Origin of the sequence: Microbulbifer sp. NBRC 101763, from assembly GCF_040371615.1 — a bacterium.
Lineage (GTDB): Bacteria > Pseudomonadota > Gammaproteobacteria > Pseudomonadales > Cellvibrionaceae > Microbulbifer > Microbulbifer variabilis.
Window position 1 is genome coordinate 1 of record NZ_BAABQV010000009.1, and the last position, 57,671, is coordinate 57,671.

General features: G+C 52.6%; 49 protein-coding genes and 1 pseudogene (1 of these 50 running past the window's edge). 30 read left to right on the forward strand and 20 right to left on the reverse strand.

Annotated features, from left to right (window positions below; translation table 11 throughout):
* Positions 1-370: 370 nt before the first annotated feature.
* Complete coding sequence (gene tyrS, locus ABWV76_RS19770; RefSeq protein WP_353377051.1) at positions 371-1,675, reverse strand: tyrosine--tRNA ligase; 1,305 nt, start codon at positions 1,673-1,675, stop codon at positions 371-373.
* A gap of 275 nt (positions 1,676-1,950) precedes the next feature.
* Between tyrS and ABWV76_RS19775 the strand changes: the two genes are divergently transcribed.
* Together ABWV76_RS19775 and ABWV76_RS19780 are read left to right on the forward strand one after the other, a co-directional pair.
* Positions 1,951-3,330, forward strand: coding sequence for a peptidoglycan DD-metalloendopeptidase family protein (locus tag ABWV76_RS19775; protein ID WP_020411469.1), 1,380 nt, complete (start codon positions 1,951-1,953; stop codon positions 3,328-3,330).
* Positions 3,331-3,346: 16 nt separating this feature from the next.
* Positions 3,347-4,456 carry an anhydro-N-acetylmuramic acid kinase gene (locus ABWV76_RS19780; RefSeq protein WP_026304892.1) on the forward strand — a complete coding sequence of 370 codons (1,110 nt, stop codon included), beginning with the start codon at positions 3,347-3,349 and terminating at the stop codon, positions 4,454-4,456.
* Between the two features lie 29 nt (positions 4,457-4,485).
* Here ABWV76_RS19780 and erpA read toward each other — a convergent pair whose 3' ends face one another.
* The 4 genes from erpA to argC form a co-directional block, all read right to left on the reverse strand.
* Positions 4,486-4,839 carry an iron-sulfur cluster insertion protein ErpA gene (erpA, locus tag ABWV76_RS19785; protein ID WP_020411471.1) on the reverse strand — a complete coding sequence of 118 codons (354 nt, stop codon included), beginning with the start codon at positions 4,837-4,839 and terminating at the stop codon, positions 4,486-4,488.
* Positions 4,840-4,997: 158 nt separating this feature from the next.
* Positions 4,998-5,441: a bactofilin family protein gene (locus ABWV76_RS19790; RefSeq protein WP_157533300.1), complete on the reverse strand. Its 444-nt coding sequence runs from the start codon at positions 5,439-5,441 to the stop codon at positions 4,998-5,000.
* A gap of 33 nt (positions 5,442-5,474) precedes the next feature.
* Complete coding sequence (locus ABWV76_RS19795; RefSeq protein WP_020411473.1) at positions 5,475-6,206, reverse strand: DUF6776 family protein; 732 nt, start codon at positions 6,204-6,206, stop codon at positions 5,475-5,477.
* Between the two features lie 64 nt (positions 6,207-6,270).
* Positions 6,271-7,317, reverse strand: coding sequence for an N-acetyl-gamma-glutamyl-phosphate reductase (gene argC / locus ABWV76_RS19800; RefSeq protein WP_353377052.1), 1,047 nt, complete (start codon positions 7,315-7,317; stop codon positions 6,271-6,273).
* A gap of 171 nt (positions 7,318-7,488) precedes the next feature.
* On the opposite strand from argC, the gene ABWV76_RS19805 reads away from it, so the two are divergent.
* The 7 genes from ABWV76_RS19805 to hemB all read left to right on the forward strand — a co-directional run bounded on the left by ABWV76_RS19805 (position 7,489) and on the right by hemB (position 15,134).
* Complete coding sequence (locus ABWV76_RS19805) at positions 7,489-9,234, forward strand: chloride channel protein (RefSeq protein WP_353377116.1); 1,746 nt, start codon at positions 7,489-7,491, stop codon at positions 9,232-9,234.
* Between the two features lie 34 nt (positions 9,235-9,268).
* Positions 9,269-9,691, forward strand: coding sequence for a protoporphyrinogen oxidase HemJ (gene hemJ / locus ABWV76_RS19810; protein WP_282951756.1), 423 nt, complete (start codon positions 9,269-9,271; stop codon positions 9,689-9,691).
* Positions 9,692-9,773: 82 nt separating this feature from the next.
* Positions 9,774-10,559 carry a bifunctional hydroxymethylpyrimidine kinase/phosphomethylpyrimidine kinase gene (gene thiD, locus ABWV76_RS19815; RefSeq protein ID WP_020411477.1) on the forward strand — a complete coding sequence of 262 codons (786 nt, stop codon included), beginning with the start codon at positions 9,774-9,776 and terminating at the stop codon, positions 10,557-10,559.
* Between the two features lie 171 nt (positions 10,560-10,730).
* Positions 10,731-12,014, forward strand: a complete 1,284-nt coding sequence (gene hemL / locus ABWV76_RS19820) for a glutamate-1-semialdehyde 2,1-aminomutase (RefSeq protein WP_020411478.1) — start codon at positions 10,731-10,733, stop codon at positions 12,012-12,014.
* Positions 12,015-12,189: 175 nt separating this feature from the next.
* Positions 12,190-13,365, forward strand: coding sequence for a benzoate/H(+) symporter BenE family transporter (locus ABWV76_RS19825; RefSeq protein ID WP_353377053.1), 1,176 nt, complete (start codon positions 12,190-12,192; stop codon positions 13,363-13,365).
* A 6-nt stretch (positions 13,366-13,371) separates the two neighbouring features.
* The gene (locus ABWV76_RS19830; RefSeq protein WP_020411480.1) at positions 13,372-13,998 is read left to right on the forward strand and encodes a GntR family transcriptional regulator; all 627 of its coding nucleotides are present in this window, start codon (positions 13,372-13,374) and stop codon (positions 13,996-13,998) included.
* 125 nt (positions 13,999-14,123) lie between these two features.
* Positions 14,124-15,134, forward strand: a complete 1,011-nt coding sequence (gene hemB / locus ABWV76_RS19835) for a porphobilinogen synthase (RefSeq protein ID WP_353377054.1) — start codon at positions 14,124-14,126, stop codon at positions 15,132-15,134.
* Positions 15,135-15,175: 41 nt separating this feature from the next.
* Here hemB and mrcB read toward each other — a convergent pair whose 3' ends face one another.
* The gene (gene mrcB, locus ABWV76_RS19840) at positions 15,176-17,746 is read right to left on the reverse strand and encodes a penicillin-binding protein 1B (RefSeq protein ID WP_353377055.1); all 2,571 of its coding nucleotides are present in this window, start codon (positions 17,744-17,746) and stop codon (positions 15,176-15,178) included.
* Positions 17,747-18,121: 375 nt separating this feature from the next.
* On the opposite strand from mrcB, the gene ABWV76_RS19845 reads away from it, so the two are divergent.
* The gene (locus tag ABWV76_RS19845; protein WP_020411483.1) at positions 18,122-19,120 is read left to right on the forward strand and encodes an adenosine kinase; all 999 of its coding nucleotides are present in this window, start codon (positions 18,122-18,124) and stop codon (positions 19,118-19,120) included.
* A gap of 58 nt (positions 19,121-19,178) precedes the next feature.
* Here the strand turns inward: ABWV76_RS19845 and ABWV76_RS19850 are convergent, their stop codons facing one another.
* From ABWV76_RS19850 to ABWV76_RS19865, 4 genes are all read right to left on the reverse strand, one after another.
* Positions 19,179-20,948 (reverse strand): EAL domain-containing protein, encoded by a 1,770-nt coding sequence (locus ABWV76_RS19850; RefSeq protein ID WP_020411484.1) that lies wholly within the window; start codon positions 20,946-20,948, stop codon positions 19,179-19,181.
* Positions 20,949-21,114: 166 nt separating this feature from the next.
* Positions 21,115-21,684 carry a YajG family lipoprotein gene (locus tag ABWV76_RS19855; RefSeq protein ID WP_353377056.1) on the reverse strand — a complete coding sequence of 190 codons (570 nt, stop codon included), beginning with the start codon at positions 21,682-21,684 and terminating at the stop codon, positions 21,115-21,117.
* Between the two features lie 38 nt (positions 21,685-21,722).
* A complete protein-coding gene (locus ABWV76_RS19860) occupies positions 21,723-22,196 on the reverse strand; it encodes a copper chaperone PCu(A)C (protein ID WP_020411486.1) in 474 nt (157 codons plus the stop codon).
* Complete coding sequence (locus ABWV76_RS19865) at positions 22,193-22,975, reverse strand: N-acetylglucosaminyltransferase (protein ID WP_353377057.1); 783 nt, start codon at positions 22,973-22,975, stop codon at positions 22,193-22,195. Before ABWV76_RS19865 ends, ABWV76_RS19860 begins: the two co-directional genes overlap by 4 nt.
* 72 nt (positions 22,976-23,047) lie before the next feature.
* Here ABWV76_RS19865 and ABWV76_RS19870 point away from each other — a divergent pair, with 72 nt between their 5' ends.
* From ABWV76_RS19870 to coq7, 11 genes are all read left to right on the forward strand, one after another.
* Positions 23,048-24,844, forward strand: coding sequence for a protein-disulfide reductase DsbD family protein (locus tag ABWV76_RS19870; protein ID WP_353377058.1), 1,797 nt, complete (start codon positions 23,048-23,050; stop codon positions 24,842-24,844).
* Between the two features lie 258 nt (positions 24,845-25,102).
* Positions 25,103-25,558, forward strand: a complete 456-nt coding sequence (gene aroQ, locus ABWV76_RS19875; RefSeq protein ID WP_020411489.1) for a type II 3-dehydroquinate dehydratase — start codon at positions 25,103-25,105, stop codon at positions 25,556-25,558.
* Between the two features lie 24 nt (positions 25,559-25,582).
* Positions 25,583-26,050, forward strand: a complete 468-nt coding sequence (gene accB, locus ABWV76_RS19880) for an acetyl-CoA carboxylase biotin carboxyl carrier protein (protein WP_020411490.1) — start codon at positions 25,583-25,585, stop codon at positions 26,048-26,050.
* 14 nt (positions 26,051-26,064) lie between these two features.
* Complete coding sequence (gene accC, locus ABWV76_RS19885) at positions 26,065-27,405, forward strand: acetyl-CoA carboxylase biotin carboxylase subunit (protein WP_020411491.1); 1,341 nt, start codon at positions 26,065-26,067, stop codon at positions 27,403-27,405.
* A 131-nt stretch (positions 27,406-27,536) separates the two neighbouring features.
* Positions 27,537-28,418 (forward strand): 50S ribosomal protein L11 methyltransferase, encoded by an 882-nt coding sequence (gene prmA, locus ABWV76_RS19890; protein WP_353377059.1) that lies wholly within the window; start codon positions 27,537-27,539, stop codon positions 28,416-28,418.
* A gap of 75 nt (positions 28,419-28,493) precedes the next feature.
* Complete coding sequence (locus ABWV76_RS19895; RefSeq protein WP_353377060.1) at positions 28,494-29,771, forward strand: DUF3426 domain-containing protein; 1,278 nt, start codon at positions 28,494-28,496, stop codon at positions 29,769-29,771.
* Between the two features lie 195 nt (positions 29,772-29,966).
* The gene (dusB, locus tag ABWV76_RS19900) at positions 29,967-30,959 is read left to right on the forward strand and encodes a tRNA dihydrouridine synthase DusB (protein WP_444902292.1); all 993 of its coding nucleotides are present in this window, start codon (positions 29,967-29,969) and stop codon (positions 30,957-30,959) included.
* Positions 30,956-31,264 carry a DNA-binding transcriptional regulator Fis gene (gene fis, locus ABWV76_RS19905; protein WP_020411495.1) on the forward strand — a complete coding sequence of 103 codons (309 nt, stop codon included), beginning with the start codon at positions 30,956-30,958 and terminating at the stop codon, positions 31,262-31,264. The genes dusB and fis overlap by 4 nt, the downstream gene beginning before the upstream one ends.
* Before the next feature lie 143 nt (positions 31,265-31,407).
* The gene (gene purH / locus ABWV76_RS19910; RefSeq protein WP_020411496.1) at positions 31,408-32,979 is read left to right on the forward strand and encodes a bifunctional phosphoribosylaminoimidazolecarboxamide formyltransferase/IMP cyclohydrolase; all 1,572 of its coding nucleotides are present in this window, start codon (positions 31,408-31,410) and stop codon (positions 32,977-32,979) included.
* 192 nt (positions 32,980-33,171) lie between these two features.
* Positions 33,172-34,476 carry a phosphoribosylamine--glycine ligase gene (purD, locus tag ABWV76_RS19915; RefSeq protein WP_353377061.1) on the forward strand — a complete coding sequence of 435 codons (1,305 nt, stop codon included), beginning with the start codon at positions 33,172-33,174 and terminating at the stop codon, positions 34,474-34,476.
* Positions 34,477-34,530: 54 nt separating this feature from the next.
* The gene (gene coq7 / locus ABWV76_RS19920; RefSeq protein ID WP_353377062.1) at positions 34,531-35,175 is read left to right on the forward strand and encodes a 2-polyprenyl-3-methyl-6-methoxy-1,4-benzoquinone monooxygenase; all 645 of its coding nucleotides are present in this window, start codon (positions 34,531-34,533) and stop codon (positions 35,173-35,175) included.
* A 104-nt stretch (positions 35,176-35,279) separates the two neighbouring features.
* Here the strand turns inward: coq7 and ABWV76_RS19925 are convergent, their stop codons facing one another.
* Positions 35,280-35,687, reverse strand: coding sequence for an OsmC family protein (locus ABWV76_RS19925; RefSeq protein WP_353377063.1), 408 nt, complete (start codon positions 35,685-35,687; stop codon positions 35,280-35,282).
* A 300-nt stretch (positions 35,688-35,987) separates the two neighbouring features.
* On the opposite strand from ABWV76_RS19925, the gene crp reads away from it, so the two are divergent.
* A complete protein-coding gene (crp, locus tag ABWV76_RS19930; protein ID WP_051089460.1) occupies positions 35,988-36,638 on the forward strand; it encodes a cAMP-activated global transcriptional regulator CRP in 651 nt (216 codons plus the stop codon).
* An 80-nt stretch (positions 36,639-36,718) separates the two neighbouring features.
* On the opposite strand, the gene trpC is transcribed toward crp, so the two are convergent.
* From trpC to ABWV76_RS19970, 8 genes are all read right to left on the reverse strand, one after another.
* Positions 36,719-37,513, reverse strand: coding sequence for an indole-3-glycerol phosphate synthase TrpC (trpC, locus tag ABWV76_RS19935; protein ID WP_020411501.1), 795 nt, complete (start codon positions 37,511-37,513; stop codon positions 36,719-36,721).
* Entirely contained in the window at positions 37,510-38,559 is a 1,050-nt protein-coding gene (gene trpD, locus ABWV76_RS19940) for an anthranilate phosphoribosyltransferase (protein WP_020411502.1), read from the reverse strand. The genes trpC and trpD overlap by 4 nt, the downstream gene beginning before the upstream one ends.
* A 71-nt stretch (positions 38,560-38,630) precedes the next feature.
* Complete coding sequence (locus ABWV76_RS19945) at positions 38,631-39,209, reverse strand: anthranilate synthase component II (protein ID WP_020411503.1); 579 nt, start codon at positions 39,207-39,209, stop codon at positions 38,631-38,633.
* Entirely contained in the window at positions 39,206-40,069 is an 864-nt protein-coding gene (locus ABWV76_RS19950) for an ion transporter (RefSeq protein ID WP_282951773.1), read from the reverse strand. Before ABWV76_RS19950 ends, ABWV76_RS19945 begins: the two co-directional genes overlap by 4 nt.
* Complete coding sequence (gene trpE, locus ABWV76_RS19955) at positions 40,056-41,567, reverse strand: anthranilate synthase component I (protein WP_353377064.1); 1,512 nt, start codon at positions 41,565-41,567, stop codon at positions 40,056-40,058. The genes ABWV76_RS19950 and trpE overlap by 14 nt, the downstream gene beginning before the upstream one ends.
* Before the next feature lie 232 nt (positions 41,568-41,799).
* Complete coding sequence (rpe, locus tag ABWV76_RS19960; protein WP_020411506.1) at positions 41,800-42,462, reverse strand: ribulose-phosphate 3-epimerase; 663 nt, start codon at positions 42,460-42,462, stop codon at positions 41,800-41,802.
* A 19-nt stretch (positions 42,463-42,481) separates the two neighbouring features.
* On the reverse strand, positions 42,482-43,189 hold the full coding sequence (locus ABWV76_RS19965; protein WP_157533302.1) for a nucleotidyltransferase family protein: 708 nt from the start codon (positions 43,187-43,189) through the stop codon (positions 42,482-42,484).
* A 27-nt stretch (positions 43,190-43,216) separates the two neighbouring features.
* On the reverse strand, positions 43,217-44,257 hold the full coding sequence (locus tag ABWV76_RS19970; RefSeq protein WP_353377065.1) for an aminoglycoside phosphotransferase family protein: 1,041 nt from the start codon (positions 44,255-44,257) through the stop codon (positions 43,217-43,219).
* 260 nt (positions 44,258-44,517) lie between these two features.
* Between ABWV76_RS19970 and ABWV76_RS19975 the strand changes: the two genes are divergently transcribed.
* From ABWV76_RS19975 to ABWV76_RS19995, 5 genes are all read left to right on the forward strand, one after another.
* Entirely contained in the window at positions 44,518-47,127 is a 2,610-nt protein-coding gene (locus ABWV76_RS19975; RefSeq protein WP_353377066.1) for an LPS-assembly protein LptD, read from the forward strand.
* Between the two features lie 8 nt (positions 47,128-47,135).
* Positions 47,136-48,470, forward strand: coding sequence for a peptidylprolyl isomerase (locus ABWV76_RS19980; RefSeq protein ID WP_020411510.1), 1,335 nt, complete (start codon positions 47,136-47,138; stop codon positions 48,468-48,470).
* 74 nt (positions 48,471-48,544) lie between these two features.
* The gene (gene pdxA, locus ABWV76_RS19985; RefSeq protein WP_353377067.1) at positions 48,545-49,522 is read left to right on the forward strand and encodes a 4-hydroxythreonine-4-phosphate dehydrogenase PdxA; all 978 of its coding nucleotides are present in this window, start codon (positions 48,545-48,547) and stop codon (positions 49,520-49,522) included.
* 81 nt (positions 49,523-49,603) lie between these two features.
* A complete protein-coding gene (gene rsmA / locus ABWV76_RS19990) occupies positions 49,604-50,422 on the forward strand; it encodes a 16S rRNA (adenine(1518)-N(6)/adenine(1519)-N(6))-dimethyltransferase RsmA (protein ID WP_353377117.1) in 819 nt (272 codons plus the stop codon).
* 11 nt (positions 50,423-50,433) lie between these two features.
* The gene (locus ABWV76_RS19995) at positions 50,434-51,246 is read left to right on the forward strand and encodes a symmetrical bis(5'-nucleosyl)-tetraphosphatase (RefSeq protein WP_282951777.1); all 813 of its coding nucleotides are present in this window, start codon (positions 50,434-50,436) and stop codon (positions 51,244-51,246) included.
* 130 nt (positions 51,247-51,376) lie between these two features.
* Here the strand turns inward: ABWV76_RS19995 and galE are convergent.
* Positions 51,377-52,355: pseudogene (gene galE / locus ABWV76_RS20000) on the reverse strand (UDP-glucose 4-epimerase GalE).
* A 350-nt stretch (positions 52,356-52,705) separates the two neighbouring features.
* On the opposite strand from galE, the gene ABWV76_RS20005 reads away from it, so the two are divergent.
* The 3 genes from ABWV76_RS20005 to ABWV76_RS20015 all read left to right on the forward strand — a co-directional run.
* Positions 52,706-54,628: a PrkA family serine protein kinase gene (locus ABWV76_RS20005; protein WP_026304895.1), complete on the forward strand. Its 1,923-nt coding sequence runs from the start codon at positions 52,706-52,708 to the stop codon at positions 54,626-54,628.
* Between the two features lie 179 nt (positions 54,629-54,807).
* Entirely contained in the window at positions 54,808-56,091 is a 1,284-nt protein-coding gene (locus ABWV76_RS20010; protein ID WP_020411517.1) for a YeaH/YhbH family protein, read from the forward strand.
* On the forward strand, positions 56,085-57,671 hold the 5' portion of the coding sequence (locus ABWV76_RS20015) for a SpoVR family protein (protein ID WP_353377068.1). Its footprint extends 3 nt past the window's final position; 1,587 of the gene's 1,590 nt are visible here — the first part of the coding sequence; it begins with the start codon at positions 56,085-56,087; the stop codon falls past the right edge of the window. The genes ABWV76_RS20010 and ABWV76_RS20015 overlap by 7 nt, the downstream gene beginning before the upstream one ends.

The following is a 57,671-nucleotide window of genomic DNA, read 5'->3' on the forward strand; positions in this document are numbered from 1 at the left end:
AATTTTTAAACAACTCAGTTGAGCGCTCGGCTCTAACTGCGGGACGCGTATTCTACACATCCGGGCTGCTGAATCAAGTGATTTTTTGCAGCTTTTTTTCGGTGATTTGAACTGCTCAAAGCGCTTTCCAAATCCCGGCAAGGTTGTTTCCGCCCTTGCTTGAAGTGGTGCGCATTATAGCGACCTCTCCGTGCTTGGCAAGCTCTTTTTGAAGAAATTTTCTTAAGAAAATCAATTACTTGGAGCTGCCTTCCCGCTGCTGCCTGAGCAGCGAGGAGGCGAACTATACGGACTTCAGGGGGGGCCGGCAAGCACTTTTATGACAATTCTGTAAAAAAGTTTTTTTAAGTAAAAACCGGATAAAAAACCATCAATCAGCAAGGCTGAACAGATGGTACTTCTTCTTGCCTAAGCGCACGATAAAGTAGCTGTCGCCAAGTGCCTTTTCACGACTAAAAACCGTGGCCGGATTTGCGTTCATCTCCATGCCAACAGCCTCTCCATTGACCAAAACCGCATTGCGGCCCAAGGCGTCTTTCACCGGTTTGCCTGAAGGAGCCATGCCCGCGTCAACCAATAGGTTAATCAGGCTTTGCTCGCCGAAACCTTTCGGAAGTACAGAAGAGGGCAAACCATCAAGACGCAATTGTTCCAAATCACCTGTGGACAGGTCAGCGATATCTCCAGAGAAAAGCGCACGGGAAATACGTTCCGCGGCAGCCAAGCCTTCCTCACTGTGAACCAGACGGGTAACTTCTCGCGCAAGGATACCCTGGGCTTCGGGCCTGCCGGCACGTTCACGGTCAGCAGTTTCAATCGCATCAATTTCATCGACACTAAGGAAAGTGAAGTAACGCAGGAATTTGTACACATCTGCATCAGCAGTATTCAGCCAAAACTGGTAAAAGGCATAAGGGCTGGTGCGCTTAGGGTCGAGCCAGATAGTGCCGCTTTCTGTTTTACCAAACTTGGTGCCGTCTGCTTTAGTCACCAATGGCAGAGTCAGACCAAAGACTTTACCACGGTGTTGTCGACGGGTCAGATCTACACCACCGGTAATATTGCCCCATTGATCTGAACCGCCAATTTGCAGGGTGCAATTGTGCAATTTATACAGCTCGGAGAAATCCATTGATTGCAGCAACATGTAGGAAAATTCGGTAAAGGAAATCCCCTCCCCTTCACGTTGGATACGCTGCTTTACGGATTCCTTGTTAACCATATTGTTAACAGAGAAGTGCTTTCCTACATCACGCAAAAAATCTAGCACGTTCAAATCGCGCGTCCAGTCGAGGTTATTCGCAACAACTGCACTATTCCCACCGCATTCGAAATTAATAAACTGGGAAACTTGGCTCTTCAGTTTATCCACCCAGCCTGCAACAACATCGGGCGTATTAAGGCTGCGCTCTTGCGCCTTGAAAGAGGGGTCGCCGATTAAGCCCGTGGCACCGCCTACAAGCGCTATGGGCTTATGTCCCGCCGCCTGAAACCTCTTTAAAGTCAGCAATGGTACTAAACTACCTATATGAAGGGAGTCTGCGGTAGGATCAAAGCCGCAATAGAGGGTTCGACTCTCCGACAAATGCTGCGTCAGTTCGCCGTCACCAGTCGCTTGATTGATTAATCCGCGGCGGTCCAAGTCTTCAAGCAGTGTCATGTCGACCCCAGCCATGCTTTCCCCTCATCTTCAGGCTTGAAATTAGTACCGCCGGACGGCGGCAAAATGCGCTGCAACATTACCGAAGTTTGCAGCAAATACAAGCGGGCAAAAGCGCTCGACACGACCTGTAAAACTACTGCCAAGGAACTTACTCATGGATAGCCGGGTCAATTACCCCGTGAACCAAGGCGGCTTTTTTGCTATAAAGCCCTTTCAATGCCTGTTTTTTAAACACCCTGATTTTCAAGCGCAGATAACAACCACAGCCGGCGCCGCCCATTAATACCATGCAAAATCATCGCAAACCGACTTCACGTGTCCGTATTGGCGCCTTGCCCAAACACTTTCCGCGAGTACACGCACTAACAGCTGGTGTCGCTGCCTGCGTACTCGTATTGGCGTTATTTATTCCCACTCCAGAGGTAGAAGCCAAGCGCATGCCCCTGGACGTCAATCTCTCCTCCTTAGATGAAGACACGCTGGAAATTGACAAGCAACTGGCGGCTGTCTCGCCCCGCCAGAGCATTCCCTTGGCGAGTGCGACGGTAGAGGCAATACAGTCCCTGAACCTCACGGTGCGCAACGGAGACACCCTTTCCGATCTGTTCAAGCGTGCCAAAGTGAGCGCAGGCGAAATGTATCAGCTGCTTGGCAGCGGCAAGGAAGCTAAGAAACTAGCGCGTCTAACTCCCGGTGAAGAGCTGACATTTAAGGTCAACTCCGAAGGCCAACTGCAAAGTCTGGAACTACAGAGAGACCGTCTCAACCAAGTCAAATTTACCCGCGCAGAGGGTAATGACTTCCAGCATACGTTGGTACAGCGCCAGCCTGACAGCCACCCCGCCTATCGCCTAGCTCAAATTGACAGTTCCCTGTTTGTTGCCGGAAGTGAGGCCGGTCTGAGTGATAGCCTGATTATGGAAGTGGCTGATGTGTTCAGCTCCGATATCGATTTTGCACTGGATATACGCCAGGGCGACACCTTTAGCGTGATGTTTGAAGAGAAATTCCTGGATGGGGAAAAAATTGGCAACGGCCCCATTCTAGCGGTCAGTTTTACCAATCAGGGCCGCACTTACAGTGCAGTGCGCTACATCGACAGTAGCGGCGACGCCAATTACTACACGCCTGAAGGCAAAAGCATGCGCAAGGCATTTATTCGTACGCCGCTGGATATAGTGCGCATCAGCTCCCACTTTAATCCACGGCGCTTGCACCCGGTTTTCAAGTCGCGCCGCCCTCACAACGGCACAGATTATGCCGCCCCGCGTGGCACCCCGGTTTACTCGACAGGGGATGGCCGTGTGATCGCATCCGGTTACAGTAAGCCCAACGGCAATTATGTATTTATTCAGCACGGAGAACGTTACGTTACCCGCTACCTACACTTGACCAAACGCAAAGTGAAGAAAGGTCAACGAGTAAAACAGCGCCAAGTAATAGGCACTGTAGGCTCAACCGGGTACGCAACCGGTCCACACCTGCACTACGAATTCCTGGTGGACGGAAGACATCGGAACCCTGCAACAATTGTGCGCAAGCTTCCCAAAGCCAAGTCAGTGCCGTCCTCTGAAATGACGCGCTTCAAAAACCAGACTCAACCTCTGCTGGCAAAACTGGAAAACTACCAGGGCCCAGCATTGGCCAAACTTGACGAAAACAATTGATAAAGCGCCATTCAATATGCCCGATCTTTTTATCGGTCTGATGTCCGGCACCAGCGTCGATTCCATCGACGCTGCACTGGTCGATTTTGGCGGCGAAGAGAGAATCAAGCCGCGTATCCTGGCAGCTCTGGGCCACCCGATTCACCCCTCGCTGCGTGATGCCATCCTAGCCCTGTGCGCCCCAGGTCCCTCTGAACTGGATCGTGCCGGACAGTTGGACCGACAGCTCGGCCAGGCTTTTGCCGAGGCCACCAATACCCTGTTGGCCCGTGCCGGTATTGAGGCCAGCGCAGTAACCGCAATTGGCAGCCACGGACAAACTGTGCGGCACCGCCCGCCAGGCACTGTGACCTCCCCTTTCACTTTACAACTGGGGGACCCAAACACTATCGCAGCTTTGACTGGTATCAGTACGGTAGCGGACTTCCGCCGACGCGATATGGCCCTCGGAGGCCAGGGTGCTCCGCTAATGCCCGCATTTCACCGCGCCGCTTTTAAAACCGAGGGCAATCGCGCCGTGGTGAATATCGGTGGAATGGCCAATATCACCGAGCTGACAGCCGATGGCAGTGTATATGGTTACGATACCGGGCCCGGCAACGCCTTGCTGGACTATTGGGTGAACCTACATAAGAAGCAACCGTTTGACCGGGATGGCGCCTGGGCCGCTGGTGGTCGTGCCCACCCCGAGTTGCTCAATCGCCTGATGTCAGATCCCTATTTTGCTGCGGAGCCTCCCAAGAGCACCGGCCGTGAAACCTTCAATGCCAGCTGGCTGGAGCAGGCGCTAGCTGGCCTGGAGCTGTCTCCTGCAGACGTGCAGGCAACCCTGTCGGAAGTAACTGCCGCCAGTATTGCCGAGGCTGTGCATTTGTTCGCTGATGGGGGGGAACTACTGATTTGTGGGGGCGGGGCCAAAAATAAAGATCTGCTGTCTCGGCTGCAGAGACGACTGCCAACCTGGTCAATTACCGATACCGGCACTTATGGAATCGATGCCGACTGGCTCGAAGCTGTGGGCTTTGCCTGGCTGGCCCGGCAGACTCTACTCGGCCTGCCCGGCAACTGCCCCGGAGTCACAGGAGCAAAAAAAGAGGCTGTTTTGGGCGCCATTTACTCCCCCTGAAACACCGCTCAAATCGCCTAAAGTGCGGCTCAGATCGAGAAGGAGGAGCCGCACCCACAGGTTGAGGAAGCATTGGGGTTCTGCACCACAAAGCGAGATCCGGCCAAACCCTCTTCGTAATCAACATTGGCGCCAACCAAGTATGGATAACTCATGGCGTCAACCAGTACCTGGATACCATCTTTCTCAATGATGGCATCGTCTTCGGCAACCAGTTCATCGAAGGTAAAACCGTATTGGAATCCTGAGCAGCCACCACCGGTGACGAACACCCTGAGCTTGAGCTCCGGGTTGCCCTCCTCTTCCAACAGGCTCTTTACCTTGGCCACAGCTTTATCGGTGACTACCAGTGGCGCAGGAGAAAAGGATACAGCTTCTGACATAAGTCTCTCTCAACTCATCGGGACATTCGCAGCTCGCATAAAAGCTATGCAGAATGCAGCTACGGGGGCGTCATCTTGCTTAAACCCAGGAAACCAGTCAAGTATTTGCGAGCAACAGGCCCTGGTGCTACTCACCTGCCAGGCCGGTGGAGTGGGCTTCAGGAAGCCTCGATGACAGTCTCATCTTCCGAGTAACCGATCATGGGGGTCTCACCAGCGGAGCTAATATCCACGTTGGAAACCAGGGCCCCGTTCACCTGGGCACCCTTTACCATCTCAATCAGCTTATAGTGCACATTGCCTTCCACCATAGCCTTGGCCGCCAGCTCCAGGTGGCGCGTGGCGTACACATCGCCATTCACGTTTCCGTTAATCACGACCTGAGGAACACGGATCTCTCCCTCTATGATTCCGCCATCGACTATCTGCAGGCGCGCATCACTATCGCTATGAGCGGTGACATTGCCTTTTACCTTGCCCTCAATGACCAGATTGCCACGAAAGTGAATATCCCCAGATACTTCTGTCTGGCGCGCAATTAGGGTCGTGTGGTTACTACCGGAACTGGCCATAGCTACTTGTTTCTCTTTTTTTCTCAACATAATCCCTAAAACCTCATGCCTCTGGCATTAATGCTAGCTTTTCTGTACCAGCCAACCGTAGCGCTGTTCGATATTGAATCCCTTGCGCCCGGTAGACTTAAGCGATAACTCCACCCCTTCAGGAACAAAGCCCTCGGGGAGGCGCAGTTCGCCCTCAATATTCTGGAAGTATTTAAAACGCAGTGGAATGGATACGCTCTCCACCTGGTCAGACAAATCTTTTAGTGGGTAGCTTTTCAGCTCTCCATCCTGGCGCCCCACCACAGTGAAAGTGGCTGAGCCTTGAACCACGTTGCGTCGCACCGCCGACTGCTGGACTTGTAATTTGTATTGGTAACTCCGCGCATCAGCCGTCTGCGAAAGAATAAAGCGGCCTATAGATACTCCCTCACCACCATCTGCCGGGGCCATAACGCCGCGGTAAAAAGAGATTTCCTGCTTTAGCTCTGCGATCTGGTTTTCTTTCTGCACAAGCTCGGTTCGTACAGTCTCACTGGCCTGCTCACCAATCGCCAGGGACTGCTCAGCAGTTGCTGCACGCATGCGCAGAGTTTCATTTTCACTGTTCAACGCCTCAAGGCGCCCCAGTACCCTTGTGTACTCCCTCGTTTTTTCATCGAGGTTTTTACGCAGTTGATACTGTCCGGCGTAGTAAGAGCTGGCAGAAGTAACCAGTACCAACAGGGCGACACCACCTGCTGTGATTACACCTGAAAAGGGGCGATGGGGCACCACTTTCATACGGTACTGCTTGCTGCCTTTCACTCTGAGCTCCCAAAAATCCGCTACGGCTTAACCGGGTTTTATCGATTGTCGTATTTTTTTGATTCTAAGGCAGCAGCGCCGGGCTCTCCAAGCCCAACGTCTCAGTTAGGCCAAACATAATGTTCATATTCTGTATCGCCTGGGCAGAAGCGCCCTTGGCGAGGTTATCGATTACCGACATTACCAGCAGAGTATCCCGACCCTGGGGCTGCATCACGGAAATACGACACATATTCGTACCTCTCACACTACGGGTTTGAGGGTGACTGCCAGCGGGGAGAACATCCACAAAAGGCTCATTCTTATAGCGATTTTCAAACAACTGCTGCAATTCCAGTGGTGACATATCTGTCTTGGACTTCGCGAACAAGGTTGCGTGTATGCCCCGGATCATTGGCAGGAGATGTGGAACAAAGGTCACCTGGGCAGGGCTCGCCTCACAGGGTTGGACCCGTCGTAGCCCCTGCTCAATTTCGGGTAAGTGGCGATGGCCAGCAGCCCCATAGGCGCGGAAATTGTCGTTGTTTTCAGCCAATATCAAATCCGTCTTACCCTGGCGACCCGCACCGCTGGCACCACTAGCAGCGCTGGCGATTAAGCCCGCTGGTTCAATAGCGCCCGCCTCCAATAGTGGAATCCAGCCCAGCTGAATCGCAGTGGGATAACAACCTGGGCAGGCCACCAATTGAGCACCAGCTATCTCGGCACGATTTACTTCCGGTAATCCGTATATGGCCTCCTGGGCCAACTCGGGAGCAGCATGCTCCTGGCCATACCACTGCTCCCAGATGGAAATATCTTTGAGGCGGAAATCGGCGGAGAGGTCGATAACTCGTACACCTCTTTTAATTAACGCCGGCACCTGGGCCTGGGCAACCCCATGGGGAGTGGCAAAAAATACCACATCACAAGCGGACAATTGCTCAATATCCGGCTCACAAAAAGCCAAGTCATAATGGCCTCGCAAGCTGGAAAATAACTCCGCCACCGGGGTGCCTTTCAAAGAGCGGGAGGTGATTGCGGTAACTTCTGCTTGCGGATGTGTCGTCAAAAGCCTTAGCAGTTCAACACCTGTGTAGCCGGTGCCACCAACAATTGCTACCTTAATCACCTTGCTAAAATCTCCCGGTAAATCTGCCAACTGAGACGATAATCATAAAACCAGCCAAGCACTCTACCATAAGCCCCAGCACTTGAAGGATGTGCAGTGTCACAGCGCCCTAGGAAATTACTGAAAAACGCGTTAGCTCGGTGTTTACCCAAGACAAACAGCTTGGAACACGTGCGTTTGCAACTCTCTGCCAAGGAGGCTTTAGCGCCACTAGTGGGTATGGCATTAATTACTGGGCTATTGGCTGGAGGTGTAACTATTCTCTTCCGCCTGGCAATGGAGTGGCCTACAACATTTTTCCTGTCAGTCCCCCAAAATTATGAATCCTTATCGCCTTTCTGGCGATTTGCCCTACCTGTGCTGGGCTCACTGGTGATCGGCATTATCTATCTGCTACTCAGCCCCAAGCGCTACGACGTCGGTGTGGTGCATGTTCTCGATCGCCTCTATAACCATCAGGGCAAAATGCCAATACAAAATGCTCTACTGCAGTTTTTTGCCGGCGCCATTGCTCTGATCAGCGGCCACTCTGTAGGACGTGAGGGGCCTGCTGTACACCTTGGAGCCGCCAGTGGCAGCTGGCTAGCACGTGTACTGCACCTGCCCAATAACTCGGCACGCAGCCTGCTGGGCTGCGGTGTAGCCGCAGCTATCGCCGCATCGTTTAATACTCCTTTGGCCGGGATGGTGTTCGCCATGGAAGTGGTGATGCTCGAGTATTCAGTGGTGGGTTTTTTACCTGTCATGTTGGCTGCAGTGACTGGCAGTGCCATCACCCAAATTACCTTTGGGCGTGAGCCAGACTTTAACGTTCCGGCTATCCAGCTTAACTCCCTCGCAGAGCTGCCTATCCTATTTCTCTGCGCACTCGCAATCGGACTCTTGGCAGCTCTATTTATTTGGGCCCACCGCAGCCTGACACGCCAACAGTATCGCTCCCCGCTACTGCGCTTCTTACTGGTGGGACTTGTAACCGGCACCTTAGGCATTTGGGTACCTGAAATTCTTGGTGGTGGCTACGACACCCTACAAATGGCAATGCTGGGAGAATTGGGCATCGCCACATTAACGGTAATTGTTGCCGCCAAGTTGGTGGCAACAGCACTGGGTTCGGGGCTGGGTATCCCCGGAGGAGTCATAGGCCCAGCCCTAATTCTTGGTGCCTGCCTGGGGGGGATCGCAGGAGGCCTCGCCAATATGTGGCTGGGACCACACACCGCCAGCCCGGGCTTTTATGCAATGGTGGGTATGGCCGCAATGATGGCGGCAATGCTCAATGCTCCACTGGCAGCTTTGCTGGCAATTCTCGAACTGACCTACAATCCGAATGTCCTGTTCCCAGGCATGATGATGATCGTAGTAGCGATGCTTATTAGCAGACAGGTATTCGCCACCCGGGGGATTTACCAGGAAACCTTACGCGCCTTGAACAAGGCCGGCACCCCCACCTGGCGCCAACAAATGCTCAGTAGTGTCGGCGTAGCCAGCCAAATGGACAGAAACTTTGTCGTTGAACCAAGGGAAATCCCAGTTGATCAGGCGAGAGAGTTAATCGCTCAACACCCCCAGTGGATTTTGATCGACCTGCCCGATGAACCCGCTCCGCAATTGTTGCGTGCTGCCGACCTGGCCACATTTTTACAGGGTGCCGAAAAAGGTGGGGATACAGAAACCACAGTAAAACAAGAGGAGGAAAAACCTGGGCAGCCCCCCCTCATAGACCTGCTTAAAATTCCTGGCGAGCGTAAACAAATGGCCGAACTAAATTGGTGCGCCACCCTGCTCGAAGCCCAGCAAAAACTGAAAAGCACTGGAGCCGATGCCCTGTATATCAGTCGCCATCAGAGCGGCTCACTGGACAATCGCATCGCGGGCATTATTCTGCCGCTACAGATCGATAACTTTTACCGGAAATAAAATAATTTCGCGTTTCTTTTTGAGGGGATATTCAATGCTGTGGATCAAGGCTTTTCACATTATCGCCATGGTGTGCTGGTTTGCTGCGCTTTTCTACTTGCCACGCCTTTTTGTCTACCATGTCGATGCCACAGACGCCGTAAGTCGCGATCGCTTTTGCATTATGGAGCGACGCCTGTACCGCGGTATCGCCATTCCCGCGATGATCGCTACCGTAGCTCTAGGCATCTGGCTCTACAGCCTAAACCCGGCTTACTACACATCCGCAGGCTGGATGCACGCGAAACTTACCTTTGTCGTGCTGTTACTGGCCTATCATCATATGTGTGGAGCCTATGTGCGTAAGTTTGCCCAGGGTACCAATACCCGTAGCGGACGCTATTTTCGTATTTTTAATGAGGTTCCGACTGTAGCCTTGTTTGCCATTGTGATTCTGGCTGTGGTCAAGCCATTTTAATTTGGCGCAGAATCATTCTTTGTATCGGGCAGCCAGCAACTAAAATTAGGCGCACAGCTTTTGGCAGTCATGTAGATTTTCTATGGATACACCGCAGCCCGTTATTCTGACCGTCACCCACCATGACCCTAGCGGCAGTGCAGGAATAGCCGCAGATACGGAGACGGCTGTCAGCCTGGGCTGCCATGCTGCCTCCGCGGTTTCCGCCATCAGTGTGTGTAACACTGGCGAACTGCTTGGGGTTGCTCCAGTAGATGAAAGCTTGCTAGTAGAGCAAACCCGCACAGTTCTGGAAGATATGCCGGTAGCTGCAATCAAGGTGGGATACCTGGGCTCCGTAGAGAATGTTCGGGCACTGCACAGCGTATTGCGGGACTACCCCGATATCCCGGTAGTGATCGACCCCGATGCCACACTGGCGGATAAGGAAAGTGTGTTGGCCCCCCCACTATGGGAAGCCATGGCCTCCCTACTACTCCCCTATGCCACCATGGTCTGCCCAAATCGCCGCGAAGCCCGCGCTATGGCGGTAGAGGCCGATACCCATGACGCCATGGCCCAGGAGCTGCTTGAAAGCGGTTGCCGCTATCTGTTACTTACTGGCGTACCCCATGAGCAACAGCTACAAAACCGTCTCTACGACGAACGTGGCCTGATCCGGGAATTCCACTGGGAACGGTTGCCACCAGCGGCCTATGGGGTCTGCGGAACCCTGGCCACAGCGATCGCCTGCCATATTGCCCACGGCCTGACCATCATTGAGGCTGTCAGTCGCAGCCAACAGTATGCCTGGAGCGCCATTCGCGACAGCCGCCGCCTGGGTATGGGGCGGCCGATACCCAATCGCCTTTTCTGGTGTGAGCGCTAAAGCCTCTCCCTGCCCGACAAGTGACTTGCCGCATCGGTGTGAAAATCGGTGCGACCCGCCGGCCAACCCGAAATCCACACCCCCTGTGATCTCCACATTGTCCTCAAGGCCTGTCGCCGCGATAATGGTCCGCTGATTCTTGGCCTATTCCGTAATTTCTGAATGAATTCTATGAGTAAATCCGAGCAGCTCTTCGCAGAAGCACAGCAGTACATTCCCGGCGGCGTTAACTCTCCGGTACGGGCTTTCCGCGCGGTTGGCGGTACGCCGGTATTTATCCGCCGTGCCGAGGGCGCCTACCTCTACGACGCTGATGACAAGCGCTATATCGACTATGTACAGTCCTGGGGGCCCATGGTTTTGGGCCACGCCCACCCCGAAGTCATAGAGGCCGTTGTGGAGCAGGCTCAATCCGGCCTCAGCTTTGGCGCTCCCACCGAGCTGGAAACCGAGCTGGCCGAGGAACTCTGCCGGCTATGGCCAAATATGGATCTGGTGCGCTTCGTCAACTCCGGCACCGAAGCCACAATGAGCGCCATTCGCTTGGCACGCGGTTATACCGGACGGGATAAGATTGTGAAGTTTGAGGGCTGCTACCACGGCCATTCAGACTCATTGCTGGTAAAAGCCGGTTCCGGCGCCCTGACCATGGGCGTGCCCTCCTCCCCAGGGGTGCCTGCCGCCCTTGCGGACCACACCATCACCCTGAGTTACAACGATCCAGATGCTGTACGCGCCTGCTTCGAAGAGTTCGGTGATCAGATCGCCTGCATTATCGTCGAACCCGTAGCCGGTAATATGAACTGTATTCCCCCGGTGCCCGGCTTTCTGGAAACCCTGCGGGAAGTCTGCGACCAGCACGGCGCCCTGTTAATTCTTGACGAGGTAATGACCGGTTTTCGCGTGAGCCTGACCGGCGCTCAGGGCTTTTATGGTATCGAAGCCGATATTACTACCCTCGGTAAAGTAATCGGTGGCGGTATGCCAGTAGGCGCCTTCGGTGGCAAACGCAAAATTATGGAGCAGATAGCGCCACTGGGGCCGGTTTATCAGGCAGGCACCCTGTCCGGAAATCCGGTGGCCATGGTGGCAGGCCTGGAAACCCTACGCTTGGTAGAGGAGAGCGACTTCTACAAGCCACTGGTAGCCAGGACAGACCGCCTGGTGGAAGGCATTCTCGCTGCCGGGAAGACAGCAGGTATTCCTGTTACGGCCAACAAAGTTGGCAGCATGTTCGGCTTTTTCTTCACCGAGGAGTCAAAGGTCACCAATTACCAGCAGGTAATGGCATGCAACAATGAGCGCTTTAATCGCTTCTTCCACGGCATGCTCGAGGAGGGGGTCTATCTGGCACCAGCATCCTACGAGGCCGGGTTTATGTCCGCGGCTCACACCGATGAGGATATTGAAGCAACCATAGCCGCTGCAGAAAAAGTCTTTGCACGCCTCGACTGATTGCCCCCGCTACAGCACCTGCCGCCCGCAGGTGCTGCACTCCAACACTAAATCCCATTTTACCACTCGCACAAATCACAACCATTTCTCAGGTATTGGCGCGCTTCGACGCATAAGTCTTGTGTATTGTTAAAGCATCTACAAAAATGTATACATAATTTAAAAGGTATACATTTTGAATAAATCGCCACTTTTAGATACCAGCCTCTCCACTGTCAGCGCCGGGTTCATCACAGTTCTGGTAGGAGTGGCCAGCTCAGCAGCGATTGTTTTTGAGGCCGCACGGGCTGCCGGTGCCGACCAGCTAATGACCGGCTCATGGATCGGTGCCCTCGGATTGGGAATGGGGCTAACCTGTATCGCCTTTTCCTGGTATTACCGGGCTCCCGTGATTACTGCGTGGTCGACCCCAGGCGCAGCATTGCTGGCCACCAGTCTCACCGGGATTCCGATTGCCGAAGCTATTGGAGCTTTCGTCTGCAGCGCCATATTAACTCTGCTGGTAGGCCTTTCTGGAGCCTTTGACCGGGTCAATCGCCTGGTACCGACCCCCATCGCCAGTGCCATGCTCGCAGGTATACTGTTGCAATTTGGCCTCTCTGTATTCACATCCCTGCAAGCCCAGCCAATTCTTGTTGGCGCTATGTTCCTAACCTACATAGTTGGGCGGAGATGGGCGCCGCGGTATGCCATTCTTTTGGTACTCATGGTCGGGGTCTCTGCCTGCTGGAAGCTACAATTGATCGCTTTCCATCAAATCCACTGGCAAGCCGCACAACCCGTATGGGTTACTCCGGAGTTTCGCCTTTCCACTTTGATCGGTATTGGACTGCCTTTGTTTATCGTCACTATGACCTCCCAGAATCTGCCCGGTGCCGCAACTCTGGCTGCCAGCGGCTATGGAAGAGTGCCCATTTCCCCAGTCATCAGCGGTACGGGCCTGGCTTCCCTACTACTGACCCCTTTTGGCGGGTTTGCCTTCAACCTGGCCGCTATTACGGCGGCAATTTGCACCGGTCCTGAGGCGCATCCCAATCCAGACAAGCGCTATACCGCCGGTATTGCGGCCGGTATCTTTTATCTAATCGTGGGCTTGTGTGGTGCCAGCGTAGTGGCATTATTTAGCGCTTTTCCACAGGAATTAATCGCCGGCCTTGCGGGCTTGGCATTGATAGGGGTCATTGGCAATAGCCTGGCAAGTGCTACGGCAGAAGCAGAACATCGAGAAGCGGCAATCATCACATTCTTAGTCAGCGCTTCAGGTATTAGTTTGTTTGGTGTCAGCTCCGCATTTTGGGGGCTACTGGGCGGGCTCGCCTGTTACTGGCTTTTTAACCGCAGGAGTTCATAAGCTCCAATGGGCCTATACGATAAAATCAAAGCAGATCTACAGCGGGGGCGCTTCATCCCAGGGCAAGTATTAAGGCAGGTTGAACTTGCTGAACTCTACGATGTAAGCCGTATCCCGGTACGGGATGCCCTGCATCAACTTCGAAATGAAGGCTGGCTCTCACCACACGGCAAGCGCGGTGTTGCAGTGCCTCAGTTTGACCCTATCGAAGTAGAGGACCTCTACCTGATGCGTATGCGCCTCGAGCCCCTATTGCAGACCCTGGCGCTAGATAAGCTCAGTGGGGAAGTACTGGGGCGAGCCAACGATATTCTCGATTCGATGGAGGCCAACCCCCAAATGTCCGCCGAACTAATCGGCAACCTGAATTGGCAGTTCCATGCCTGCATTTACAAGGCAGCCGAGCGACCAACGCTTTTTTCTGCAGTGGAACAACTACACCGCCAGTGTGAACGCTATATCGGTTACCAATCCCGCAGCCTGCAATACCAAAACACTAGCCAGGGGGAGCATTTCTCCATTCTCAAAGCCCTGAAAAGGGGAGATAGAGAGCTAGCCACAACATTACTGACACAACATATTGAAGCCGCCGGTAAATCACTGGTGCGCTATCTGCGCTCAGCTCAACCCTGAATGGAGGCTAACTGCGGGGACTTATGGAGCCTCCGAAATCACCGCGGTAAGCAATTTGATATGATGGCCGCCAATTGTGGCTGCAGGATTTCTGCAGCCTTATGGATAGTCGGAGTAAATGCCCTATGAGTCAAAGTCTCGGCCGCGGTGCCTATCCCAACACCCGCCTGCGCCGCCTGCGTGCCCAGGATTTTTCGCGTCGCCTGGTGCGTGAAACCCAGCTCAGTTGCGATGACCTGATCCTGCCGCTGTTTGTAATCGAGGGGCGCAACGAAACCCAAAAGGTAGCCTCTATGCCAGGGGTGGAGCGCCTGAGTGTGGATTTGTTGGCGAGAAAAGCGAAGCTACTGCAGCAACTGGGCATCCCCGCAGTGGCCCTGTTTCCCGTGGTAGATCCCTCGGCAAAATCAGACTGCGCCAGTGCCGCCCACGATGCCGATGGCTTGGCCCAGCGCGCCGTGCGTGAGCTGAAAGATGCTGCGCCTGAGCTGGGCGTCATTACCGATGTAGCCCTGGACCCCTTTACCAGCCACGGCCAGGACGGGCTGATGGACCACAGCGGTTATATCGTCAACGATGAAACTGTAGAAGTACTGGTGCAGCAGGCTCTATCCCATGCAGCTGCCGGTGCAGACATGGTCGCACCTTCAGATATGATGGACGGTCGCATCGGCGCCATTCGCCAGGCTCTCGAAGGGGCAGGCCACACCAATACCCTGATTATGTCCTACGCGGCCAAGTACGCCTCTGCCTACTACGGTCCCTTCCGCGACGCGGTTGGCTCAGCGGGCAATTTGAAAGGCGGCAGTAAAGCCAGCTACCAGATGGACCCAGCCAATACCGATGAAGCCATACACGAGTGCACTCTGGATCTGCAGGAAGGTGCTGATATGGTGATGGTTAAACCGGGTATGCCCTATCTGGATATAGTACGTAGGGTGAAGGAAGAATTGCAAGTGCCCACCTTCGCCTACCAGGTGAGCGGAGAGTACGCGATGCACTGTGCCGCCTTCGAGAACGGCTGGCTACAGCGGGAGGCTGTTATCTTGGAATCACTGCTCGCCTTTAAGCGCGCCGGTGCAGATGGCATCCTCACCTACTTCGCCGAAGAGGCCGCACGACTGCTGCAGAGCTAGTCGTCAAGAATCGCGCGCGACCCTCGGTCACGCGACTTAAGTCAGGGCCACTGGTCTTCCAGTGCCGGGCCTATCGGCTGAGCCTCCTCTACGGGGGCGCCGCCAGGGCCCGATTCAAAAGATTGGTTGCGGGGGAGCTCGACGGGCTCTTCTTCGTGCCCCCGATCAACACCAAATTCTTCCGCATCATCACCACGCAACTGTTCCTGCATTTGGCGACGACGCTGCTCACGCAGCTGCTGCTCGCTGGGATCTACACCCCAGCCGGGAGTCATTTGCTCCCGCGGTGCCGCCTCTGAGCGCCCATTGCCAAACAGGTTGCGAAACCAGCGCCAACGATCACGCCCGCGACATTCCGGTGCCGGCTGCAGGCGCGTCTCGTAGGAGAAAGGAATTTCATATCCGCCACGACAGTAGTCCGGGTCCATATATTCGCCGCGTGCATTCACCGACTTGACCTCCACCCCCCGCGGCGGCTCCACAGGCCCATGCTCATGGGGCAGCTTGCGCATGATCTCTGTCCAAATTGGCAGTGCACCGGTAGACCCCGTCAGGCGAGTGCGCTCATTGTCATCGCGCCCGAGCCAAACCACTGCAGTAATCTCCGGAGAAAAACCGGCAAACCAGCTGTCGCGGTTATTGTTGGTAGTTCCGGTTTTACCTGCAAATGCCACACTGCTAGGTAAACGCTTGGCAGACCTGCGTCCGGTACCCTCACGCATAGCCTGCTCCAGACCCCAGCGGAGCAGGTAGGCCGGTACCGCATCAACTCCGCGATGGGCACGGCGGCGGAAGTTCTGGACACGCCCGCCACCGGCATCGGAGACTGCCAGCAAAGTGCGCGGCTCCACAGTTTCGCCACCGTTGGCAATAGTCTGATACATGCCAGCCACTTCAAATGGTGTCATTTCAACGGCACCCAGTAACATCGCCGGCACCTTCGGCAGGCTGGTTTCCACTCCCAGACGGCGAATGGTCTGACGCACATTCTGCAGCCCCAGATCCAGCCCCAGGTGCGCTGTGGCAAGGTTGTAGGATTTTGCAAGCGCTACGTAAAGAGGTACCTGGCCGTGGGCTAGCTTGTCGAAATTCTGCGGCATCCACACATCGCCGTCCGCCTCTTCGATGCGCACAGGCGCATCGTCAATAAGCGTCGCCAGATTGTACTCTTCTGGGCGCTCAAGGGCAGTGAGGAAGACTGCGGGCTTGATCAGCGAGCCCACTTGCCGGCGGGCCTCAAGCGCGCGGTTAAAGCCCGGATAATCCGGATCGCGGTCTCCCACCATCGCCAGCACGTTACCGCTGCGGTTGTCCATCAGCACGGTGGCGGCCTGTAAAGTATTGACCTTAATTCCCCGGTCCTTTTCCAGCTGCAGGACCCCATTACTGATAGCCTCTTCGGCCAGCTTCTGTACCGAAGGCGACAAGCTGGTATAGATCCTCAAGCCCGCAGTCCGCAGCTCTTCATAGGAATAGTAGGGGCGCAATTCCACCAATAACCGCTCTGTGAAAGCAGGGTAAGGGTTTTGCGCAGTCACTCCACCTTTCACCACCCCCAAGGGTTTGGCCGCATAGAGTTCGAACTCAGCCTGGGAAATTAACCCCTGCTCCAGCATTAGTTCCAATACAGTGTTACGACGCTCGAGTGCACGCTCGGGGTGTCGCCAGGGATTGTAGTAAGAAGCGCCCTTGGCCAAACCCACCAGTAATGCCACCTGATGCGGTTCCAGGGTGTCCAGTGGCTGCTGGAAGTAAAATTCAGAGGCCAGCCCGAAACCATAGATGCCTCGGGCGCCCTGCTGTCCGAGCCAAACCTCGTTGATGTACTCCTGCAGGATGTAGCCTTTGTCGTAGTGGATCTCCATCAAAACTGCCATCAGCGCTTCATTAATTTTTCGCTGCAGGCTCGGCTTGTGATCAAAAAATATATTTTTCACCAGCTGCTGAGTGATGGTGGAACCACCTTGTACCAGACGCCCGGCCTTCACGTTGGCAACCATGGCACGAGCAATACCCCGAGGGGATATACCAAAATGGTTGAGGAAATCCTGGTCCTCCACAGCAATCAGAGTATTGGCCACCAGCGGCGGGATATCGCTAAATCTCACAGGGTTGCGATCATCACCACCTCCGAGTAAGGAGCCAATATTGGCCGCATCCAGGCGGAATTCCGCGATGCGCTGCCCATCGCTATCGCGCAGATTGCTAATCTCATCGTTGCGCAGGCGGAAAGAAACCACTGCCGCCGGCTCTCGGCCATTGGAGTGAATAAAATCGCGACGCCAAACAGAGTAATCCATGCCATTTTGGGACCAGGAACCGGGCTCGCTGAGGGTTTCCTGCTTGCGGTAATTAAGTGCTGCAAACTCGGAGGCTAATTCATCCGGATGCATCACCATCCCTTCGCGCAAAACCAGGGGACGAGCATAGACTCGCGCCGGCAGCTGGTACTGGCGGCTATCCAGACGCTCTCGCAGTTGTACATCCAGGTAGGCCATATAACCAGCAAGGGAGAGTGCTCCCACCAGAGCCAGCAGGAACAGGAATTTGAGCCAGCGGTATCGTCTCTTCGGTTGTGACGCTTTGCCGCGCCGGCGTTTGGTCGAGGCCATAAAAAGAGGTATCCAGCTGCCAGGTCAGTACATCAATTGACAGCGGGGCACGACAGCCCAGTCACTATCTTTGGCAGGGTACCAGCTGGTGGCAGCTCCACTGGTATCTTGCCTCCGGCACCCGGACCGGTGCCTTTGGGGAACATCCCTGAACCACCTGACTCCCACGCCAGAATAAATACTGGCCGGTCGTAAATCGAAGTGCTACGCACTTGTTCGTGGATTGACCACAAGTACGCCCTATTAGTTCATATTGAGGCTTAACGCGCCTTTATAAACAATGCCTCGCTGAAGTCAAACCTACCGCCTTGCACTTGCTGTAATCACAGCCATAATGCGGCGGAAATCTAGACAAATACCCCGAAAAGGATAGATATGAGGCAATACGATCTCTACGGCATTGGCGCCGCCCTGCTGGATACGGAAATTGAAGTATCCGACACGGACTTGTCAGCCCTCGGTGTTGAAAAGGGAATCATGACTCTGGTCGACGATGCCAGGCAGCAGCAGCTTGTAGATGACCTGCAGGATCACTTGGTCACAGCCAAGCGTGCCTGCGGTGGCTCTGGCGCCAACACTGTAATTGCTGCCAGCTATTTCGGACTGAACACTTTTTACTCCTGTAAAGTTGCTGCAGATGATAATGGCGATTTTTATCGCAATAATCTCAGTGCCGCAGGCGTCGACTATCCTGCCAGCCTGCAGGAAGCCGATGGGGGTACCACAGGCAAGTGCCTGGTACTGATTACCCCGGATGCCGAACGCAGTATGAATACCTACCTGGGTATTAGCGAGAAGTTGTCTGTGGCCGAACTGGACAATGAAGCTCTGGCATCCTCCCAATGGGCTTATATCGAAGGCTACCTGGTCTCTTCCGAGACCGGCCGTAAAGCAGCGATCACCCTGCGCGAGCAGGCACAACAGGCTGGAGTAAAAACCGCCCTGAGCCTGTCTGATCCGGCAATGGTACAGTTCTTCGGCGAAGGCCTGCGGGAAATGATTGGTGGTGGCGTAGATATCCTATTCTGCAACCGCGATGAAGCCCTAGGCTTTACCGGAACCGATTCCCTGGATGCAGCCGCCGAAGCACTGCGTGACTATTGCCGCAGCTTCGCTATCACCCTCGGCGCCGATGGAGCACTCCTGTGGGATGGCACACAGCTTAAACGCGTGGCCAGCCCCGAAGTCCATGCCATCGATACCAATGGCGCCGGGGATATGTTTGCAGGTGCTTTCCTGTACGGGATCAACCGGGAAATGGGGTTTGTAGAGGCGGGAGAACTGGCTTGTCGCGCCGCCGCGCAAGTGGTTAGCCAGTATGGTCCCCGCCTGCAGGCTGAACAGCACTCAGAACTGCTCGCAGCAGTTATTTAAAAGGTTCGCTGTTATATGGATGGTAATTGGTAAGCGGCCTTATGGCCGCCTCTCTATTTCAAAGGCCTTGGAAATCCCCTATTTCGGGCAGCCCGGTGGCAGCGGCAATACCAAAGCCCTGGGCGTAGTCCACCCCCATCTGACAAAGCCGCTCCATCAGTTCCGGGCTCTCCACATATTCGGCGATAGTACTGATACCCATACGCTTGGCCAGATGATCGATAGTGCTCACCATGGCACTATCAATTTCATCCTCAAGCATATTGCGCACAAAGCTTCCATCAATTTTGAGGTAGTCCACCGGCAGCTGGCGCAGGTAGGCCAGGGAGGAAACACCGCGACCAAAATCATCCAGGGCAAAACTGCAACCGGCTGCGCGCAGCTTGTGAATAAAGATTAACGCACGCTCCAAATTATTAATTGCGCTGGTTTCGGTAATCTCAAACTGCACTCTTGAAGGTGTGACTCCCGCATCGGCTAACTCCTGCAGTGCAAAATCGGCAAAAGTCTCGTCACCCAGGCTGATACCGGAGATATTAATGGCATAGCTGGTGCCGGCAATCCCGATATGTTGCTCCTGGGCCATATAGTGGAACACCTTGCGGATTACCCAGCGATCGACCTCCTCGATCAAGCCGTAGCGCTCGGCTGCTGGCAGAAACAGGCCTGGAGAAATCACCCCTCCATCCCGGCCACGCATGCGCACCAGAATCTCAAAATGGTGTACCTTGCGCTCTCCCTGGAGTGCGACTACCGGCTGCCTATAGAGAATCAGGCGATCTTCACGCAGGGCCGCATGGATCTCTGCCACCCAAGTGGTTTCACGGCGTTTCTCCAGCGACTTGCGGGAGTCACCAAATAATTTAACCCGGTTACGCCCCTGCTCCCGCGCTGAACAGCACGCATCATTGGCAGTGGCAAGTAGCTGACTGGCATTGGGAGTAAAGCGGTCCACTCCCACCACACCAATGGAAATAGCCACCCGGTTGTCATTGCCCAACCAGTGGAATCTAAACTCCTGCACGGATTCTCGCAGGCGCGCAACTACCCGCCCCCCCTCTTCCAGGGTGCAATCTCTCAACAGGATGGCAAACTCATCGCTACCCACCCGAGCAAACAGATCGGAACTGGACAAACCCCGCTGCAACAGGGTAACCAACTGAACCAGCAGCTGGTCACCGGCGACAAAGCCGAGAGTGTCGTTGATCACCTTGAACTGGTATACATCCAGGTAAAGAAGTACGTGGTGCTGGCGTTTATCGACGCATTGAGACAGGAGTTTTTGCAGCTCGCTCTCAAAATACTGGCGGTTTGGCAGGCGAGTGAGTGTATCGTGACTGGTTTGCCAGCTTAGGCGGGTAGAAATACGTCGGGCAGCGGAGGTATCACGTAACACAAGTACATAGTGCTTCAATTCACCGGCATCCCAGAGCGCCATTACTTGTACTGTAACCTCTAAGGGCGGGCGACTATCTCCAGGTCGGTGGATACAAGCGCTGATTTCCTGGGTACTCGGCACTTCGTCAGCGGGAGAATCCGGTAGCAATGGCGGAAGCGGCACGCCTTTTTCATCCCAGAGTATCAATCCGTCATTCAACGACTGGCCTGGCAGCAACCCAACCAGATCCCCACTCATTTCACTGACTAGTGGATTGGCATAGAGTACTGTCCCGCTGGGGTCAGTAACTATCACTCCATCGGCAATCTCGCCCAGAGCAGCTTCCGCCGCTTGCAGACTCACCTGCTCGCTGGGATTGAAGCGCTCTTCCAATTGGGCAAGTGGCCCCAGATACCTGGCAGAGCCTGGATCAAACAGAGTCACAGCCATATTTCCAGAGCGGGCGAGGCAGTTTGGCAGGCAACTCTGTTGTTGCAGAGTTGTTCCTTCCACAAACTAAAGGAATATATCGACATCGTCGTCCAAGATCGCCGATTTTATTCAATTATTCAGCCTCCCAGCCGCACCATTCTTACATGGCGCCTAAATTGCACATTCAAAGATGAGTTAGCAAGAAGTTTTTAAGCTTCTCATCATCAAATATTTTTTGCAGGGTGGCACTCAACAATCCGTTAACCCGGGTTTGTACCTCTTCACGACTGGGCTTGACCAGGTTGCGATCCTTACCCGACGTACTGTAAGTCGCAAAATATGAGGCGGCTCCAGCAGTCACTTCCAGGTGGATTTCAGCTGAGGTATCGATAGTGGTTGTGTAGACAGTGTTGGGACTGTTGTAAGTGAGTTTTACCAGTTTTGCCACCACTTGTACTTCGGGGGCGGTATCTGTGATACGAAAAGACCAATTAGCAAAACCCTGGCGTAAACCCGAGGCAATCGCTTCTCCCGCATCATTGCCGATACTTACTTGAGAGGTCTCAGCATAAACCCCCCCCAAAGAACCCAGGCCACCGTTGGGCAATTCATTGATTCCGCGCACACTCAGGCTATGGCCGGCTCCCAAGGACTCGGAAGCAACTTGCACTTGTGGCTCCAACTGGATTTGCAACGGGCTATGGGCACAACCAGCTAAACACAGGGCCCCTATAAACAATAATAATTTTTTCATTATTTCCTCCCCTTACTTCAACAAAAAACTAGTTCGGCTCAGCCATGGTGATGATGATGCTCTTTGTCTGCTTTATTCGGCCCGACAACCGGTACTTCAATCTCAAGACTGGAACCGTTGGTAAAGACCAGGCGCAGGGGCAGTAATTCCCCTTCTCGCAGTTGTAATCCATGGATCATCAGGTGCACTCCCCCCGGAGCCATCTGTAGCTTCTGGCCGGCGGCAATCGCCAATTGCTCTAGCGGACGCATTCGGCTGATGCCATCACTGCTCTCAGTGGTATGTAGGTCAACACCAATATCCTGCTTTCCCCGCAACTCCACAGCTTTGAGTAACAGCAAATGCTCTCCTGTATTGTGAAGTGACAAATAGGCTGCGCTCATTGGGGCACCTGGGGGCGTCTCACGCGCATAGCCCTCTACCTGTAAAGGCAGGGCTATTGCGTAAGCCCTGCTAACAAACAACAGAACACCGACAGCAATTATCCATACGGACAAAACTGGTTTTTTCACTGGACCCCTCCACTGGGTTTAACAAGAACTAGTCGCGCCGGGCTACCGACCTTTATGTCGCCCCGCACACGGTAACCAGGCACAGCTTCGCGCAACTGCTGGTAAATCCAACGCCCTTCAGCATCGTCCCTGGCAACAATAATGACGCGTAACTGCTCTTTGCGGATTCTTTGCGCAATCTTTTCCAACTGACTGGAGAGATGTTTAGACCTGGCATTCAGCTCTGCAGCCGGAAGTCCGATACTCTCTCCCTCTGGCAGGTCTAATCGCGCCCGCCCCCTTTCCCGCAGCAAGTTCTCGCGAACCTCAGCTACCAGAGCATTGCCTGGCGCAAGCATCTCCGCGCGCTTGAGGAGGGTTTGCACCTCGCCAAACGCCCGCCGGCGCAGGGCCTCCCGGGCCTGCTCCACATAGGTGACGACAATGGTCTGTATGCCGGTTTGCGCCCCGCGATTTCCGGGATCTAGCTGCTGTACCCTCAAGTAATAGTCATAGGCGCTGGCGCCAGCCGGCTGAGTCAGATACCCCTTGCGCAGGGCTTGTTCAGCACGCTTTAGGAAGAAATTCACATTGCCCCGCCTTACTGCCTCCGCTGAGGGTCCGGCTTTTTTGGGCGCTGGGGTGGGTGGAGCGGGAACTGGCTGATTGGAACTGCAGGCCCCCAGCACCAGGATCATGAACAGGCAGCCACTAAGGCTGTGAAGGCGTTCAAATGACGGCAAAGCAATCCCCCGCTGTTGTTTTTTTGTACCACTGGCATCGCTATACTGCTGGCGCAACTGAACCCCTGTCCGGTGCAGCAGTCAGAACTATGCGCCCGACTATAATGAATTTTTTCATCTATGGCTGTGATGACCAAAAGTTTCAGAAATAATTTCCTCGCCCTGCTGGCGATCCTGCTGTTTGTGTCTGGTGCCAAAGCCCTGGCTCAGAGCCCAGACAACCCTTTTGCGAGTCTAAGCAATTCGCAGGACAACACCTTCCTGCCAGTAGATGAAGCCTACAGGCAAGACCTGCTTCTCAACGGCAGTCAGCTCAGTGCCATCTTTGAAATAGCCCCCGAATACTACCTTTACCGTGACAAACTTGCCCTCTATCAAATCGCTGGTGGACAAAAGACCCAGCTGCCCCTGGATCTGCCAAATGGAGAAGTGATCTGGGACGATTATTTCGAGAAAGAGACAGAAGTCTACCGCGGTCAGCTGGAGTTCCCTATTGCCCTTAAAAGCACGGCTGGTACTGCGCAACTGGAGTTGCACTACCAGGGCTGCGCTGATGCAGGGCTGTGTTACCCCCCCCAGACCCGCCACTACACCGTAAACACCTCGGACGGCAGTATTGAGGCGGCGAAAGGCGGCTTCTCCAATGTCGCCGATCCGACGGCCGGCGCCCCACCCCAGGGAGCCAATGCTGGCAGCAGCTCGATCACCCTACCTCTGGCCTTGCTGTTCGCTTTCGCCGGCGGATTGCTGCTGAACCTAATGCCCTGTGTTTTTCCGGTGCTTTCGATCAAGCTACTGGCCGTGAGCCAGGCGGCTCAGAATGACAGCCAGCGTCACCATCATGGCTGGGCATACACCGCGGGAGTAGTCCTGAGCTTCGTTGCTATCGCCGCAGTGATGCTGGCGCTGCGCGCCGGTGGTGAGGCGATCGGCTGGGGGTTCCAGCTTCAGTCCCCATGGCTGGTGGCAGGACTGGCCTACCTCTTCTTTATCATGGGGTTGAGCTTGTCTGGAGTCACTGAGTTTGGCGCCGGCCTGATGGGTATCGGCAGCAACCTGAATAACAGCCAGGGTCTACGCGGCTCCGTTACTTCTGGAGCCCTGGCCACTCTGGTGGCAAGTCCCTGTACGGCACCATTGATGGGCTCTGCGCTGGGATTTGCAGTAACCCAACCGGCCATCGTTGCCCTGAGTGTTTTTGCCTCCCTGGGCGCTGGTATGGCGTTCCCCTTCCTTTTGCTGACCTATATTCCCGGTCTAGTCAAAAAACTACCTCAACCGGGCCCCTGGATGGATAGACTCAAGCAGCTGCTGGCATTTCCCATGTACCTGACTGCGGTATGGCTCTTGTGGGTGCTGGGCCGTCAGACTGGTGGAGATGGAGTAACCCTGATTCTCACAGGTACGGTTGCCATCGCATTTGCCCTCTGGCTCTGGCCGCGCCCCCAGTGGCATTGGCTACGCGGTACAGTAGCAATTGCCGCGCTCGCTTTCGCAGTAATGCTGTTACCGCGTCTCAGCACAACACCCCTGGCCCAACAGCAAACCAGTGACTACTGGCAACCCTATTCGGCAGAAAGGCTGGAAACCGCACGAGGAGAGGGTCGCGCTGTATTAGCCAATATGACCGCGGCCTGGTGTATTACCTGCCTCGCCAACGAAAAGGTGGTGCTATCAAGCGATGCAGTTAGCAAAGCTATTGAGGAGCTCGGGGTCGTGGCGCTGAAGGGGGACTGGACCAACCAGGATCCGCATATCAGTGCCCTTTTGACAAAATACGGACGTACCAGTGTACCCCTGTACTTGCTCTATCCTGCCGGCGGGGGTGACGCCAAAATCCTGCCTCAGATCCTCTCCCGTGAGGAGTTGCTCATGGAGCTCGAGGCCGCTGCAGAGGGCGGGCTAAGCACATCATCTATCCCATAGAGGAAACTTCCGCCTTTGTAGCCATTCGCTGGGGTAAAAAGGCCACAACCTGGATATTTTGCGCTAATTTTTAGCCCAATATCGCCGAACTGCCGCTAACTTCGATAAACTGCTCAACAGGCATGGACAGGGAGTCACTTTTGCGGCACACTCGCCTAATGCACTCGGGCAAATAGGCCAAAATTCGAGTTTGCCCGCAAGATAGCCAACTTTAGACCACATTTCGTGGCTTTTCGGCAACAATTCTCAAGGCAGATTATGGCTAGACTCCTACTCTTGCACGGCCCCAACCTCAACCTGCTCGGCATTCGTGAGCCGCACATCTATGGTGCCAGCACCCTCGCGGAAATTGATGAAGCAGCTGAGCGCCAGTGCGAGGATGCCGGGCACGAGCTGGAGACCATGCAAAGCAATAGCGAATCTGCCCTGATCGACCGCATTCATTTGGCGTCTTCCACTGGCGTTGATTTCATAGTGATCAACCCTGCGGCGTTTACCCACACCAGTGTCGCTCTGCGAGATGCCCTAGCCGCCGTTGCCATACCGTTTATCGAATTACACCTGTCCAATCCCCACGCAAGGGAAAAATTCAGGCACCACTCTTACTTATCCGACATAGCCCGCGGTGTGGTGTGCGGCTTCGGCCCACACAGCTACACGCTGGCAATACAGGCAGCCATACACCAACTGGGAATGGCGCCTCGAAACCAATGAATCAAACCTGCGAGTGAATGAACTATGGATATCCGCAAAATTAAAAAACTAATTGAACTGCTCGAGGAATCGGATATCGGCGAGCTGGAGATCAAGGAAGGCGAAGAATCTGTGCGCATAAGTCGAGGAGTGAGCGGTGCGAACCAGCAGGTCATGCCGATGTACAGCGCCCCTGCCGTACCGGCTCCTGCACCGGCAGCCCCCGCTCCAAGCGCAGCTACTGCGCCAGCTGAAAAGGAATCCAAGCCCGCTGTTAGCGGTCATGCGGTGAAATCCCCCATGGTAGGCACCTATTATGCGGCACCCAGCCCCGGTGCTGAGCCTTTCGTGAAAGTCGGCCAGCAAGTGAAAATCGGCGATGTGGTTTGCATCGTTGAGGCGATGAAGATGATGAACCAGATCGAAGCTGACAAAGCCGGTACTATCGAATCCATACTGCTGGAAGATGGCCAACCGGTAGAGTTTGACCAGCCGCTCGTGACCATCGTCTGAGCGGGGTAGGCACAATGTTCGACAAGATCCTGATCGCCAACCGCGGCGAAATTGCCCTGCGGGTTTTGCGCGCCTGTAAAGAGATGGGCATCGCCACTGTGGCGGTGCACTCCCTGGTGGACCGCAACTTGAAGCATGTGCGCCTAGCAGATGAATCTGTCTGTATAGGCCCCAACCCATCCCCGCAGAGCTACCTGAATATACCAGCCCTAATTTCCGCCATGGAAATTACCGATGCGGTGGCCGTGCACCCAGGTTACGGCTTCCTGGCCGAAAACGCCGACTTCGCCGAGCAGGTGCAGAAGAGCGGTTTTACCTTTATCGGCCCGGATCCAGATGTTATTCGCCTGATGGGCGATAAAGTATCCGCAATTGCCGCAATGAAAAAAGCGGGGGTCCCCACGGTGCCCGGCTCTGATGGTCCGCTACCAGACAACAGCGAGCGCTGCCTCGAGATCGCACAGAATATCGGTTACCCCGTCATCATTAAGGCTGCTGCGGGCGGCGGTGGTCGCGGCATGCGTGTGGTAGAGAGCCCGGATAATCTGGTCAATGCCATTGCTGTCACCAAATCCGAAGCTCAGGCTGCTTTTGGCGACGGCACTGTATATATGGAGAAATTCCTGCAAAATCCGCGTCATGTGGAAATTCAGGTAATGTCCGACGGCCAGGGGAATGCCATACATCTGGGTGACCGGGATTGCTCACTGCAGCGCCGCCATCAAAAGGTTTTGGAGGAAGCTCCAGCCCCTGGCATCCCCGATGCCGTACGCAAACAGGTGCTGGATTCCTGTGTGCAGGCTTGTATCGATATCGGCTATCGCGGTGCTGGCACCTTCGAGTTTCTCTACGAGAACGAACGTTTCTACTTTATTGAAATGAACACCCGTATCCAGGTGGAGCATCCAGTCACCGAAATGGTTACTGGCATCGACTTGATCAAAGAACAGATTCGCGTCTGCGCCGGAGAGAAACTCTCCCTGAAGCAGGAAGATATAGTAATTCGCGGCCATGCCTTCGAATGCCGAATCAACGCAGAGGACCCACAAACCTTCTTCCCTAGCCCCGGTAAAGTGAATAATTTCCATATGCCCGGCGGCCTCGGCGTACGTGTGGATTCTCACCTTTACTCTGGTTATTCGGTGCCGCCCAATTACGACTCGATGATCGCCAAGGTAATCACCTACGCGGAGGATCGGGATACCGCTCTCGCGCGCATGCGAGTAGCTCTCTCCGAGTTGGTCATTGATGGCATTAAAACCAATATCCCACTGCAGGAAGAATTGGTTCGGGATGAGGCCTTTGCCAAAGGCGGGGTCAATATTCATTATCTGGAGAAAAAGCTGGGACTCTAACCCTCGCCAGCAGGGATAAAGTCGGAGAGAATTGCGTCAGACGACGAACCCAAGCGCCATGGACGGCGATCCGTCGCAGGGATCGGGTGGACTTACCACCCACCACAGCAGTTACTCATTACGGAACCTCTATGCCCTGGCTACAACTCCGTGTCGATACCAATCGCGCACAAGCGGAAAAAATTGAAAACGCACTGCTATTTGCCGGTGCCGTCTCCGTCACCCTGCAGGACAACGCAGACCAGCCTATTCTTGAACCCGGCCTGGGCGAAGTACCCTTATGGGACCAGACCCGTGTTACCGGTCTGTTCGACGCCGAAATCGACACTACCGTCACCGAAGCCAAGGCAGCCTCTTATCTATGCGAGCTGCTTCCCAACGTTCGCTGGGAGCAACTGGAAGATAAGGACTGGGAGCGGGAGTGGATGACGCACTACAAGCCGATTCAGTGCGGCGACAACTTATGGATTTGCCCCAGTTGGTGTGAGCCACCCCACCCCGAGTCGGTTAATCTGCTACTCGACCCCGGCCTCGCCTTCGGCACTGGCACCCACCCCACCACTTACCTCTGCTTACAATGGTTGGCTCAGGAGCCTTTACAGGGCAAAAGCATTATCGACTTTGGCTGCGGTTCCGGCATCCTTGGCATCGGCACCTTGCTGCTGGGTGCTGAACTGGCAATGGGCACAGATATTGACCCCCAGGCCCTGATCGCAAGCCGCGATAACGCCAAACGCAACGGTATCGATCCGCAGCGTTTTCCTGTGTACTTACCCGAGCAAATGCCACAGGAAAACGTGGATGTAATGCTGGCAAATATCCTCGCAGGTCCTCTTGTAGAACTCGCCGCCGAGCTGATCAAATTAACCAGAGTCGGCGGGCGCATCTGTCTTTCCGGCATTCTTATATCCCAAGCAGAGCAAGTAAAAGCCGCCTATACACAAAACGTCGAATTTGATGAAGACGGAGTGCATGAAGGCTGGGTGCGCTTGAGTGGAACCCGTATCTGTTAAATAGGCTAACCACCACTACGCGGGGGCCGAGCAGACTGATAAACTTGACTGCAAAATAAACTACGCCATAGTCGAATGTCTCAACTGGTAACCCGCTGTCCCCACTGCAGCACCTCTTTCCACATCAATGACCAGCAATTGCGCGCCGCCCGCGGCGCAGTGCGTTGCGGCTCCTGCCTGCAGGTTTTTCGCGCTGACGAAAACATCGTCTTTAATGACGAGAACACCAATACCCGCAACGACCTAGAAGCTCTGCTGGAAGATGACGACTTCTTAATCCACGACGATATCGAACTGGATGACGATGAGCCGTCCCCGCCCGAGGAGCAGGAGACCACTCCAGCAGGAAAGGCAGACAAGAGTCCCCAAGCGATAGAAGCAGATAATGCCCAAAACGCTGATAGGAAGCCGAACTCCGATTCACTGATCGGTGACGCCTTCGGCGACAATGAGTGGCAGGAACTGCAGGACGAGGCTGCTCATGAGGAGCCCGAAGAGGATCTAGAGTCCTTCCTCAAGCCGGATTGGGATGATGTCTCCGATTTCGATCACCGCTCGGTAAGTAATAACGACAATAATTCCAATATATCTTCGTACAACGATCATTTCAGGGACCGCGACCCATGGGACCACCCCCTCGAATCTCAAGCAGAGAGGGCGGATACATTCGATCCTGGACCAACAACAATTCCTGATGACTCCGTACAAGAAAACCCGGTTACCCAAAACAGTGCCCCAGATGGACGCCGTGAACCTTTTTTTGCTTCCGGTGAGGAGCTCGATGCGGACACAGAAATAGAGCCCGAGCGGGAACAATTGATATCCGCTATCCAGCCCGCCCCCCTGGAGATGTCCTGGGGAGTGACACCACAAAAGAAAGTTATGCCATCTTGGGTCTGGTGGGTGCTACTACCGCTGCTGACCACCACATTGCTGGCCCAGATTGCCTACTTCAAGTTTGACACCCTCAGCAAAAAACAACCCTGGCGCAATATCTATGCTTCCGCATGTCCACTGCTCGGTTGCAAGCTGCCCCAGCTCCGAGACCTTAACGCCATCCAAGCCACCAACCTGATGGTGCGCAGCCATCCTCAGTTGGAAGGCGCACTGATAGTGGATGCAGTACTGGTCAATACCGCTGATTACAGTCAGCCTTTCCCTAACTTGCTATTGAATTTCAGTGACCTCAAAAATCGTAATGTCGCAAGCCGCCGATTTTCTCCCCTGGAATATTTGCAGGGGGAGCTGGCCGGTCGCAGGTTGATGCCTCAGGACAGCCCTGTACACATTGCTATTGAGGTGGTAGATCCAGGCGCTGAAGCAGTAAATTATGAGATGAAAATCACTCCGTAAAAAATAATTGTGCGCCAACAAAAGAGGTTAACTGGCACAAAAAGCCACATAAATTGCACACTCTGCAGGCTAAACGGATAGAGTTCGATCAAATTGCCCGCTTTTTCGCTTTGCCATTATCGGGCCAGCCGCTATCATAGGCGGCTCTTTTGCCGGGGCCCGAGATGTCCTTCTTACAGCCCAAATGGAGCTACCGTGTCTACTGCCATTGGCCCCTATATTATCGACAACCCGGTAATTCTGGCGCCCATGGCCGGTGTCACCGACCGCCCTTTCCGCCAGCTGTGCCGAAAACTCGGCGCTGGTTTGGTGGTATCGGAAATGGTGACCTCGGACACACGCTTATGGAACAGTCGCAAGTCTCGCTTGCGCCTGGACCACGGTGGAGAAACGGCACCGATATCGGTACAGATCGCCGGTGGTGACCCCGAAATGATGGCGGAAGCCGCCCGGGAGAACGTGCGTCGCGGCGCACAGATTATCGATATCAATATGGGCTGCCCGGCAAAAAAGGTGTGTAAAAAAGCAGCGGGCTCCGCCCTACTGCGGGATGAAAAGCTGGTTGCAGATATTCTTGAAGCTGTAGTCCAGTCTGTTTCCGTCCCAGTGACCCTTAAGATCCGCACCGGCTGGTGTCCGGATTCCCGCAATGGCGTCACTGTAGCCAAGATGGCCGAGGATTCCGGGATTGCCGCTCTAGCGGTACACGGTCGTACTCGTGCCTGTGGCTACCACGGACGGGCTGAATTCGATACCATTGCCGAAATTGTATCCAGGGTGAAGATCCCGGTTTTTGCCAATGGCGACATCACCAGTGCCGAGAGAGCCCAAGAAGTGCTCGATTACACTGGCGCATCAGCGGTCATGATTGGCCGTGCAGCACAGGGACGACCATGGATTTTTCGGGAAATAGCCCACTATCTCGCCACTGGCGAGCGGCTACCCGGACCGACATTGGATGAAGTCAGGAATATTTTGCTCGCCCATTTGGGCGAACTACACCGATTCTACGGTGAGGTGATGGGGGTCCGTATCGCCCGCAAACATGTGGGCTGGTACTTGAAGACGCTCGCGGATAGCGAGTCCTTCCGCAAGACCTTTTTCCAAATAGAGAGTGCAGAAGTACAACATGCCAGCGTTCACGAGTGGTTTGAACGCCGAATAACGAGAGGGGCACAAGCGGCATGAATAACGAAGTATTGATTCCGGATACTGGCAATGAAGAAGTATCCTCCAGGGGGCAGACTCAACTGGCACAGCCACAGCAGCAGTCCCTGCGCGATGCCGTCGAGCACGCAATGGAGAACTACTTCCGCCACCTGGATGGCCAGATGGTAACCGATGTCTACGACATGGTGCTGTCGGAGATCGAAGCGCCCATGCTCGAAGTGGTGATGAAATACACCCGCCACAACCAGACCCGCGCCGCGCAATTACTGGGTCTCAACCGTGGCACCCTGCGCAAGAAGCTGAAGCGCTACGGCCTGCTGTAAGCTTCCCACCGAGCGAAATATTGAAGGGGGATGAGGTAACTCATCCCCCTTCGCTATTTTCCCGGCAGCGTTTTTGTTGCCACAGTGGACAACCGCTAAAACCCTTTAAACATCCTTTTCGAAAACCAGTTGGATCAAGTGCAATGACAGACAAGGTTTCCATCCGCCGCGCTCTAATTAGTGTCTCTGACAAGAGTGGCATTGTAGAGTTCGCTCAACAGCTCTCCGCAATGGGGGTTGAGATTCTTTCCACCGGCGGAACCCACCGCCAGCTCAAGGAAGCGGGTATTCCCGTGGTAGAAGTTTCCGACTACACCGGTTTCCCTGAAATGATGGACGGCCGTGTCAAAACTCTGCACCCGAAAGTACACGGCGGCATTCTGGGGCGCCGTGGTACCGATGATGCCATCATGGGCGAGCACGGTATCACCCCGATCGATATGGTGGTGGTTAACCTCTACCCCTTCGCTCAAACCGTTGCCAAGCCCGACTGTTCCCTCGAAGACGCTATCGAGAATATCGATATCGGCGGCCCCACCATGGTTCGCGCTGCCGCCAAGAACCACAAAGATGTCACTATCGTGGTCAATGCCAGCGATTACGGCCACATCATCGAAGAAATGAAAGCTAACGATGGCACCTTGAGCCACGCCAGCCGCTTTGACCTGGCGGTAAAAGCCTTTGAGCACACGGCGGGCTATGACGGCGCTATTGCCAATTACCTGGGCGCCATTAAAGGCGAAGAAAAGCAGTTGTTCCCGCGTACCTACAACAGCCAATTCATCAAGAAGCTGGACCTGCGCTACGGTGAGAACCCGCACCAGAAATCCGCTTTCTATACCGAAGCCAACCCAGCTGAGGCCAGTATTTCCACTGCCACCCAGCTGCAGGGCAAAGAGCTGTCCTACAACAATATCGCCGATACCGATGCCGCGCTGGAGTGCGTGAAGTCCTTCGAACACCCCGCTTGCGTGATCGTCAAACACGCCAATCCCTGCGGTGTGGCGATTGCTGAAGATATTCACAAGGCCTACGACCTGGCTTTCGCTACCGACAGCGAATCCGCCTTTGGCGGTATCATCGCCTTCAACCGGGAACTCGATGGCGCCACTGCCCGCGCGATCGTCGAGCGACAGTTTGTTGAAGTCATTATCGCACCGTCAGTCTCCGAAGAGGCCAAACAGGCCATTGCCGAGAAGAAGAACCTGCGCCTGCTGGTATGCGGCCAGTGGAGCAGCGAGCGCACCCCGGCACTGGACTACAAGCGCGTTAATGGCGGCCTGCTGGTTCAGGACCGCGACGACGGCCTGATCACCGCTGCCGACCTGAAAGTAGTCTCCAAGCGCCAGCCCACTGAAGAAGAAATCCGCGATCTGCTGTTTACCTGGAAAGTGGCCAAGTTCGTAAAATCCAATGCCATCGTATACGGCAAGGACGGTCGCACCGTGGGTGTGGGCGCGGGCCAGATGAGCCGCGTAAACTCCGCACGCATCGCCGCGATCAAGGCCGAGCACGCCGGTCTCGCCGTTGCAGGGTCCGTTATGGCTTCCGATGCCTTCTTCCCCTTCCGCGACGGCATCGATAATGCTGCCGCTGTGGGAATCCAGGCGGTCATCCAGCCCGGCGGTTCCATGCGCGATGAAGAAGTGATCGCCGCAGCGGACGAGCACAATATGGCCATGGTATTTACCGGTATGCGCCACTTCCGCCACTAAGATTGTGCGCCCGCAAATGCTTACTGTTGCGGGCTATGATCAACGGGCTGGGAAGTATCGATACTTACCAGCCTGCACAAATCATTTGAATCCAGGGGCGAGACTCAGGCCCCAGAATCAATTCCACGTTAAACTAGCACACCTATAACCTGTGCAATGGACCGGATCGGTCGACTTAGGGGGGATTTAAGAATGAACGTATTGGTTATCGGATCAGGTGGCCGCGAGCACGCCCTGGCGTGGAAAGCAGCGCAAAACCCAAATGTCGGTACCGTCTATGTTGCCCCGGGCAACGCCGGCACTGCCCGCGAACCCAAGCTGGAAAATATCGCAATCGGTGTGGATAACTTCGCCGCCCTGGCAGATTTCGCCGAGGAAAACGGCGTAGAACTAACGATTGTCGGCCCGGAAGCGCCGCTGGTAGAGGGTGTTGTCGATTTCTTTAATGCCCGTGGCCTCGCCATTTTTGGCCCCAGTAAAGGCGCTTCCCAACTGGAGGGCTCCAAAGCCTTTACCAAGGACTTTCTCGAGCGCCACAAAATCCCCACCGCTGCCTACCGCAATTTCACCGAAGTGGAGCCGGCGGTTGCCTACATTCGCGAGCGCGGCGCGCCCATCGTAGTTAAAGCCGACGGCTTGGCTGCGGGCAAGGGTGTGATCGTTGCCGAAACCGAAGAGCAGGCTGAGCTCGCTGTACGCGATATGCTGTCTGGAAACGCCTTTGGTGAAGCCGGCTGCCGCGTGGTTATCGAGGAGTTCCTCCAGGGTGAGGAAACGAGCTTTATCGTGATGGTGGACGGAGAAAATATCCTGCCGATGGCCACCAGCCAGGATCACAAGCGCGTTGGCGATGGCGATACCGGCCCCAATACGGGCGGTATGGGTGCCTACTCCCCGGCACCGGTAGTGACCGACACCATTTACCAGCGCATTATGCAAGAAGTAATCGAACCCACTGTTAAAGGTCTTGCTTCTGAGGGTACACCTTACACCGGTTTCCTTTACGCCGGCCTGATGATCGATAGCGACGGTACTCCGAAGGTCATCGAGTACAACTGCCGCTTTGGCGATCCGGAAACCCAGCCAATTATGATTCGCCTGAAGTCGGACCTGGTCGACCTGTGCATGGCCGCTCTGGACAATAAATTGGATACCGTCACTGCTGAGTGGGACCCCCGTCCTGCCCTGGGTGTGGTCCTTGCCGCGCACGGATATCCCGGCAGCTACCGCAAAGGCGATGCCATCAGCGGCCTGGACAAAGCAGACAGTGACAACGCCAAGGTCTTCCACGCCGGTACCGCACTGGATGGTGAGCGCGTAGTCACCAATGGTGGCCGGGTGCTGTGCGCGACAGCATTGGGAGATACTGTCGCCGAAGCCCAGGAAAATGCCTATGAATCAGCTCGGACTATCTACTGGGACGGCGTGTTCTTCCGGAAAGATATCGGCTACCGCGCTGTCGAAAGAGAAGAAGCCACTGTTAGTGACAAGCAGTAAAAGCCACTCACGGCGACTGCCTCAGCAGTTGCCGTAATAGAGGAGCAGTAGAATATGAGTGAACGCAACCTGAGCGGCCTGGACCGCCTGCTCATTCAGGCTGATAGGGCGCTGCGCACCTTGAGCCCGGGAGAACCCTGTCATACACGCCCCTCCCCAGCCAAAGAAGAGCCCGAGGGCGAGTTCAGCGATACCGAGCGCCGTCACTCTGTCGGCCTGATGCGTGTCAACCACAGCGGTGAAGTATGTGCCCAAGCCCTGTACCAAGGGCAGGCCCTCACGGCGAAGCTACCTGAGGTACGAGGTGAGATGGAACGCGCTGCCGATGAGGAGATTGATCACTTGGCCTGGTGTGAGCAGCGGCTGAGGGAGCTGGACAGTCGTCCCAGTTTACTTAACCCCCTCTGGTACGGACTGTCTTTTGGCTTGGGTGCCGCCGCTGGCAAAGTTAGCGACCGCATTAGCCTCGGGTTTGTCGCCGCAACAGAAGAACGGGTTTGCAAACACTTGCGAAATCATTTGCAGCAACTCCCACCCCAGGACAAAAAAAGTCGTGCGGTTGTGGAACAAATGCTGATTGATGAGGATGAGCACGCCCATGCAGCCCTGGCAGCGGGGGGCAAACGATTCCCGGCTCCGGTTAAGGGCGCAATGTCACTGGTAGCCAAAGTAATGACTTCAGCCAGTTACAAAATCTAATGGGCATTCACTGGGTACTAGTAAAAACCCAGTGAATTCACCGGCTGGATATTGAGTGGCAGCAGTCACCAGCCTGCCATGCCCAGACCGATTAAAAACACCCCTTATTCCTCTTCAACTCGATAGCTATGTACTATTTCCACACCCGCGCTTCGCAGCATAATAGAAGCTGAGCAATATTTTTCCGCAGACAGCTCCACCGCGCGCGCTACATGGGATTCTTTTAAACCGCGGCCACGCACCACAAATTCCATTTCGATCCGCTCAAATGGCGACGGTGTCGTATCCGGGCGTACTCCATTGAGCTCACAATGACAGGAAATAATGTTCTGGCGGGCTTTTTGTAATATAGAAACCACATCGTAAACCGCGCAACCACCAACACCGAGCAGAATCATTTCCATGGGGCGAACGCCGTTGTTTGTGCGTCCACCTTCCATGACTATCGAATTACCGCTGCCAGCCTCGCCGACAAAGGTTAAATCGTTAACCCAGGTTACCTTGCCCTGCATCGCCATACTCCCACAAAAATTCCAGTCGCGAAGCTTAGCATACCGTACAAGTTTATCCCGACGACTTACTATTTCCGGTATAGTGTTAGCCACGCCTCCGCGCGGAATGTATTTCAGTGCAATTTCAAAGCTCGTCGGTGAACGTCCGATCGGCTCTGGAGTCCAAACCCACCGGCGCCAGGGTGTCACAGGTCACAATGCGGAACTTTGCTGTGGCCTGCCTCTGTTGGGGACTCTTTTTTCGCGCGATAATTCAATAGTGCTCAGCTGCTAAAGCCGGGATAGGGCACGAGACAAAAAATGAGGAATAAATCCGTGACGGTTGCTATCGAAGACCCCATGACTATCGGCAATATTGAAGACTTTCTGGCCCACTGCCACCGGCGTCGCTACCCGGCCAAAAGTACGATTATCTATGCAGGCGACCGCTGTGAATCCCTTTATTTCATTATGCGCGGTTCTGTTACTGTTCTGATTGAGGACGATGAAGGCCGTGAAATGATCGTCGCCTATCTGAATGATGGAGACTTTTTCGGAGAAATGGGCCTGTTCGATCAGGATACCCGCAGTGCTTGGGTCCGCACCAAGACTGAATGTGAGGTAGCAGAAATCTCCTATACCAAGTTTCAGGAGCTCACCCGCCAACACCCAGAATTCCTTTTCGCACTGGCAACTCAAATGGCCGGCCGCTTGCGCAACACCACACGCAAAGTGGGCGATTTGGCCTTCCTAGACGTCACTGGACGTGTCGCACGCACCCTATTGGATCTGTGCAATGAACCGGATGCGATGACTCACCCAGAGGGGATGCAAATTAAAATTACTCGCCAGGAAATCGGCCGGATTGTAGGCTGTTCCCGCGAAATGGTTGGGCGTGTACTAAAAACCCTGGAAGAGCAAGGTTTAGTATCCGTAAAAGGAAAAACCATGGTGGTTTACGGCACACGTTAATCTTACTCATCTTAATAAAAAAGGGCGATCCAAAGATCGCCCTTTTTTATGTGAGTGTAATCACAATTCGTTCTTACACTTCAGTTAAACATTTCCATCAATTTGCGCCCGGGTTCCTGCTCACGCATAAATGCCTCCCCAACCAGGAATGTATTGACATTGTGGCCGCGCATGGCCGCAACATCGTCAGTGGTGTGAATTCCACTTTCAGTGACCACAATCCGATTCTCTGGAATCAGATCGAGCAATTTAAACGTGTTTTCCAGCTGAACTTCAAACGTATGCAGGTTGCGATTATTAATACCAATCAAGCGATTTGGCAGCACCAGCGCACGTTCCAGCTCCAAACGATTGTGCACTTCCACCAATACATCCAAGCCCAATTCCAGGGCCAAACTGTTCAAGTCCTGCATCTGCTGGTCATCCAGGCAAGCGGCAATTAATAGTATACAGTCGGCACCGATTGCCCGGGCCTCGTAGAGTTGAAAAGGGTCCACAGTAAAATCTTTACGCAACACCGGCAGGCGCACTGCATTACGCGCCTGTTGTAAATAGCTGTCTGCCCCCTGGAAAAAATCGATATCGGTAAGCACCGACAAACAGGCAGCCCCGCCTTTTTCATAGCTGGTCGCTATTTCCGCCGGTAGGAAATCCTCGCGGATAACACCTTTACTGGGCGATGCCTTTTTGATCTCGGCAATCACTGCAGCTTCGCCCCCATTAATTTTGCGCTCTAAAGCATCAACAAACCCCCGCACCGGCGGCTGGTCCTGTGCTCTCAGCCGCATTGTCTCCAGACCGCACTGAGATTTGCGCTCAGCCACTTCCTGCCATTTGCGCTCAATTATGGTTTTTAAAATTGTTGGCGTACTCACGACTTTACTTCCTCGGGGCGAAAGGCGCTGGTAAAAGCGGCCAGATCATTCATTTTTTCCGCAGCCAGGCCACTGTCGATGGCATCCTGCGCCATGGCAATTCCCTGTTCTGCACTACCGGCTACACCACTCACATAAATGGCGAGACCGGCGTTGAGGGCAATAATATCGGCAGCTTTCTGCCCTGCTTCGGTTTCGCGCTTACCCAAGGCATCGCGAATTAGCGCCAAAGACTCCTGCGAACCCGATACGATCAGGCCACTCAGATCCCGGCGCTCAATAGAGAAATCCTCAGGGGTAAGGGTAAACTCATTAATGGTGCCATCTTTAAGTTCCACCGCATGGGTATCTGCAGCAATACTGGCCTCATCCAGACCATCTTCACTATGTAATACCAGTACATGCTCGGAGCCCAGCCGCTGCAAAACTTCTGCCAGCAAACGGCAATAGCGTTTTTCATAAACACCTATCACCTTGCGGGTGACTCCTGCAGGGTTAGTCAAAGGGCCGAGCAAATTAAAAATAGTACGCAAACCCAGTGCTTTGCGTGCAGGCCCGACATGACGTACAGCGCTGTGGAAACTAGGGGCAAACATAAAACCAATCCCAATAGTCTCAACGCAACGCGCCATTTGCTCAGGGCTTAATTCCAAATAAACTCCAGCCCGCTCCAGCAGATCTGCCGAACCGCTGCTGGAGGACACCGAGCGATTGCCGTGTTTGGCTACTTTGGCCCCCGCTGCTGCAGCCACAAAACTACTGGCACTGGATACATTAAAGAGATTTGCACCATCACCGCCGGTACCGACAATATCCACCGTATTGTCCAGGTTCAGGTTTACTTTTGTTGCCAACTCACGCATGGTTTCCACTGCGCCGACAATCTCATCAACAGTTTCACCGCGAATGCGCAGGGCTATCAGTAACGCACCTATTTGTGCCTCCTGAGTCTCGCCTCGCATTATCTGGCCCACAGTTTCGCGCATTTCCGCACGGGTGAGGTGCTCTCCATCCACCAGTTTCGCTATGGCTTGTTGGATATTCATGGTGTCCCCTTTGCCCTGCTCGCTAATTTATTCAATCGGGACCAAGGCCCCGCGACATTTGCCCTTAGATATCAGGACTCAATAAAATTCCTTAACATATCGTGGCCATGCATGGTGAGAATTGACTCAGGGTGAAATTGCACACCCTCTATCGCCAACTCGCGGTGGCGAAGCCCCATAATCTCATCAATCTCTCCGGCTTCTGTCTCGGTCCAGGCTGTAACCTCAAGGCACTCAGGAAGACTGCTTTTTTCCACAACCAGGGAGTGATAGCGCGTCGCCTCGAAGGGGTTGGACAGACCGTGAAACACCCCCAGATTATTGTGCACTATAGGCGAGGTTTTTCCATGCATAACCTGACCCGCACGCACTACCCTGCCACCAAAAACCTGACCAATACTCTGGTGGCCCAGGCAAATTCCCAGGATAGGAGTGCGTCCAGCAAAGTGCCTGATCGCCTCAAGGGATATTCCCGCTTCGTTGGGTGTGCAGGGCCCCGGTGAAATAACAATTTTCTCAGGGGCCATCTGCTCGATTTCCTCCAGAGTGACTTCATCGTTACGCTTAACCACGACTTCTGCACCCAACTCCTCCAGGTACTGCACCACATTCCAGGTAAAGGAGTCGTAGTTGTCGATCATTAAAATCATTGTCCGGCTCCCTTAGCCTCAGAAACATTAGTAGTCGCTTCCATACGCTTTTGCAGACGCGCTAGCGATGCCTGGGTAGCGCGCAATTCGCGCAGGATTTCAGTTTGGCTTGGTGGCAGGCACAGCTCATCCATACGCCGCAGTTTGGCCTCTTCCAGGTTATTAAGTACCACTCCGATAAACAGGTTGATCATTACGAAAGCACCCATTACCACGAAGCTGATAAAGTAGACCCAGGCCCAAGGCATCGCATCCATGGCCGTATACATAATGTCGGTCCAATCCTCAAAAGTCACAATGCGGAATAGACTCAACAGCGCAATCGGCAGGCTACGCCAATGAGTCGGATCCACATCGTGAAATAGGAAATAACCCGCCACTCCATAAATATAAAAAATAATCCCCATCAGCAATGCTATGTGCAACATACTTGGCAGACTGCGCAACAAGGTATCCACCAGAGTGCGCAATTCAGGGAAGGCCGAGACCAGGCGCAATACTCTCAATACCCGCACCAGACGCGCCAGGGTAGCTAGCGGCCCGGCCGCCGGTATTAAGCTGAGAGCAATAATAGTGAAGTCAAAGCAGTTCCAGCCACTGGAGAAGTAACGCCAGGGGCGCGAGCCATGGGCAGCAATTTTTATCAGCGCCTCCAGAATAAAAGCGCCAAGTACCAGCTGGTTAATACCCCCCAATAGTGCACCAAAGCGTTCCACTACCCAATTTGAGGTTTCTAATCCCACTGCGATACCGTTTAGCAGGATCATGCCGATGATCACCTGATTAAACAGCGGGGCTTCGACAATTTTCTGGCAACGTAACGCCAGGTTAGGTTTTTGGGGAATACTAACTTCGCTCATTGTTCTCGGTCTTTACATCTTTACTACTACTGGCCAAAGCCATGCCCGCCGCTCGGAAAAGCGCGCGGGCTTTATTCATGGTTTCATCCCATTCTGACTGGGGATCGGAATCAGCGACCAGACCGGCGCCGGCCTGGATAAATAACTGACCATCCTTGATTACCGCTGTGCGGATAGCAATAGCGGTATCCATATTGCCATTCCATGCCAAATAGCCTACCGCACCACCGTAGATACCCCGCTTTTCAGGCTCCAATTCATCAATGATCTCCATAGCCCGAATCTTCGGCGCCCCGGACAAAGTGCCGGCCGGTAGGGCCGCGCGTAGCGCATCCATACCTGAGAGACCATCCCTCAGTTGGCCTGTTACATTAGAAGTGATATGCATTACATGGGAGTAGCGCTCTACAACCATCTGCTCGGTCACCTGCACACTGCCGGTTGCCGCCACCCTGCCCACATCATTACGGCCAAGGTCAATAAGCATCAGGTGCTCCGCCCGCTCCTTAGGATCAGCCAGCAATTCCCGCTCCAAAGCCCGGTCCTCCTCTTCTGAGGCCCCCCGGCGGCGGGTTCCAGCCAGTGGCCGTACTGTCATCTCCCCCTCTTCCAGATGCACCAGGATTTCGGGGCTCGAGCCCACCACCTGATGGTCGCCAAGGTCCAGAAAATACATATAAGGAGAGGGGTTCAGGCTGCGCAAGGCGCGATAAAAGTTCAGTGGCGGCGCATCGAACGGGGCAGACAGGCGCTGCGACGGCACCACCTGCATAACATCCCCAGCCAGTACATATTCCTTGACCCGTCTTACGGCCTGCTTGAAATTTTCTTCTCCAAAGTGAGAGTGAAACGCACTTTCCTCTATGCCTTTACCATCCAGGTCCAGGGGTACCGTATTTGGTAAAGGCTGCGCCAGGCGAGTAACAAGTTGGTCGAGACGTTTCTGGGCATACTCATATGCGTCTTTTTGTATTGGATCTGCATGCACAATAAAAATAACTGCACCGGCGAGGTTATCGAAAACTACCAGCTCATCACTGACCATCAATAGAATATCCGGGTTACCCAGAGTATCTACTGGCATACTGTGCGCCAGACGGGGCTCTATATAGCGCACGCAATCATAACCAAAGTAACCAACAAGACCGCCATTGAAACGCGGTAGGTCAGGTAGCTCCGGCACCCGATAGTACTGTTGGAATTCTTCTACAAACGTCAGGGGATCTTCCGGGGCGTGGTTTTCTACTACTTCGCCATCCCGCTCAATAGTTACTTCGTTACCACTCACTCGTAGGACGGTACGTGCTGGCAAACCGATAATAGAATATCGTCCCCACTTCTCTCCCCCCTGCACCGACTCAAGCAGGTAACTGTAACGCCCAGCTGCAAGTTTCAGGTAAGTGGACAAAGGTGTTTCAATATCAGCCAGTACTCGGCGCACCAGCGGTATGCGGTTGTAGCCCGCAGACACAAGTTGGGCGTATTCGCTTGGGGTCATAGAGACTCCGGTCTATTTTGCGTTTTTTAGGTTGGCGCCAGAGTATAGATAGCGCCCACAGGAAAGGTGGCCGGAATGGTAGCAGCTACCAAATTGGCCTTAGCGGATCAGTGGCGCCATCGCCAGCTGGTTGTTGTGGGGATAGTGTGATTCACGGAAATTCCCTCAGTGCAGGCGCACAAGTTTACAAATCCCGTATGCGGCGGGCAAGGGGTTACCCGCCAGGTTTTTATCAAGGCAGGCTCTTGCGCATAGCGCCGATCACCTCAGCGTAGTCCGATGTATTGAAAATGGCAGAGCCCGCTACGAAAGTATCTGCACCTGCGGCGGCAATTTCTGCAATATTATCCCGGTTAACTCCGCCATCGATTTCCAGGCGTATATCATAGCCACTAGCATCGATCAGTTGTCGTGCCTCACGCAGCTTTTCCAGGGTGGCCGGAATAAATTTCTGGCCACCAAAGCCCGGATTAACTGACATCAAAAGGATCATATCCAGCTTATCCATCACATATTTGGCGGCATCAAGGCTGGTAGCCGGGTTAAATACCAAGCCCGCCTTACATCCCAAACTGCGAATTAACTGCAGAGAGCGGTCTGGGTGGCGGGAGGCCTCGGGGTGAAATGTGATATAGGTTGCGCCCGTATCCGCGAACATGCGAATCATATCGTCCACGGGCTCAACCATAAGATGTACATCAATAGGCGCCTGGACACCGTGCTTACGCAGTGCTTGGCATACCATCGGACCTATGGTCAAATTGGGCACATAATGATTGTCCATCACATCGAAGTGCACCCAGTCGGCACCGGCCGCCAACACATTGTCCACCTCTTCTCCCAATCGCGCGAAATCGGCGGAGAGAATGGATGGAGCAATTTTGTAATCAGACATCTCAATATCCTTAAGTAAATCAGTTTTCCGCGGTTAAGCGGCGGTGCAATCGATCCAGGCGCTCGGGAGTCCCCACATCGCACCAGTCCCCCTGATATAACTCCGCCTGTAATTTGTCTTCGTTAAAAGTGAACACCTCCCCGAGGCCAAAACACTCACGCATCTTTGGATAGTGAGTAAGTATTTCCGGGCGCAACCAGCTAATTCCGGCAAAGGTATAGCGGGGCTTGGCAGTTCCTGATAGCAACCCATCCTCAATCCCAAAGTCACCTTCAGGATTATGGGGGGGGTTGGGCACCATCAATAACCGCCCGGGGCAACTCTTGGGTAAAGGGTGGGTTATCCATTGGGAAAGATCGAAGTCACACCAGACATCCCCATTGACCACCAGGAAAGGGGCCTCACCCAAGAGTGACATAGCATTGATAATACCGCCGGCAGTTTCGAGCGGCCTCTCTTCATGCTCTACCGAATACTGGATATCCATTCCCCAACGTTCACCACTACCAAGGCAGCTCCTAATCTTATGGCCAAGATAACCAAGATTAATAACCACCCGCTGGATACCAATACTTTGAAGGCGCTCCAGGGCGTGCTCAATCAGCGGTTTTCCTGCTACAGGTAGTAAGGGCTTTGGCGTCTGGTCAGTCAGCGGGCGCATACGGCGCCCGAAGCCTGCAGCCAGGACCATGGCGGTAGTTGGAGAGGTCTCTTTTGGGTGGGTCATCAAATTAATCTATACAATTTTTACAGCTTACCTGAGCGAGTCCCCAGCACTTCGGTAGTCACTATACCAGGGCTGCTGTTCGATCAACGGCAATAACTGGTCGGCAAACCAATCGCCAAAGGGCTTCAGTTCAGAATAGCGACCAGCTGTTTCCAGTACATAACGAATAACCAGGGAGAGATTACTCAGGTACCCTTGTTTGCCATCGCGAAGCGACAAGCGTGGAAACAGGCCAAGTACTTTAATATGACGCTGCAGCCCCATCCAGTCGAACCATCGTAAGAACCTTTCAGGGTCCACAGGTTCCATCACTCCGGCGGCTTCTGCAGTAGCTGCGTAAGCGAATACCCAGCGTTCAACCCGTTCCCGGGGCCAGCGTATATAGCAATCCCGTAACAGCGAAACCAGGTCGTAAGTGATAGGGCCCCAAACCGCATCCTGGAAATCCACAATCCCCGGCCTCTCTCCTTTCCGTATCATCAGATTCCGGCTGTGGTAATCACGATGAACCAGGGTATGTGGCTGGTTGGCTGCATTATCCAATAGCAATTGGAAGGTATCTTCAATCAGCTCCATTTCCTTTGCTGAAAGCTGATGGCCTAGCAGCTTACCCGCCAACCACTCAGGCATAATACGCATCTCTGTCAGAAGCAATTCTGCGTCATAATTGGGAAAAAGTGTTTCGTCTCTGGGTATCTGTTGCAGACACAACAACTCACTCATCACCTCGGCATAGAGGCCCTCGACACTATCGTTATTTAGTACACCAAATAACTGGGTATCGCCAAGATCCTCCAAGAGAAGATAGCCATTGGTCGTATCTGCCGAGACCACCATCGGCGTATGGATACCGTTGCGACGCAGATAATCAGCAATGGCCACAAAGTGGCCTGGCTTGGTGTACTCCGGTGGAGAGTCAACTGCAATCAAACTCGGCTTGGTGTCTGTGCGAAAATAGCGTCGAAATCCTGCATCGCCGGCAAGCTTGAGCAGCTCCGCAGATGAGTGCATTTCCAAAACCTGCCCCACCCAGCGGCTAAGCTCCTCAAATCGCGAGTCATCAGTCACAACACACCTTCAATTCTTCACCTGTGGCTTGTAATTACCGGGCTGATTCCCCAGGTATAAGACCGCATTGTAACCCCACGCAGTGTCGCGTCCAGCAGCGTCTGCACAATTCCTCTTACACGTGTACCAGCGCTGTGGCTATTAACTATTTCTACATTCAAGTAGAATCGAGCGAAGATTTTTGCGCGCCCCGGCTCGATAGCTGTCGCACGCATCTACCGATAAAGAAACATTTAAGAATAGCCGGAACCTATCGATTGATGCATGAAGTCCCCCGGTGGCGTCGCCTAGCACTCGCGATTGCTAATTATTCACACACCCGTACTTTCGCAATCGGCTTAATTGCCGCAACCCCCCTGTGGGCACACGCCAACCAGGGTAATGCTTACGAAGACCCAAACTACAATCCTTATTTGTACCTCGATTGGCTACCCCGCTCAGAGCTTACCCCCGAAGAGAGGGCCAGGATACCGGCTATATGTTCAGGGGCCTTTATTCCCCCTCCGAGAAACTATCCTGATGCAGATCTTCCTCCCGAGAATGCCCCTCTGCGTGCCACCGCCGAAAGATCACAGGTACTTGATGATGGCACCGCAGAATTAAGCGGTAATGTGCATATCACCCAGGGATATCGCCAATTATTTGCCGACCGGGTTGACCTCAATCAGCAAAACCATACCGCCTACCTAAGCGGAGCCGTAGAGCTGCGTGAGCCGAATTTATTGATCCGTGGGGCTTCGGCTGAGGTACACACAGACAGTGAGGCAGCATCGATTGAAGATGCCTCTTACGTTATTCACGATGAATACATCCATGGCGACGCGGCCTACGCAGCACGCCAGACCAGTGGTGAACTCACCCTAACAGACGGCACTTATACCCGCTGTGAGCCGGGAAAGGAGTTTTGGCGGCTGATTGGCGGTGAAATCAATATCGATGAGGTAGAAAGCCAGGGTACAGCTCGAAATGTCCGCCTGGAAATCATGGACGTTCCGGTGTTCTACGCTCCCTATTTCCGCTTTCCAGTGGGAGATGCCCGTATGTCGGGCTTCCTCTTTCCCTCTTTGAGCAACAGTGATAAGAACGGCTGGGACCTCGCTATTCCCTACTATTGGAATATCGCGCCACAAATGGATGCCACAATTACCCCGCGTTATATCCAGTATCGGGGTAATGGCCTGGAGGCAGAGTTCCGACACCTGAGCCCTTTATTCAACAGCGAAATCCGTGTTGCAGATTTGCCAAAAGATAAAGGTGGCAACGATGACCTATCCCGCAAGCTGATCAACAGGGGCTTCCCCGAAGACCTGGTACTGCCTTACAAAGGCGAGGACCGCTGGTTATTCAATCTCGAGCAACAGGGCGGCTATAGCGGTAGCCTTTGGCGTACAAATATTGATTTCACCAAGGTCAGCGATCCAGACTATTTCCGCGATTTAAGTACAGCCAATCTGGGGATTAATGCTGAAACCCAGGTTTCCCAAACAGCCCAGGGTAGTTTGAACTCAGAAAACTGGATAGTGACTTTGCGTGCCCAGGACTATCAAGTCCTGCAAAATGACCGCTTTGATACCTTCGCCCAGCTGCCACGCTTGGATGTAGACGGTAACTATCGCTGGGGGGACTGGCTGCTCTCCATGCAAAATGAAGCCACAATCTGGAGACATCAGGATACCCAAACAATCAGATTTATTGCTGATACTGACGATCCCCTAAGTGTGACCGAACGTACTAACAATTTTATCAATGCAGATAGGTTACGCCTGGATTACGAGCTCTTTTGGGATAAAGAGTGGCTATGGGGCTATTTCAAACCGGGTGTCGCCGGTCGTTACTTGGGCTACCAAGTCAGTGATCTCTTCTTGCCGGAAGGAGCCAACGATACACCCGATGCTGCCGCCGCCCAGTTCACTTTGGATACAGGCTTATATTTCGAGCGGGATACTTTTATTTTTAATCGAGATTTTATCCACACACTTGAACCCCGCTTGTTTACGTTGATCAGCAGCAACGCTAATCAAGATGATTTTTTCGATATCAGTGAAGATGAAGTTTTTGACTATGAAGTTTCTGTCAATCCACTAAGTAACAATCTACTCTACGATACGTCACTGTTTACCTTCAGTTATGACCAATTATTCCGCAGCAGCCGCTTTACTGGCAATGACCGGATTGACGATGCAAGTCGAATCGCCCTAGGACTCACCACTCGCTTTATTGATCCAATTAGCGGGCGCGACCTTTTTTCTGCCAGTATTGGCCAAGCCTATTACTCCAGCGACACACAAATTGGGTTAACAGAATTAGTAGAAAACACTCCCCGCTCTGAACTCGCCGCCCGGCTAGAAAGCCGCCCAATACAGTCCCTCCGAATTGGAAGTGAGTTTGTTTACGATGACACTGAACACAATGTAAACCGAGGCAATTTCAGCCTCAGGTACTTTGACGATAGTGCTCGAATCTTCAATCTAAGCTATTACTATGAGCGAGATGATACGCTGCTCTTCCCAGATGAGGAGAGTAATGATGACGATTCATCCACTCGACAACTTAACAGCTCCGCGGTCCTGCCTATCAGCACCCATACCTCTATAATGGCTAGCGCTTCCTACGATTTAACATTGGACAGGGAACTGCAATACTTGGCAGGCATCGAATATGACGATTGCTGCTATCGTGCACGCTTGGTATGGAGCCGTACCCTGGATAATGATTTAGCCGGTGTAGTGGCACCTGAAGACCTGGAGTATGAGGAAGGCATCTTCCTGGAAGTACAATTGAAAGGCTTGGCCGGGTTCGGGGCTACTGTAACCCAGCTGCTAACCAAGGGGATTGCTAACTTTGATCAGAGAGAAAAGCTGAAACCGTGATGAGAATAATGCAGAAATTTGTGACTAAATTGAGTCTGTCATCCGTTCTGGCTGCCTGCGCACTGATCGCCGGTACTGTTACAGCACAAGTGCAAACCCTGGACCGAGTAGTCGCCGTTGTTGATGAGGATGTTGTGATGGCCAGTGAGCTGGCCCAGCGTTTGAATACTATTGCCAGCCAGATCCAGGCACAGCAGGTCCAGGCGCCCCCTATTGAAGTTTTACGCCGCCAAGTACTTGAGCAGCTGATTGTCGAAAGACTACAGCTGCAAATGGCTTCGCGCGCAGGCGTCACTATCTCTGAGTCTGAACTTGATCAAGCCATCGCACGAGTTCAACAGAATGCCAGTGTCAGCCCGGAAGAATTCCGCCAGCGCCTTCGTGCAGATGGTATGACCATAAAGAGCTTTCGCCAGCAAGTCCGCCAAGAGTTGATGATTCGCCGCGTGGAACAAGGCAGTGTCAACCGTAGAATCCAAATCACAGATCAGGATATCGACAACTTCCTTCGCTCCAAAGAAGGAGAGTTCTGGAAGTCACCGCAGTTTGAGCTCGGTCACATCCTGATTCCCATAAGCTCCAGCGCACCATCCAGTGAGGTGACCCAAGCTCGCGAAAAGGCAGAAGAGCTTGCTGAGCAAGCACGTGAGGGTACTGATTTCCGTCGCTTGGCTATCGCCAACTCCGCTGGGCAAAATGCTCTAGCCGGTGGTGATCTAGGCTGGCGTAAGACAGTGGAACTGCCGACCCTGTTTGCAGATGCGCTCAACGGCCTGAAAGTAGGAGATGTAACAGAGCCTTTCCGCAGCGATGCCGGCTTCCATTTACTCAAGATTCACGCCCAGAAAGGTGCTAACGAACAGCTGGTGGAACAGACTAAGGTTCGTCATATTCTGTTGAAGCCATCCGCCATCCTCACCGATGACGAGGCCTATAACAAACTGATCGCCATGCGCGAGGAAGCCATGGCCAATGATAATTTTGATAAATTAGCCCGGGAAAACTCTGAAGATATAGGCTCAATGCTCGCCGGAGGGGATCTAGGCTGGTCTATGCCTGGTCAATTTGTACCAGAATTTACCCAGGCAATGGACACCACTAATATTGGCGAAATCAGTCTGCCGTTTCGCAGCCAATTTGGCTGGCATATCCTGAAAGTTGAGGACCGGCGCAAGCAAGATATGACTGATCAATATATACGCAATCAAGCTGCCAACTTGTTACGTAACCGTCGCTACGAAGAAGAACTTCAAAATTGGCGCCGTGAAATTCGCGATCAGGCTTATGTTGAAATTAAGCTGCAGGATGGAAACAAAGACTCGACCGAAAAAGAGCAACAGTAGCACTCATCCTTTTAGAATCCCAAAACCGGGCCTAAGCGCCCGGTTTTTTATTGATCAAGGAATTGGCCCACCAAATGACCACCAAAATTGCACTAACCCCAGGGGAACCCGCAGGTATAGGCCCAGAATTAGCAGTTAAAGTGGCACAGCAGGGCAGCAGCTCACAAATAGTAGCTATTGCAGATCCAGAACTACTATACCAGGCCGCCAGCATTCTCAGTCTCCCACTGACATTACTACCCTTCTCTCCTGATTCAGCAGCATCGGCTACTCCACCCGGCTGCCTATATATTCAAGAAATCCAAATGGCCAGCAGTGCCAAGCCAGGTCAATTGAGTACTACCAATGCTCCCTATGTTTTGAGCACTCTGGAGGCTGCAGCTAAAGGATGCTTGAGAGGACAATTTAATGCCTTAGTAACCGGCCCCGTACACAAAGGAGTGATCAACGATGCAGGCATCCCATTTAGTGGGCATACCGAATTTTTTGCTGAGCAAGCGGGTATTGAGCAAGTCGTAATGATGCTAGCAGCTGAAAAGCTGCGCGTGGCATTGGTGACTACACATCTCCCTCTAAAAGATGTCAGTAAAGCTATCACAGGAGAGCGCCTCACACAGGTCATTCAAATTCTACACAAAAGCCTGACCAATGAGTTCCGGATCGAATCTCCTCGCATCGGGGTATGCGGCTTAAACCCGCATGCAGGGGAAGGCGGTCACCTCGGTATGGAAGAAATAGAGGTGATAGAACCAGCTCTGAATAGCTTGCGAGCAGAGGGCATCCAGCTCCTTGGCCCCTTACCTGCCGATACACTCTTTACACCCCCGCAATTAACTCACTGTGACGCAGTATTGGCCATGTATCACGATCAGGGGCTGCCGGTGTTAAAATTCAAGGGGTTCGGTAAAGCTGTAAATATTACCCTTGGGCTGCCTTTTATCCGTACATCAGTAGACCACGGTACCGCGCTGAATCTTGCTGGTACTGGCGATGCCGACAGTGGTAGTTTGGAGGCAGCTTTGGCGCAAGCTATTGAATTGGCTACTCGGTGAGCTACCTCGCAGTATTTGCAAAGTGGCTCTCCCTTTTGTCGTATATATCAACCCAAAAAAGCTTCAAGTATAGATTATTTAATGGACAGTTTTTTCCAGCACAAAGCCCGTAAACGTTTTGGCCAAAATTTTTTAGTCGATGAAAATATCATTGAACGTATTGTACGCGCCGTAGCCCCAAAAGAATCCGACAAACTCGTAGAAATTGGTCCCGGGCAAGGTGCGATTACAGAGCTTCTCCTCCAACGATGCCCTTCCCTAACTGCAGTTGAACTAGACCGGGACTTAATACCCTTACTGCAGTTTAAGTTTAGGAATTATCTCCAGTTTAAAATTATTGAGCAGGATGCCCTCAAATTTGACTTTGGAGAATTTGCAGCAGATTCACCTTTACGCATAGTTGGCAATTTGCCCTATAACATTTCTACGCCATTACTTTTCCACTTACTCAGCTTCAAAGGTAAAGTGCGGGATATGCACTTTATGCTGCAAAAGGAAGTCGTCGACCGCCTCAGCGCCACTCCGGGTAACAAATCCTTTGGCCGTCTGAGTGTCATGGTGCAATATCACTGCCGTGTTCAGGGACTTTTTCCAGTGCCCCCCCAATCATTCCAACCAGCACCTAAAGTAGAATCTGCAATCGTACGCCTTACTCCTCATGAAAAACTTCCGTTCATTGCCGAGGATGAGAAGCTGCTGGAGCGAATTGTCAATGTAGCTTTTCAGCAACGTCGCAAGACACTGCGCAATGCTTTAAAACCGCTATATCCAGAACTGGATGTAAACTCGTTCCCGGTAGATGCCAGCCGTCGCCCTGAAACCCTCGGTGTTGAAGAATTTGTCCGATTAGCAAATTTCTGTACACAGCTTGAAAAACAAAAAAATAACAAGCCAATTTAGGGGACGAAAATTTGGCTACTTACGCCATTGGAGATATTCAGGGTTGCTTTGAGCCATTACAACGGCTACTAAAGAAAATCCACTTCCGCTTTGATCGTGACAAATTGTGGCTTGCTGGAGATCTTGTTCATCGTGGGGACGACAGTCTTGGCACTTTGCGCTTTTTGTATGAGTACCGTCATCAGGTAACCGCCGTTCTAGGCAACCACGACTTACACCTTTTAGCTCTGGCCCATGGAGCCAAACATCTTTCTGAAAAAGAGCATGACTTAGCTAAAATCCTGAAAGCCAAAGGCTCAGACCAGCTACTAAACTGGCTTCAAGGTCTTCCCCTTCTAGTACACAAAAAGGGGTACACCATGGTTCATGCAGGGATTCCTCCCATTTGGAGTGTAACCAAGGCAGCGGCGCTTGCTCGCGAAGTTGAGCATGCCCTGTCTGATGAAGCTATGGCAAAAGCTTATTTTTATGGGATGTATGGTAATGAACCACATTGCTGGAATGACCATCTTATCGGTATCGAAAGGTTACGTTCCATAACCAACTACTTTACACGAATGCGTTTTTGTAAAGCAGATGGCACCTTAGATTTAGTGACCAAACGAGGACCTCAAGCCGCGCATGCCGATTACAAGCCCTGGTTTAGCTTTCCGAACAGAAAAAGTAAGAATGAAAAAATTATCTTTGGCCACTGGGCAGCTCTGGAGGGGCGTGCCGATACTAAAAATATCTATGCACTAGATACGGGATGCGTTTGGGGTGGTTACCTTACGGCAATGCGGTTGGATGATGAGGAGTTCTTCTGCCTAGATTGCAGCCTATAAAAAATTAAATACTTACGACTTTACTGCAAATTAGCAAACCTCAACTGTTAAGTTAGACCAAGCAGTTAGGGCTTTCTACAGGGAGTCGATATTACGAGCTATATCCCCCCGGGTTTTGTGATTGCCAACGCTATGCATCTTCAACCATTTGTATCAGGTCATATTCCGCTTTCCAGCCTAGCTCTTTTTCAGCCAGCTCAGTATCCGCATAGCATTCCACAATATCCCCAGGTCTACGCGGTACAATTTCATAAGGAATTTCTCTACCACTGGTTTTTCAAATGCCTTTACGACTTCCAACACAAAACTTCCCTGGCCAGTATCCAAGTTATGGATAAAGCAACCCTGGTCTGTTGTGGGCTTTCTAAGTAGTTCTAGGGCTGCTAAATGTCCCAGAGCTAGATCAGTATATAATCCCGAACACCTGTCCCATCTACAGTTTCATAATCATCACCAAAAACCAGTAGGTAAGGACCGCGTCCAACAGCAACTTGAGATACATACGGCAAAAGATTATTGGGGATTCCTCGAGGATCCTCACCTATTCTTTCACTTTTATGTGCACCAATAGGGTTAAAGTAGCGTAACAAACTTACTTTCCAGTAGCTCCCAGGAATGACACAGATATTTCGCAGTATGCCCTCCTTGACGAGCTTGCTGGCACCATAGGGATTAGTAGCTCCAGTTTTAAAATCTTCTTTAATCGGCACCGTGTCAGGTTCCTCGTAGACAGTTGTAGAAGAACTGAAGATCATTCGAAATACGTCAAATTCCTCCATCACTTCTATAAGAGCCTGGGTACCTGCTACATTACTCTGACAATAACGTAGCGGCTGCTCGACAGAACCTCCTACTACCTTCATACCAGCAAAATGAATTAGAGCTTCAATCTCACATTCTGAAAAGACTTTCCGAAGCTCCTCTTGATCGCCAATATCAAAGTCATCAAATAGCACCTTTTGCCCAGAAATCATCTCGACACGATTCAGCACTTCCCGGCTGCTATTCGATAGGTTATCCACAACAACTGGCCAAAAGCCAGCACCAAGTAACTCTATGCATGTGTGACTGCCAATGTAGCCGGCACCACCAGTCACTAGAATCGCCATTTTACTTCCTTCGAGCTTTACCCACTTCTAAAAGAGTACGAATAAAACTTAAAACTGCCGTTATATTCAACCCATCTAGATAACAATACCGTGCCGTGATGAGACTGAAAGCTATGCTGGAATAGCTGGGGTCAGTTCCGTATACCCCAGGGAAGAACAAGGATAGTAACGGCAACAATCAATTGCGCTTTTGCCGAGCTTATCTCAGACAAGGCGATTGCTATGCCGCTTCACATATTGATCACCAAATGTGTACAAGCGGTGCAACCTTAGAAACAACCAGTGCACTGACTCTAATTGATAAGCAGGACGCTGAGCTCTGCCCACTAGGCTACAGGGAGGTAAATACCGTGACAATTTTCAACCACTACCTGGAAAGGTATGAGTCAATCCAAGATGAGGAACTCAGCATCCAGGAGTATCTGGAGTTATGTAAAACTGATCGCAGCGCCTATGCATCTCCTGCAGAGCGAATGTTAATGGCAATTGGTGAGGCAGAATTAATAGATACCTCTCGCGACCCACGCTTATCTCGAATTTTCTGTAATAAAGTCATCAAGCGATACAAAGCATTCAGCGAATTTTATGGTATGGAAGAAGCCATAGAGCAGATTGTTTCTTTCTTTCGACATGCAGCCCAAGGCCTGGAAGAGAAAAAACAAATTCTTTATTTGCTTGGACCTGTAGGAGGAGGTAAATCGTCACTAGCTGAACGCTTAAAGGCCCTAATGGAACAGGTGCCAATTTACGCAATCAAGGGATCACCTGTATTTGAATCACCTTTGAGTTTATTCTCACCTAGCGAAGATGGTCGAATCCTGGAAGAGGACTATGGTATCGCCAGGCGATATGTCAATACCATTATGTCCCCATGGGCTGTTAAACGGTTGCATGAGTTCAAGGGAGATATCAGTAAATTTCGGGTAGTAAAAATTCGACCTTCTATCCTGGATCAAGTCGCAATATCCAAAACAGAGCCCGGAGACGAAAACAACCAAGACATATCCTCTCTGGTTGGCAAAATAGATATTCGCAAGCTCGAAGATTTTCCACAAAATGATCCCGATGCTTATAGCTTCTCGGGCAGCCTCTGTCGCGCCAACCAGGGATTGATGGAATTTGTTGAAATGTTCAAGGCGCCAATCAAGGTGCTTCACCCCTTGCTAACCGCCACCCAGGAGGGCAATTACAACAGCACCGAGGGACTCGGCTCTATACCTTTCAATGGCACAATCCTGGCACATTCCAATGAGTCCGAATGGCAATCATTTCGAAATAACCGCAATAATGAAGCTTTTCTAGATCGAATTTATATTGTCAAAGTGCCTTACTGTGTGAGAGTCCAGGAAGAAATCAAAATTTACCAAAAACTATTGGAAAACAGCTCTCTCTCTAAAGCGCCTTGTGCGCCGGATACTCTGAGAATGCTGGCACAATTTTCCGTGCTGTCCCGAATCAAAAATCCTGAGAACTCTAGTCTTTACTCCAAAATGCGGATTTATGATGGAGAAAACCTAAAGGACACCGACCCTAAGGCAAAGACTATTCAGGAATATCGGGACAACGCTGGCGTTGATGAGGGGATGAACGGCCTATCTACACGCTTTGCGTTCAAAATTCTCTCCAAGGTCTTCAACTTTGATGCAACGGAAGTTGCAGCCAACCCTGTTCACTTACTCTATGTATTGGAGCAGCAAATTGAACAAGAGCAATTCCCTCCAGAAATCCAGGAAACATATCTTGGATTCATCAAGGAGTACCTAGCTCCAAGATATGTCGAGTTTATTGGAAAAGAGATACAAACTGCCTACTTGGAATCCTACGCAGAATATGGCCAAAACTTGTTTGATCGCTATGTCACCTATGCTGACTTCTGGATTCAGGATCAGGAATACCGCGACCCTGAGACTGGCGAGATACTCGACCGAGGCGCGCTCAATGAGGAGTTGGAGAAAACGGAAAAACCCGCCGGAATATCTAACCCTAAGGATTTCCGTAACGAAATAGTCAACTTTGTATTGCGCGCAAGGGCCAATAATCAGGGAAAAAATCCTGACTGGAGATCCTATGAGAAATTACGTGCAGTTATTGAGAAGAAGATGTTCTCCAACACCGAGGATCTCCTGCCAGTAATTTCCTTCAATACTAAAGCTTCTGCGGATGACAAGCGTAAGCATGCGGATTTTGTTGCTCGAATGGTCGAGCGCGGATATACCGAGAAGCAAGTGCGCTTATTGTCTGAATGGTATCTGCGTGTCCGTAAATCGCAGTGACCTCAAAGCACAGTGGGAGGGCTTTCCCCAAGGAAAGCTCATCTTTACACGGGGAACCAAGCCAGCTGGCCTTAACAAAATATCCGACAGTTACCCAGAACTTAGCGAGTCCACTAGGATATTTCTGAACAAATTCCAGGCCAATTGACCGGTGAGTTTATCCGCCCAAAGGCAGAAATATGAGCTATATCATCGACCGTCGCCTGAATGGAAAGAAGAAAAGCACGGTTAATCGTCAACGTTTCTTGAGGCGCTACAAAGCCCATATAAAGAAAGCTGTCGGAGACGCCATGAATAGCCGCTCCATCATGGACATGGATAAGGGCGAACGCATTAGTATCCCGACCAGGGATATCAGCGAACCACTATTCTCTCACGGTGCCGGTGGGCATATTGAGCGGGTACTTCCAGGTAATAAAGAGTTCACTACTGGTGACCGAATCCCTCGCCAAAGCCAAAGAGGTGGTGATGGTGGCGGAGGTGGTGCCAGTGATAGTGGTGAGGGCGTAGATGAGTTTGTTTTCCAGATATCTCAAGAAGAGTTCCTCGATTTTATGTTTGAAGGGCTACAGCTGCCCAATATGATCAAGCGCCGACTGGCCGGTAATGAGTCCTTCCAGATAGTTCGTGCCGGCATCAGCAATGAAGGCACACCCGGCCGGCTCAATGTCATTCGCTCCCTTAGGGCTGCTCATGCACGCCGTATCGCTCTTACCAGTAATAAAAGGCGGGTACTACGTGAGTTGGAGCACTCCTTGGATATGGAGGAACGGAAAGATTCCGCCTTGCGTGATCAACGAAAGATAGAGGCAATTAAAAATGAAATCATCGAGTTGCGCCAGCGTATCAGTCGTGTGCCGTTCCTTGATGATTTTGACCTTAAATACAACCTACTAATTCGCCAGCCCAAGCCGCGCTCTAGGGCTGTCATGTTCTGCTTGATGGATGTTTCTGGCTCGATGAATCAAGCAACTAAGGATATGGCAAAGCGCTTCTTCCTATTACTTTATCTTTTTCTTCAGCGCAGTTATGAATATACCGAAGTCGTATTTATCCGCCATCACACCAGTGCCAAAGAAGTGGATGAAGAGGAGTTTTTTTATTCACGGGAGACTGGCGGAACTATAGTTTCCAGTGCGTTAAAATTAATGCGAAGAATCATGCGCGAACGCTACCCGGCTAGCGAATGGAATATTTATGGTGCCCAGGCTTCTGATGGTGACAACTGGAATGACGACTCCAGTACCTGCCATAGAATCCTGATTGATGACATCATGCCTCACGTTCAATATTACTCTTATGTAGAGATTACCCCACGAGATCACCAGGCCCTCTGGGAAGAATATGAAAGTGTTCGCGCACTATTCCCAAATCATTTTGCCATGGAACAAATTGTGGATGTCCAGGATATCTATCCGGTCTTTCGACAGTTGTTTAGCCAAAAGGTAACCGCTCGATGCTAGAAACATTTGCCAGCGGCAGCGATTCACAAAAATCTGATTCTTCTGGCCCTATTTCCACTTCTTCTGAATGGACCTTTGAACTGATCCAGGAGTATGACTGCGCCATTAGCGAGCTAGCGGAAGAATTTGGTCTGGATACCTACCCCAATCAGATCGAAGTGATCAGCTCTGAACAAATGATGGATGCCTATTCATCGGTAGGGATGCCAGTGGGGTATCACCACTGGTCTTTTGGCAAACAATTCATCAGCGTCGAAAATAATTACCAGCGCGGCCTTATGGGGTTAGCCTACGAAATTGTTATCAATTCCAACCCCTGCATTGCTTATCTCATGGAAGAAAACACCATGACGATGCAAGCATTGGTTATTGCCCATGCCTCCTACGGGCACAATTCTTTCTTCAAAGGCAATTACCTATTTCGCTCTTGGACAGATGCCGGCAGTATCATTGACTACTTAATTTTTGCCAAGAACTATATCTCCCGTTGTGAAGAGCGCTATGGCCTTGATGAGGTAGAGGCAGTACTCGACTCCTGTCATGCCTTAATGAATTATGGCGTAGATCGTTACAAGAGGCCTTATCCCATCTCTGCAATTGAAGAGGAGCGCCAGCAGCAAGAGCGCGAAGAATACCGGCAACGGCAACTCAATGATCTATGGCGGACTATCCCCAAACTTGGAGAAGGCACCGAGGAAACCCAGGAAAAGCGCTTTCCTGAAGAGCCTCAGGAAAACATCCTTTACTTTATTGAAAAAAATGCACCACTTTTAGAAAACTGGCAGCGAGAGCTGGTGCGTATTGTCCGCAAGTTAGCCCAGTATTTTTATCCACAGCGCCAGACCCAGGTAATGAATGAGGGATGGGCTACTTTTTGGCATTACACTCTGCTAACAGAGCTATATCGGCGAGGTAGGGTGACCGAAGGCTTTATGATGGAATTTTTGCAAAGCCACACCAACGTAATTTACCAACCTGGCTTTGATAGCCCCCACTACAGTGGAATAAATCCTTACACTCTGGGGTTCAGTATTTTCAGTGACCTGAGGCGAATCTGTGAAAACCCTACTGATGAGGATCGTCGTTGGTTCCCCGATATCGCAGGAAGTAACTGGCGGGAAACATTGCAATTTGCCATGCGAGATTTCAAGGATGAGAGTTTTATCTTGCAGTTCCTCTCTCCGAAAGTAATGCGCGATATGAAGCTCTTCTGTATCAGCGACAACGACAAGGAGAATGAAATCGTTGTCAGCGCAATTCATAACGATAGCGGCTATCGACAACTAAGGGAGAATCTCGCAGGCCAATACAACCTGGGTAACCGAGAGCCCAATATCCAGGTTTTCTCAGTAGACACTCGCGGCGATCGCTCATTGACCTTACAACACACCCAGTACCAGCGCCGCCCTCTGGGTAAGGAAACTACTGAAGTGCTCAAGCACTTACACAGACTCTGGGGTTTTGATGTACATCTCAACAGCCTGAATGGTGATGAGGTTATGGGCAGCTTTCACTGCCCCGAGCAAGGTCGCGACCGCCAGGAGGGAGAAGAGGAGTCTATGTTAATCCCGAAACCTATT

What these genes read in the sequence shown, in the direction of transcription:
- hemB (WP_353377054.1), top strand. Translation starts at nt 14,124, where the DNA reads ATGAGTCAAAGTCTCGGCCGCGGTGCCTATCCCAACACCCGCCTGCGC.
- ABWV76_RS19775 (WP_020411469.1), top strand. Translation starts at nt 1,951, where the DNA reads ATGCAAAATCATCGCAAACCGACTTCACGTGTCCGTATTGGCGCCTTG.
- trpD (WP_020411502.1), bottom strand. Translation starts at nt 38,559, where the DNA reads ATGAATATCCAACAAGCCATAGCGAAACTGGTGGATGGAGAGCACCTC.
- ABWV76_RS19855 (WP_353377056.1), bottom strand. Translation starts at nt 21,684, where the DNA reads ATGAAAAAATTATTATTGTTTATAGGGGCCCTGTGTTTAGCTGGTTGT.
- ABWV76_RS19965 (WP_157533302.1), bottom strand. Translation starts at nt 43,189, where the DNA reads ATGACCCACCCAAAAGAGACCTCTCCAACTACCGCCATGGTCCTGGCT.
- fis (WP_020411495.1), top strand. Translation starts at nt 30,956, where the DNA reads ATGAATAACGAAGTATTGATTCCGGATACTGGCAATGAAGAAGTATCC.
- purD (WP_353377061.1), top strand. Translation starts at nt 33,172, where the DNA reads ATGAACGTATTGGTTATCGGATCAGGTGGCCGCGAGCACGCCCTGGCG.
- crp (WP_051089460.1), top strand. Translation starts at nt 35,988, where the DNA reads ATGAGGAATAAATCCGTGACGGTTGCTATCGAAGACCCCATGACTATC.
- ABWV76_RS19870 (WP_353377058.1), top strand. Translation starts at nt 23,048, where the DNA reads ATGACCAAAAGTTTCAGAAATAATTTCCTCGCCCTGCTGGCGATCCTG.
- ABWV76_RS19780 (WP_026304892.1), top strand. Translation starts at nt 3,347, where the DNA reads ATGCCCGATCTTTTTATCGGTCTGATGTCCGGCACCAGCGTCGATTCC.
- ABWV76_RS19925 (WP_353377063.1), bottom strand. Translation starts at nt 35,687, where the DNA reads ATGCAGGGCAAGGTAACCTGGGTTAACGATTTAACCTTTGTCGGCGAG.
- ABWV76_RS19980 (WP_020411510.1), top strand. Translation starts at nt 47,136, where the DNA reads ATGCAGAAATTTGTGACTAAATTGAGTCTGTCATCCGTTCTGGCTGCC.
- hemL (WP_020411478.1), top strand. Translation starts at nt 10,731, where the DNA reads ATGAGTAAATCCGAGCAGCTCTTCGCAGAAGCACAGCAGTACATTCCC.
- accC (WP_020411491.1), top strand. Translation starts at nt 26,065, where the DNA reads ATGTTCGACAAGATCCTGATCGCCAACCGCGGCGAAATTGCCCTGCGG.
- ABWV76_RS19790 (WP_157533300.1), bottom strand. Translation starts at nt 5,441, where the DNA reads ATGTTGAGAAAAAAAGAGAAACAAGTAGCTATGGCCAGTTCCGGTAGT.
- ABWV76_RS19895 (WP_353377060.1), top strand. Translation starts at nt 28,494, where the DNA reads ATGTCTCAACTGGTAACCCGCTGTCCCCACTGCAGCACCTCTTTCCAC.
- rpe (WP_020411506.1), bottom strand. Translation starts at nt 42,462, where the DNA reads ATGTCTGATTACAAAATTGCTCCATCCATTCTCTCCGCCGATTTCGCG.
- ABWV76_RS19945 (WP_020411503.1), bottom strand. Translation starts at nt 39,209, where the DNA reads ATGATTTTAATGATCGACAACTACGACTCCTTTACCTGGAATGTGGTG.
- purH (WP_020411496.1), top strand. Translation starts at nt 31,408, where the DNA reads ATGACAGACAAGGTTTCCATCCGCCGCGCTCTAATTAGTGTCTCTGAC.
- ABWV76_RS20010 (WP_020411517.1), top strand. Translation starts at nt 54,808, where the DNA reads ATGAGCTATATCATCGACCGTCGCCTGAATGGAAAGAAGAAAAGCACG.
- ABWV76_RS19845 (WP_020411483.1), top strand. Translation starts at nt 18,122, where the DNA reads ATGAGGCAATACGATCTCTACGGCATTGGCGCCGCCCTGCTGGATACG.
- coq7 (WP_353377062.1), top strand. Translation starts at nt 34,531, where the DNA reads ATGAGTGAACGCAACCTGAGCGGCCTGGACCGCCTGCTCATTCAGGCT.
- thiD (WP_020411477.1), top strand. Translation starts at nt 9,774, where the DNA reads ATGGATACACCGCAGCCCGTTATTCTGACCGTCACCCACCATGACCCT.
- ABWV76_RS19850 (WP_020411484.1), bottom strand. Translation starts at nt 20,948, where the DNA reads ATGGCTGTGACTCTGTTTGATCCAGGCTCTGCCAGGTATCTGGGGCCA.
- accB (WP_020411490.1), top strand. Translation starts at nt 25,583, where the DNA reads ATGGATATCCGCAAAATTAAAAAACTAATTGAACTGCTCGAGGAATCG.
- ABWV76_RS19830 (WP_020411480.1), top strand. Translation starts at nt 13,372, where the DNA reads ATGGGCCTATACGATAAAATCAAAGCAGATCTACAGCGGGGGCGCTTC.
- ABWV76_RS19975 (WP_353377066.1), top strand. Translation starts at nt 44,518, where the DNA reads ATGCATGAAGTCCCCCGGTGGCGTCGCCTAGCACTCGCGATTGCTAAT.
- ABWV76_RS19950 (WP_282951773.1), bottom strand. Translation starts at nt 40,069, where the DNA reads ATGAGCGAAGTTAGTATTCCCCAAAAACCTAACCTGGCGTTACGTTGC.
- rsmA (WP_353377117.1), top strand. Translation starts at nt 49,604, where the DNA reads ATGGACAGTTTTTTCCAGCACAAAGCCCGTAAACGTTTTGGCCAAAAT.
- tyrS (WP_353377051.1), bottom strand. Translation starts at nt 1,675, where the DNA reads ATGGCTGGGGTCGACATGACACTGCTTGAAGACTTGGACCGCCGCGGA.
- aroQ (WP_020411489.1), top strand. Translation starts at nt 25,103, where the DNA reads ATGGCTAGACTCCTACTCTTGCACGGCCCCAACCTCAACCTGCTCGGC.
- mrcB (WP_353377055.1), bottom strand. Translation starts at nt 17,746, where the DNA reads ATGGCCTCGACCAAACGCCGGCGCGGCAAAGCGTCACAACCGAAGAGA.
- pdxA (WP_353377067.1), top strand. Translation starts at nt 48,545, where the DNA reads ATGACCACCAAAATTGCACTAACCCCAGGGGAACCCGCAGGTATAGGC.
- erpA (WP_020411471.1), bottom strand. Translation starts at nt 4,839, where the DNA reads ATGTCAGAAGCTGTATCCTTTTCTCCTGCGCCACTGGTAGTCACCGAT.
- prmA (WP_353377059.1), top strand. Translation starts at nt 27,537, where the DNA reads ATGCCCTGGCTACAACTCCGTGTCGATACCAATCGCGCACAAGCGGAA.
- trpE (WP_353377064.1), bottom strand. Translation starts at nt 41,567, where the DNA reads ATGACCCCAAGCGAATACGCCCAACTTGTGTCTGCGGGCTACAACCGC.
- hemJ (WP_282951756.1), top strand. Translation starts at nt 9,269, where the DNA reads ATGCTGTGGATCAAGGCTTTTCACATTATCGCCATGGTGTGCTGGTTT.